Origin of the sequence: Marinobacterium rhizophilum DSM 18822, from assembly GCF_000378045.1 — a bacterium.
GTDB lineage: Bacteria > Pseudomonadota > Gammaproteobacteria > Pseudomonadales > Balneatricaceae > Marinobacterium_A > Marinobacterium_A rhizophilum.
The window spans coordinates 247,228-288,514 of sequence record NZ_KB899094.1; the positions used below are offsets into that span (position 1 = coordinate 247,228).

Here is a 41,287-nt window from a genome sequence, read left to right on the forward strand (position 1 = left end):
GGCCGAATGTCAAACTTATAGATCGCCGCGATGCCGTAAATATTCATGTGTGTTTCCGTACGTGACTGATGCCTTGGCAAATTTGATTGGTAATCCCGGTGCGCGGCCGAATGTCAAACTTATAGATCGCCGCGATGCCGTAAATATTCATGTGTGTTTCCGTACGTGACTGATGCCTTGGCGAGGTTGATTGGTAATCCCGGTGCGCGGCCGGATGGCAAATTTATAAATCGCCGCGATGCCGTAAAGATTCATGCCTGTTCTCTCACCAGGTTGACGAATATATCTTCCAGAGAACTCTGTTTTGAATGCAGGTCCTTGAAGTCCAGCCCCTGTGCGCTGAGCGCGCGCATCAGTTCGGTAATACCGGTGTTTTCATGCTGGGCATCGAAGCTGTAGGTCAGCTGCTGGCCATCGGCACTGAGCTCAAGGTTGAATGGCGCCAGTGTGGCCGGCAGGGCGTCGAGGGGCGTCTGCAGCTGCAGGAGCAACTGCTTGGTGCCGAGCTTGTTCATCAGGGTTGTTTTGTCATCTACCAGAATCAGCCGACCCTTATTGATGACGCCGATGCGGTCGGCCATCTCTTCCGCTTCCTCTATGTAATGCGTGGTAAGAATGATGGTGACCCCCCGCTGCTGCAGACCACGTACCATGTTCCACATATCCCGGCGCAGTTCTACATCCACGCCGGCGGTGGGCTCATCGAGGAACAGAATGCTGGGCTCATGGGATAGCGCCTTGGCGATCATGACCCGGCGTTTCATGCCGCCCGATAATGCCATGATGCGTGAGTCCCGTTTGTCCCAGAGTGAGAGCTGGCGCAATAGCTGCTCGATATAGTCAGGGTTGGGCGGCTTGCCAAACAGCCCGCGGCTGAATTTGACCGTCGCCAGTACGTTTTCAAACGAATCGGTGGCCAGTTCCTGGGGCACGAGGCCGATATTGCTGCGGGCGGCGCGGTACTCGGTCCGAATATCGTAACCGGCGGCAGTGACCGAGCCCCGGGTCGCATTAACGATGCCGCAGATGATGCTGATCAGCGTGGTTTTGCCGGCGCCGTTTGGACCCAGCAGCGCAAAAATCTCGCCGCGCCGAATATCGAGACTGATATCGTGCAGCGCGGTGAATCCAGAGGCGTACGTCTTGTTGATGTTTTGAACCGAGATAACGTCCTGCACGCGGGCTCCTTGCATGGCAGTGAAAATAGTCTGTTCGACAATGGCCAGACAGGAGTGTAACCCATCGAGCCGCGGGACAGGGCTTCAACATAGCTGTCAGCGGGCGGGCCATAGGCTATGTTTTAACAGCAGACTGGAGTTGCGCTACTTCTGCGCTACAACTGCACTTTATTGACATGAGGCGCGGGAATTTTCAGAAGGTGGCCAGGCAGTTGCGATCACCGCGAATCGTCTGCTATTTTTGTGCAGTGCACAAAAGATCGCCACGCGGTGGGTATAGCCAGGCAAGAACTATATGCCAGCTGATACCAGACCGACCAGACCGAGGTTAGGACAATGGAAGCAGGTTCGATACGTGAGTACATGAGCACCGATTTTGCCATCATTACGCCTGAAATGCCGGTGGTCGAGGCATCGGCAAAACTGATACAGAAGGCCATGCTGGGTGGGCCTGTCGTGAACGAAAACCGCGAGCTGGTGGGTTGGATCTCCGAGCAGGAATGTCTGCAGGTGACGATTCAGGTGGTATACCACAATCAACGCATTGCCAATGTCAGGGATATCATGCGAACGGACGTACTGACGGTCTCGCCCACGGATCATCCGCTGGAGCTGGCCCGGCAGATGCTGAGTTCCAAACCCAATGAAAAACCCAAGTCCTACCCGGTGGTGGATAGTCAGCGTCGGGTTATCGGCGTCATTACAAGACGCCATATTCTGAAAATGCTGCTGAACAAAATGGCCGAGTTGTCGCACCCCGGCTAACACGCGGGCGCGGGCAATCCTGGCGGCATTGCCCTTGTGTGCGCTTGATTCTGTTCATGACAATGACCAAAAACGGTTATGTTCATACCCGTTCCTGCGCTTTGTGCCCCACGCGCCAGGCAAGGTGATGCGCAGGCACACGTTCGCGCACAACGGCATCAAGATCACCTGGAAACGGCTCTGTCTGTGGGAAAATATGCCACCTCGTTGTCGAAGGGAGGAGGCCTTGCGGTGCGGGCAGAACATAAGTGCCTGCTGCACCGGGCGGCTACATTCTTAATTCTCAGCTATTGATTCGGGTTCCCTCTGTTATGACGCTCAAGCTCACCGTTATCGACCAGTCACCGGTACCTGGCAAGCCACAACCGTTGTCTGCCGTGGCACTTTCGGCAAAGCTGGCTCAAGCCTGCGACCGCGCGGGCTATGCCCGTTACTGGGTGGCGGAACATCACAACAGCCTCAACTTTGCCGGTCCCAGCCCCGAAATTCTGATCAGCCATATTGCCAGTATTACCGAGCGTATTCGGGTGGGGAGCGGCGGCGTGATGCTGCCGCACTACAGCCCCTATAAGGTGGCCGAACAGTTCAAGCTGCTTGCAACGCTGTTTCCCGAACGGATTGATCTTGGCATCGGCCGGGCGCCGGGCGGGGATGGCCTGGCCAGCCATGCGCTGGCGTACCCTTATGCGCAGGCGCGTGAAGACCACTATGCCCAGCAGGCGGCCTTGCTGAAGGGCTTTCTGACAGGGAGCATTCCCGATCATCATCCGTACCATGAGTTACAGGTCATGCCGGATGAGCGCCCCTGTCCAGAACTCTGGATGCTGGGTTCCAGTGGCGGCAGCGCACACCTCGCAGGGCAGGTGGGGATGAAGATGGCACTGGCACTGTTTATCGGTCCCGAAGACAGGCCCGTGAGCATTGTGAAGGACTATCAGAACGCCTGGCGCGAAGCCGCGCATGCGGGCGATCCCCAAACGCTGATCGCGGTCTCCGCGGTCTGCGCCCAGACGCGGGAAGAAGCCGAATATCTGGCCGCCTCCCAGGTGTACTGGAAGGTAAAGGCGTTTCGCCACGGCGTGCGAGATGCCATCATGTCTCCCAGTGAAGCGCTTGATTGCAAAAACAAGCTTGGGCCCTCCGACCAGGCGTACTTCGATCAGACCCTGGCGTCCGTTGTCTGTGGATCACCGCAGGAGTGCCTGGTGCGCCTGCAGAGCGTGGGGGAGCGCTATGGCACCGATGAGATCGGTCTGGTGACCGTCACCCACGATTTTGAACACCGGCTATGCAGCTACGAGCTGCTGGCGGCGCAGAACGGCACTGCATTGTAGGAGCCGGTCTCCGGGCGAATGGCGTCTGGTGCCCCGCGGGGACTTGGAAGCAGATCATTCGCTCGCGGAGCAAGCTCCCACAGGCTGCTAGTCGTTACAGGCCATTGCCTGGCCCACCTTGGAGCCATTTACGCGGCCTAGCTGAGCGGAGATCCAGTTGCCGGTTAGTACCAGCTGCTGCAGGTTCACGCCGGTATTTATGCCCATTCCCTGCAACATGTAAATCACATCTTCACTGGCGACATTGCCGGAAGCCCCCTTGGCATAGGGGCAGCCGCCCAGACCCGCCACGGATGCGTCCACCACGGCTAGTCCCTCTTCCAGCACCGCATAGAGGTTGGCCAGTGCCTGACCGTAGGTGTCATGGAAATGCGCCGCCAGCTGGTGGATGGGAACATCCCGGGCCACGGCTTCGAGCATGTGCTTGGCCTTGAGCGGCGTACCGGTGCCAATGGTGTCCCCAAGCGATATTTCATAGCAGCCCATGTCCAGCAGTTCACGGCAGACCGCTGCCACCTGGGCCGGCGCAATGTCGCCGGCGTAGGGGCAACCGAGCACCGTCGACACATAGCCACGTACCCGTATGCCGTTCGCCCCGGCCGCCTCGATGACAGGCGCGAAGCGGGTGAGACTTTCGGCGATCGTGCAGTTGATGTTCTTCTGCGTGAAGGCCTCGGAGGCGGCAGTGAAGACTGCCACCTCGTCGACCCGGCTTGCCAGTGCGGCTTCAAAGCCCTTCAGATTGGGTGTCAGCGCGGCATAGGTGACACCCTTTCGCCGCTCAATACCCGCCATCACCTCGCGGGCATCCCCCATCTGCGGTACCCACTTGGGTGAGACAAAGCTGGCGGCCTCGATATGGCGAATGCCGGCGGCAGCCAGGCGCTCGACAAGCTCGATCTTGACCGCCGTGCTGATGTGGGTCGCTTCGTTCTGCAGGCCGTCCCGTGGGCCCACATCGACCAGTCGAACAGTGTTTGGCAGGGCCATCAGCAGGCCTCCGGGGTTGCTGTTTGGGCTTCTGTTTCCAGCGATACCAGTTCTGCGCCATCACCGACCAGCTCGCCTTCGGCAAAGTAGACCGCACTGACAACGCCATCCTTGGGTGCTCGAATACTGTGTTCCATCTTCATGGCTTCCATCACCACCAGGGTGTCGCCCTTGCACACCGTTTGGCCAGGCTCTACCAGCACGGCAACCACGGCGCCGTTCATCGGCGCGGTGAGCGATGCCTCGGTGTGATGGTCCGCAGCGCCGAAGCGTTCGACATGGAGCTGGCAGACAAACTGTTCGCCCTGGTCCATCAGCGTGAGCTGTGCCTGGTTGCGGTAACCGTAAACGGTACGCCGGTGCCCGTTGATGATGATATTCAGGGTGTCGCCATTCAGGCTCGCAGCGACCTTGTAGCGGGCACCGTCCAGGGTGATCTCGTAACCGCCGTCCTGTTCCAGGATGCTCAGGTTATGCAGCTGATCGCCACAGGCGAGCTGCATGGGCCGCGCGAAGCTCGAGTTGAGGCGCCAGCTGTTCTGGCGTGCAAAGGGCGAATGGGGGTCATTGCCACCGCGGAGACCGGCCTTGTCGCTTTCGAGAAAAAAGCAGGCGGCCATCAGCAGGCTTTCGGTCGGGTCGAGCTTTGCCGGCGGAAACAGCAGCGCCTGGTGCTTGTCGATGAAGCCGGTATCGAGGTCTGCGGCCTTGAATGGCGCAGCCAGAGCCAGGTTACGCAGGAAGCGCACGTTGGTCTTGAGCCCGGCAATGCGGTATTCACCCAGGGCCTTGGCCAGGCGCGCCAGGGCCCGCTCGCGGTTATCGTCCCAGACAATCAGCTTGGCGATCATCGGATCGTAATAGACGCTGACCTCATCGCCCTCGATAACACCGGTATCGACCCGTACATCAGGCGATTCGGTGGGGGGGCGCAGGTAGCTCAGGCGTCCGGTGGCCGGCAGAAAATCGTTGTCCGGATCTTCGGCGTAGATACGGGCTTCAAAGGCGTGGCCGTTGATGCTGATTTCGTGCTGCAGCAGCGGCAGGGGTTCGCCCGCGGCGATCAGCAGCTGCCAGTGAACCAGGTCCTGGCCGGTAATCATCTCGGTGACCGGGTGCTCCACCTGCAGACGGGTGTTCATTTCCATAAAGAAGAACGAACCGTCGACGTCGTAGAGAAATTCGACGGTGCCGGCGCCCACATAGTCGATGGCCTGGGCGGCGAGTACCGCCGCTTCACCCATGGCCTTGCGGGTCGCATCGGACAGCCCCGGTGCCGGTGCCTCCTCGATCACTTTCTGGTGACGGCGCTGCACCGAGCAGTCGCGCTCGGCCAGGTAGACGCCGTTGCCCTGGCTGTCGCAGAACACCTGGATCTCGACATGGCGCGGCTGGGTCAGGTAGCGCTCGATCAGCATGTCCGGATTGCCGAAAGCGTTTTTGGCCTCGCGGCAGGCCGAGGTCAGGGCTTCATCGAATTCGGCCAGGGATTCGACCACGCGCATGCCCTTGCCGCCACCGCCGGCGACGGCCTTGAGCAGCAGCGGAAAACCGCATTTTTCGGCTTCCTTTTTGAGGACGGCCGGTGTCTGGTCATCACCGTGATAGCCGGGCACCAAGGGTACGCCGGCATCCTGCATGATCGCCTTGGCGGCGGATTTGGAGCCCATGGCGGCAATGGCGGATGCCGGCGGGCCGATAAAGGCGATGCCGTTGTCTTCACAGGCGCGGGCAAAGGCCGTGTTCTCGGACAAAAAGCCGTAGCCCGGATGGATAGCCTGGGCACCCGACTGTTTCGCGATCTCGATGATCTTGTCGGCGCGCAGGTAGCTTTCGCTGCTGGGGGCGGGCCCCAGCAGAAAGGCTTCGTCGGCCATGGCAACATGGCGGGCGTTGATATCCGCCTCGGAGTAGACGGCAACGCAGCGAATCCCCAGACGATGGGCCGTTTTAATCACCCGGCAGGCGATCTCTCCACGGTTGGCAATCAGAATCTTGTTAAACATGGTGAGTCTCCGTGTCGAGATCGCCTGCAGCTGCTGCGCAGCTCATGCGAACTGGCTTCGCCGCTGCACCGCTACGCGGGCGGTCGCCACGGTTGGCAATCAGAATCTTGTTAAACATTTGCCTATTCCTCGATCCAGTTCGGGGCGCGTTTTTGCAGGAAGGCACTGAGCCCCTCCTGGCCTTCTTCGCTGACACGAATATCGGCGATGCGCCGGGCGGTATCGTCGATCAGGGCCGCATCGATGGGTTTCTGACTGACGGCGAACACCAGTTCCTTGGCCGCGTGCATGGCGCGGGGGCCGTTGCGGCGCAATGCCTGCACGATGGTAGCGCAGGCGGTATCAAGGGCGGCGTTATCCTCGACGACCTCATGCACCAGGCCGTATTGCTGCGCCTGTTCGGCGCTGAACGCTTCGGCGCTCTGGAAGTAGCGCCTGGCCTGGCGCTCACCAATGGCCCGCACAACATAGGGGCTGATGGTGGCCGGAGTCAGGCCAATGCGGACCTCGGACAGACAGAACCGGCTGGCCTGGGTGGCGATGACAATATCGCAGCACGCGGCCAGGCCCACGGCGCCACCATAGGCCGCGCCCTGTACCAGTGCGATGGTCGGCTTGCTCAGGTTGTTGAGCACGGACATCAGGCCGGCGAGCCCCAGGGCATCCTGCAGGTTTTCGTCATGGCTGTTGGCGGCCATGCGCTTCATCCAGTTGAAGTCGGCACCGGCGGAAAAATTCTTGCCGTTGGACGCCAGTACCAGTACCCGCACCGCGGGGTTGGCGTCCAGCTCGCGCAGGTGTTCGGTCAGGCGCTGGATAATGACATCGTCAAAGGCGTTGTGAATCTCAGGCCGGTTCAGCGTGAGGCGGGCAACGCCATTGGACTGAATGTCGAGCAGAACGGTTTCGTGGCTCATGTCTCTCTCCGTTATATCCAGTGCGTTACATTCTGAACACGCCAAATTTGCTGTCGCTCACCGGCTTGTTCAGCGCCGCCGACAGGCCCATGCCGATCACATCCCGGGTCTGGGCCGGGTCTATGACGCCATCGTCCCACAGCCGGGCGCTGGCGTAGTACGGGTGGCCCTGGGCGTCGTACTTGTCCGTAATGGGTTGCTTGAAGGCCTTCTCTTCGTCGGCGGACCACTGCTTGCCGTCGCGTTCCAGTCCATCGCGCTTGACGGTTGCCAGTACGCCGGCAGCCTGTTCGCCACCCATGACCGAGATGCGGGCATTGGGCCACATCCAGAGGAAGTTGGGGCTGTAGGCGCGGCCGCACATGCCGTAGTTGCCGGCGCCAAAGCTGCCGCCGATCAGCACCGTGAGCTTGGGCACGTCGGCGCAGGCCACGGCGGTCACCATCTTGGCGCCGTGCTTGGCGATGCCTTCGGCTTCATATTTGCGGCCCACCATGAAGCCGGTGATGTTCTGCAGGAACAGTAGCGGGATCTTGCGCTGGCAGCACAGTTCGATGAAATGGGCGCCTTTCTGGGCGGATTCGGCGAACAGGATGCCGTTGTTGGCGACGATACCCACCGGGTAGCCATGGATATGGGCAAAGCCGGTGACCAGGGTGGTGCCGTAGAGCTGTTTGAATTCGTCGAACTCGGAGCCATCCACCAGGCGGGCAATGACATCGCGCACGTCAAACGGCTTTTTCAGGTCGGTGCCGACAATGCCGTACAGTTCCTCGCTGGCGTACAGCGGCGCCTGTACCGGCTTGATGGCCAGGTCCATGGGCTTGGTGCGGTTCAGGTGGGCGATGCAGTTGCGTGCAATCTGCAGCGCGTGGACATCGTTTTCCGCATAATGGTCCGCGACACCGGATACGCGGCAGTGCACATCGGCGCCGCCCAGGTCCTCGGCCGAGACTTCCTCACCGGTGGCGGCTTTCACCAGCGGCGGGCCCGCCAGAAAGATGGTGCCCTGGTTGCGCACGATAATGGACTCGTCCGCCATGGCCGGCACATAGGCGCCACCTGCGGTACAGAGCCCCATGACCACGGCGATCTGGGCGATGCCCTTGGCCGACATGCGCGCCTGGTTGTAAAAGATGCGCCCGAAATGGTCGCGGTCCGGGAACACCTCATCCTGCTGCGGCAGGTTGGCACCGCCCGAATCCACCAGGTAGATGCAGGGCAGGTGGTTCTGCTCGGCAATTTCCTGGGCCCGCAGGTGCTTTTTCACGGTCAGCGGAAAGTAGGTGCCGCCTTTGACGGTGGCATCGTTGGCAATGATCATGCATTCGAGGCCGGATACCCGGCCGATGCCGGTGATGATGCCGGCCGCCGGTACATCCTGCTCATACACTTTGTAGGCCGCCAGCTGAGACAGCTCGATGAAGGGCGAGCCGTCATCCAGCAGGCGGTTGATGCGCTCGCGCGGCAGCAGCTTGCCCCTTGCGGTGTGGCGCGCCTGGTAGGCGGGGCCGCCACCCTGTTCCACCGTGGCAACTTTTTCGCGCAGATCGCCCACGGCCCGGGCCATGGCGTCGAACTTGTGACGGTACTCGTCGCTACGCGGGTTGATCTTGGACTGTAACTGAGTCATGACAGAATCCTCGAAAGCCTGAAGGGACGCTTACTTGTTGAGAAACAGTTCGCGGCCAATCAGCATGCGGCGGATCTCGGAGGTGCCGGCGCCAATCTCGTACAGCTTGGCATCACGCAGCAGGCGACCGGTAGGGAATTCGTTGATATAGCCGTTGCCGCCCAGCAGCTGGATGGCATCCAGCGCCAGCTTGGTGGCGTTTTCCGCCGAATACAGGATGGCGCCGGCGGCGTCCTTGCGGCTGGTTTCGCCGCGCTGGGCGGCCAGGGCCACCATGTAGACATAGGATTTGGCGGCATTCATCAGGGTGTACATGTCGGCGACCTTGCCCTGCACCAGCTGGAATTCGCCGATGGCCTGACCAAACTGGCTCCGCTCGCGGATGTAGGGCACCACCACGTCCATGGCCGCCTGCATGATGCCCAGCGGGCCACCGGAGAGAACCAGGCGCTCGTAATCGAGGCCACTCATCAATACCTTCACACCGCCGTTAAGCTCACCGAGGATGTTTTCCTTGGGCACGATGCAGTCCTGGAATACCAGTTCGCAGGTGTTGGAGCCGCGCATGCCCAGCTTGTCGAGTTTCTGGGCGCGGGAGAAGCCGGCAAAATCGCGCTCGATGATAAACGCCGTGATGCCGTGGGGGCCCTTGGCGTGGTCGGTCTTGGCATAGACCACATAGACGTGGGCATCGGGACCGTTGGTGATCCACATCTTGTTGCCGTTCAGCACGTAGTGGTCGCCATTGTCGCGGGCAGTAAGCTTCATGGAAACCACATCGGAGCCGGCATTGGGTTCGGACATGGCCAGGGCACCGATGTGCTCGCCGCTGATCAGTTTGGGCAGATACTGCTGTTTCTGCGCTTCGCTACCGTTACGGTGAATCTGGTTGACGCACAGGTTGGAGTGGGCGCCGTACGACAGGCCGATCGACGCCGAAGCGCGGCTGATTTCTTCCATCGCTATCACGTGGGCCAGGTAGCCCATGTCAACACCGCCGTACTCTTCCTTGACGGTAATGCCGAGCAGCCCCATGTCGCCGAACTTGCGCCACAACTGGTTGGGGAATTCGTTCTTGTGGTCGGTTTCCTCGGCCAGCGGGGCGATTTCCTGGGCGGCGAAGGCGTTCACCTGTTCGCGCAGCATGTCCAGTGTCTCGCCCAGTCCAAAGTTCAGTTCAGAGTATTGAGAAATCATTTTTGCCGGCCCTCGCAGTGCGGGAATATTGGATACGGGAAAACCCGCGTAAAAATTAACTATACGCTATCGTATGTTCGCTTATTCGCCATGTCAATACGGGTGCGTATTTTTGAAATTGATACCTGTCTACAAGCGTAGACCAGGGGATCACAGGTTTGGTGCACCCTAATAGCGGCACAAGGCAACGGGATGGCGGTTAAGTTGCGGCGGGCTGTGCGCAAAAAGGCGCACCTAAACAGGCATGGGGCAGAAAGGTAAAGGCCAGGATTAAGCACCAGCTAAAGAGCTGGCTTCACGTGAGTCAGTGGTGCGTTGGGGCGATTGAGGACGTGTTGAGCCCGGATTCAGGCTCAGGATGCACAGGCGTGGCTTAGTCTTCGATCAGGAAGCGGGTGCAGTGCTGCTTGATCTTCTTCGGGTCCAGGCTGCAGCTGCGATCATTCAGCAGGCTCTGGCCGAACACAAAGGCATAGAACAGGTAGGCGCGGGAATAGGCTTCCTCGGCCGACAGCTTGAGTTTGCCAAAGAGCCCGGACACACACTTGAGGCGCTCTTCATCCACGGACTGCACGGCATCTGCCGCCTGGCTGTCGACGCGGGCCCAGCCTCGCACCGCCAGCTCAATGGCATTGCCCCGGGGGTTGGCGTTGTCGGTGTAGAGGCGAATCAGGTATTTGAGCGTATCGGCGGCATGCTCTTCATCCCGGGTCTGCTCATGAATGATCTCGATACGGCGCAGTCGCCATTGCTCCAGCATGTTTTGCAGCAGCTCGTCCCGATTGCGAAAGTGCCAGTAGAAACCGCCCTTGGTAACGCGCAGCCGTTTGGCCAGCCCTTCAATCTTGATGCTGTCGACTCCACCTTCGGCCAGCACCGAAAAGGCTTCGTTGATCCACTGGTCGCGGCTGAGTTTGACGTTCATCTTCTATTCCCTCGATACGCTCTGGCACAGGGTACCTCAAAAGCCAAATATTCGTAAGCGTATGGACTTGTCGAGCGGGGGTTGCTGCACACTTTTTTGAAAACTTGGTATTTACGTTTACGTCAACAAGATGTTACTAATAGGGGAATTCCCGTATTTCCTTGTTCATGGGTCGAGCGTGTTCACGGCGCTCGATATGGACTGGCCTGACAACACTAATAAGCGAGGCAGGGCATGATGAGCGCTCAAGCGTATGCAACATTCAACAGTGATTTCACGCCGGCACAGGTGGAGGCACAGCTGATCGGCGACCTGACAACGGGTTTCAATGTGTGCGAGGAAATCTGTGATCGCTGGGCCGACGGTGATCGTATCGGTCTCTTCTACGAGGGGGTCGAAAGGCCCGCCAGTCAGCACAGCTTTGCCGAGCTGCGTGAAAAGGCGGCGCGCTTTGCCAACTATCTCAGTGCCCAGGGCATTGGCAAGGGCGACCGCGTGGCGGGATTGCTGCCGCGCACGCCCGAACTGCTGGTCGTGATTCTGGGAACGCTGCGCGCCGGTGCCGTGTACCAGCCGCTGTTTACCGCCTTCGGCTCCGGCGCCATCGAGTACCGCCTTGAACGGGCAGGCACACGGCTGGTGGTGACCGATGGCGCCAATCGCAGCAAACTGGATACGGTTAAGGGCTGTCCGCCCATCCTGCTGGTGGGGCGTGACTCGGCGGCGGCCGATTATGCCGCGGATGCCGATTTTTCAACCGAGCTAGCCGCGCAGTCCGACTGCTTTGAGCCGGTGCGCATCGGCGCGAATGAACCCTTTCTGCAGATGTTTACCTCCGGGACCGTGGGCAAGGCCAAGGGCGTTGCCGTGCCGGCCCGCGCGCTGATGTCGTTCTATGTCTATATGCGTTATGCCGTGGGACTTGAGCCACAGGACCGGTACTGGAATGTAGCGGACCCGGGCTGGGCCTATGGCCTGTACTACGCCGTGGTCGGGCCCTTGCTGCTCGGCAACGCAACCCATTTCAACGAGAATGGCTTTACCGCCGAAAGCACCTACGACATGATCCGCAAGTACCGCATCACCAACCTGGCGGCGGCGCCCACGGCCTACCGGCTGCTGATGGCCAATGATGATGGCAAGGATGAAACACTGGGACTGCGCCTGGCCAGCAGTGCCGGCGAAGCGCTGAACCCTGAAGTCATCAGCTGGGTGAAGCGTCGCATGGGGTGTCCGGTCATGGACCATTACGGCCAGACCGAAACCGGCATGACCTGTTGCAATCATCATCAGCTGCAGCACCCGATTCGGGTCGGCTCCATGGGCTTTTCGATGCCGGGCCACCGCGTTGTGGCGCTGGATACGGACTGCAACGAAATCACGGAAGGCGAAGTTGGCCAGCTGGCGGTCGATACCTCCCAGTCCCCGCTGTTCTTTTTCCAGGGGTATACCTGGGGCGAGAAAGATCCGTTCCACGGCCGTTATTACCTCACCGGTGACGTGGTGATCAGCCATGGTGACGGCAGCTACTCCTTCACCGGCCGTGATGACGATATCATCACCACCGCGGGTTACCGGGTGGGACCGGCCGATGTCGAGAGTACCCTGCTGGAGCACCCGGCGGTGGCTGAAAGCGGGGTGGTAGGCAAGCCGGATGTGAAGCGCGGTTCCATCATCAAGGCGTATGTGGTGATCAAGGCCCATGTCGATGCCTCTGCAGCCCTGGCCGATGAGCTGAAGCAGCTGGTCCGCTCGCGCCTGTCGACCCACGCCTTCCCGCGCGAGATCGAATTTGTTGAAGCGTTGCCCAAGACGCCGAGCGGCAAGATCCAGCGTTTTGTGCTGCGTAATCAGGCCCGGGAAGAAAGCGAAGGGGTGTAGCCGCAAGGCTGCATGACGCCTGCGCCGCGGTTATCAAGGGTGCCCGCGGTGTTCGTCCATCCAACAAGGAGAGAGATCATGCCGGTACTGGATCTGCAGCAGTTGAATCAATTTCTGGCCGAACACTTCCCCCAGGGGGACCAGTACGGCGCCCTCGAGTCAGTGGGGCGGGGGGCGGCGGTCATGCGTCTGGCCGTGTCGGATCAGCACCTGCGCCCCGGCGGCTCGGTGTCGGGCCCGGCCATGATGGCGCTGGCGGATGTCGCGGTGTATGCCGCGCTGCTGACCCGCATCGGCCCGGTGCCGCTGGCGGTGACCAGCAACCTGAATATCAGTTTCCTGCGCAAACCCCTGGCTAACGCCGACCTGATCGCCCGGGCGCGCATGCTCAAGGTCGGCAGAGTGCTGGGGGTTGGCGAAGTCTTTATGTACTCAGGCGAAGCGGCGGCGGCCGAGGGTACCGATCCCGTGGCACATGCGACCCTGACCTATGCCATTCCGCAGGCCTGAAGTCGCCGTGGTAATAAAAGGAGATGACCATGACAGTTGAGTGGAGCACGCGTCAGCTGGAACTGGAGCAGGGCGTAAGCATTCGTGCCCTGCACGGTCGCCACGGTGCACAGGATGCGCAACGCCCGACCCTGGTGCTGCTGCATGAAGCCCTGGGGTGTATCGCCATGTGGAAGCAGGTGCCGCAGCGCCTGGCCGCGCTGACCGGCTGCGATGTATTTGTCTACGAACGCCGCGGTTATGGCGGCTCAAGTCCGATCAGCCTGCCACGCCCCGACGACTACCTGGAGCAGGAAGGGCGAGACTGGCTGCCCCGGGTGCTCGACAGCGCCGCGCTTGGCCCGGTGATTCTGGTGGGCCACAGTGACGGCGGCTCCATTGCGCTGGTGGCGGCAGCGGTACTTGGTGACCGGCTGCACGGACTGGTGACAATGGCGGCGCACATTTACATCGATCATCTGACCCTGGCGGGCATCAGTGATACGGTGGCCCGCTACCGGGCTGCGGGCAGTGATCTGCCTGAGCGTCTGGCGCGCTACCATGGCGAGCGCACGGATCTGTTGTTCCGCGCCTGGCATGAAACCTGGGCCCGCCCGGCCTATGCCGGTTTCGACCTCAGCCCCTGGCTGACGGATATCCGCTGCGAGGCGCTGATCATGCAGGGCGAGCAGGACCAGTATGGCGTGGCAGAACAGGTTACCGACATCTGTGCCGGCATCGGCCCTCGGGCACGACCGCTGCTGCTGTCGGACTGCGGCCATGTGCCCCATCTTGAAGCGCCGGAGCCCAGCCTGCAGGCGATTGCCGACTTTGTCGCCGGTTGTGTTGAAAGGCGGCCCGCATAGCCTGTAAACGCTGTTTTATGACGGGATGCCCAGTTGCGCGGCCAGTGTCACGAGCACCGGCAGACTGCCGGCCTGCATCTTGTTCATCACCCGCGAGCGGTGGACTTCCACCGTCTTGGGGCTGATGCCCAGGTCTTCGGCGATTTCGCGATTGGCTCTGCCCGTCACGACCAGCGCCATGACTTCCTTTTCGCGCCGGCTCAGGCTGTCGTAAAGACCGCGGGTGTGTTCCAGCTGCCGGCTCTGCTGATGCAGTTCAGCGGCCTGTTTGAGCCCCTGGTTTACGCGATGCAGCAGCAGGGCATCGTCAAACGGCTTTTCGAGAAAATCCATGGCGCCATTTTTAATGGCCGTGACCGCCATGGGAATGTCACCGTGCCCGCTGAGCACGATAATCGGCAGCTGGATGCCCTTTTCGAGCAGCATCTGCTGCAGCGCCAGGCCGTTGATCTCCGGCATGCGCACATCTAGTAACAGGCAGCCGGGGCTGCCGTCGTAGGCATCAAGAAAGGCACGGGCACTGTTGAAACTGGTAACGCTGAGGCCTTCTGACTCAAGCAGCCACTGCATGGATGCGCGGAAATCATCGTCGTCGTCGACGATAAAAACCGTCCCGTCCGGTGGAGTCTTCATAGCTAATCCTGAATAGTGAAATAGATCGATTGCCGCTGTTGCGTTGCGCCTTCGTCCGCTCAGGGCCAGTGATCCTGATGCCGGCTGACAGGCAGCCTGAACTTGAACACCGTGCCGCTATGGCCGTCGCTCTGTGCCCACAGCTGGCCGCCATGGCTCTCAATAATGGTTCTGGAGATGGCCAGCCCCATGCCCAGCCCGCTGGGTTTGGAGGTAAAGAACGCATCGAACAGCTGGCTCAGGGCTTCGGCACTGACGCCCTTGGCACGGTCGGTAATGGTGACTTCGATGTAGCCCTCATCGCACCGGCTGCTAATGTTAACCGTTCGCTGCGGCTGCTCACAATCGCTATAGGCCTCAATGGCATTGCGTATCAGGTTTAGCAGCACCTGCTCGATCTGAATCCGGTCGGCCGTGAGGCGCGGATCGTCCGGGTCCAGATCGAAGCTGAATTCTATCTGGTTGTCCCGGGCTTCCTGGTGCAGAAAGCCGGCCACATCCTGGCAACTGTCGTTGATTGGAAACTCAATGCGCTGGTACTCGGTGCGTTTGACGTAGCTGCGAATGCGCTTGATGATTTCTGCGGCGCGCCGCGCCTGCCCGCTGATCAATTGCATGGCCTGCAGTGCCTGCTCCAGGCTAAGTGTCTTGCCGTCTTCGGCGCGGCGCAGGGTGCCACGACAATAATTGAGGATGGCCGCCAGCGGCTGGTTGATCTCATGCGCCAGTCCCGTGGCCATTTCCCCGACCGACAGCAGACGCGACATGTGCGCCAGCTCCAGTTGCTGGCGCCGTGCAGCATCCTCGGCCTTGCGCTTGAGCGTGATATCGCGGCCGATGATGGAGTAGTACTCCACCCGCCGGTTTTCAACATGGTTACGGTGCGCGATGATTTCGCGAATCTCAGCGATGCGCGAATCCTTGCCGGGCGGGAGCTGCAAGGCGATGCTGCCATACCAGCAGCCGTGCTGGGCGGCATGCTCAAGGCCTGCGAGCAGCAGGCTGCTGTAGGTGTGGGCATCGACCAGCTGGCGCAGGTTGATGGCAATGCCGCCGTCCTGTCCGCTGCCAAGGGTGGTTGAGGCCGCCTCGTTCAGGTAGGTCAGCTGCAGCGTGCCCGGGGCACAGAACATGATCATGTCGGAGCTGGATTCAACCACGCGGGCCAGGCGGCGGGTGGCGCGCTGGGCCTGTTCCCGTGCAGTGACATCGCGGGATACACAGATGATCTCGACCCGCTCGCCGCTGTCCGCGCGAATGGTGCGGCTGGTGGTTTCGAGCCAGACATAGTGGCCGTCCTTATGGCGATAACGGTACACGTTGGTGTACAGGCCGCCACGGTAGCTGACAGACTCCGAGCGCTTGATCAGGTTATCGGCGTCATCGGGGTGAAACAGGGCCCGGCCCGGCGTACCGATGAGTTCTGCCGCCCGGTAGCCCAGCAAACGCTCGACAGCGGGGCTCACGTCCACGTAAGTCCAGTCGGGCGTGGGCGTATGGCGGGATATCATGTCGGTGGACTGTTCCGCCAGCAGGCGATAGCGCTCTGCCTCGCGGCGGGCTTCATCGAGTTCTGCGAGCAGTGTGTCGTGCTGTGCTGTAGTCAGGGGCAGGGTCATGGCGCTTTCGGTTTGAACGAAATTAAGGTCGACGCTTTAGTTCCCAGTGTACCTAATTCACTAAGGGAATACCCTTGTAGCGTTACCGTGGCGCCTGTACCTGTGTTTCTGTTGATGGTGGGGATCCCAGACGCGGGCGTGCGGCTTCCGGGATGCGGGGTGCCCGCCGCAACGCTACCAGCAGCGTTACCGGAAACCGAAGGAGGCTGGTCCGCGGGGAGGATCGGGTGTTCGGTAAAGTCTGATTCGCCCACAGAGTGGGCTCCTACATGAGGGAGGTGCAGCATTCAAACTGGCACGGCTACCTGCAATGGGCCAATATCTAGCGATTGTCGGCTGACGGATACCGCGTATCGCCTCACACAGTACCGCGCATGCTCAATGCGGGGTGCCCGGAAATGTTATGGATAAGGGAATCTTCATGAAAACCTATAAATTATTGGCTGCTGATGGGACGACGATCGCTAGCGAAACGCCGGGAACTCTGGGAGGGAACTCGAATGCTGGCATATATGGCCGATTGGATTGCTCTGCAGCCAATAGGGCCCTCTCCAAAGGCTATGACCAACACCGCGTGTTTTTCGCGAGCGAGCAGGATGCTATTCAAGCAGGCTACAGGCCATGTGGCAGATGCATGGTTGCAGAATACAAAGAGTGGAATTCTGGCCCTGCGGGCAAGGAAAGCTATCCTTGGAAAAAGTTTCCTAAATAACAAGGCATAACCAGTCGCATCAGTACGCGGACCGTGCCCGCTGAATGCACTCTAGCGCGCCGCTCTGCTCAGCTTTTAAAGTATTGCTATGGTCAAAAATGGATTCAATGCCGCAAGGAGGATTTTAATTGAAAGACTCAAAAGCATTCTGGGACAAGAGCGCGCCTCGCTACGCTAAAAGAGCCATTAGTGACCAAGCCGCCTATGAGAAGAAGCTCTCCATCACTCAGGAGTACCTTCAGCAGGACTGGTCTGTGCTGGAGTTTGGCTGCGGCACGGGTAGTACGGCCATTATCCATTCCCCCTGCGTTCGGAAGATTGTGGCCATCGATATATCCGCAAAGATGCTGGAGATTGCGCAGCAGAAGGCAAAAGATGCATGCGTTGACAATATAGAGTTCCTGCAAGGAACGCTGCAGGAATTAGCGTTTGCCCCGGAAAGCTTTGATGCGGTTCTGGGGCTTAACATATTGCATTTGCTTGAGAATGCAGACGCCGCTGTCGCCAAAGTGTATGCGTTGCTCAAACCCGGTGGCGTGTTCGTTTCCAGTACGGCCCTGATTGATGAGATGAATGTTGCCTTGCGACTGGTCATTCCGCTCATGCAGTTTCTGGGGTTGGCTCCGCATGTTCGCCGCTTCAGTAAGAAAGAGCTTTTATCCATGCTCACGAAAGCAGGCTTTGTGATCGATAAGGAATGGCAGCCCGATAAGAGCTCTGTCTTTATTGTTGCCAAAAAGTAAATCTTGCCAGGGCTGCTTCGGGTGAGGGCGTGTTGATAGCTGTCACCTGAGGGGGCGAATTCCTCGGCATTGGGGATATTGCGAGCAGCCCCAGAATTCCTGACCTGCATTGGGCCGCTGGCGCGCTTTTCGCCTCACCATGGGAGAAGCGCACCTCGGGCATGCAGAGGCATCTGCGGCGGTCGCGGGTGGGGTTAGTTACTGCTAGCCAATGCGAAAACGCGGTATGCGCTGATCCAGCCGGTTGATCTGGTATGCAAGCACAAGTATCAGTGCCATATAGATCATGATCGCCAGCCATGCAGGCAGCCCTGGATCTGTCAGTGTGGGCACCAAAAACAGGAACGGGTAGTGGACCAAAAACAGTGGAAAGGCCAGGTCGCTGAGCATGCGTATGACACGGCTGGCCGGGAGCCTTAACCGGAACCAGGTGGCTTTGGGCAGGATCAGCGCCAGGTAGAGACCCAGTCCAAACTCAAACAAGCGGCAGGGCGGGAACCAGTCTCCGGGGCGCCCCGGCATAAATCCGTACTGCCGGTAAAGCCAGCCTTGCGTCTGCTCCAGCAGTGACTGATCCACAAAGGGAATACCCCACTGGCCCACGTAATAGCGCGAGGCCAGGCTAATACAGAAAAGGGCGGCAAGCGTTTTGTGCGGCCAGCGCTGCATGCAAAGCAGCATCAGCGGGCACAGCGCATACAGGCTCACGATGAGCCCGATGAACCAGCTCGGTGGATTGTAAGGCCCGCCCCAGAGCCCCATCCAGGCATAAAAGCCGCTCAGGCTGCCGAGCAGGTCGGTGGTAAAACCATTGGGGTAGAATACAGGCATATCGCCCTGCAGTAAGCCGTTACTCAAGGCGTAGCCCAGCACGGATAGCGGCAGAACCAGCAGGTACACCGGGTAAATCCGCATGACTTTTCTCAGCAGGTAAGTCGGGTAGCTTTCCCGGCGTGAGGCATCACTCAAACCCGCCAGAATGCCCGAGAGCAGCAGAAAAATGGTCACCCCGACGCCGCCGAGGCTGACAAAATAGATATTCTTCCAGCCAAAAAAATCCCCACTGGCCTGGCCCAGCAGCTGTCCGAAATGGGCGATAAACACCAGCACAATGGCAAAAATGCGCAGGCTGTCTAGCAGGATCGAACGGTTCATAATGCAGGCCAGCCCTCATGTTGTGAATGAATGGTTGGCGTATTCTAGCCATCGCGTATGACAGTTCCGGGGGGAGCAGGATGCGTAAGTAAATGTCCGTTCTCGGGGATATCGCGCAAGGATCGGACTGATGTGTCCTAATGGTGTTGCCGGGGACATCATCAGCTAGCCCACGACACCCGTGTCCGGTTTTATCTATCTAGGCCACGTCGAAGGTCGTGCGTTGCGTGAAGCAAGAAAGCGAAAGGTTTACCTCACCTGTATTCGCCGTTAATCTCTTTGGCAACGGCTATCGTGCAAGGAATGCAACTAGATACGTTTCTAAAATTTCGTCATTTGTCATTTACGCCAGAGAATCTAGATTCAATTGAGCGGTATTTAGCTATTGTGAAAGAACATACATTTCGAATCAGAGAAAGATTGGCGGCGATACGTGCTTATAGGCTTTCGTATGGTGAATAAATTATGCCTAACACCCTTGAGGCCAAGCGTTATGCATTCAAGAGGAAAACCCATGGCAGTTGAGGCATTGGAGTGGATTTCCAGCCTTTTAATCGAGAAAGAAATTCCCTTCGCCGTTTGTGGTGGCCTAGCAGCCATTGGCTACGGTTCAACACGCCCACTCAACGACATAGATATCTTTGTTCCTGGTAAATATTTCCAAATGGTGGTATCGGCTGGCTCCGAGCATATCTCCAAACCAGCCAAGCACTATATCGGCGAGGGCTGGGATCTTGAGTACGTCCAGTTTATCTATCAAGGTACTAAAATTGAGGTTGGAAACGCGGAGGGTGTACGAATCTTCGATGCCGCTAAGGACCAGTGGGTTCCGTTAACGATCAACTTCTCCCACATCAGCTATGTAGCTGTTCTCGGGGTCGATGTTCCGCTCATGTGGGCCAAGGATCTCATCAACTACAAGCGCGTTCTAGATCGAAAAGTAGATCGAGAAGACATCGAGGCAATTGAACCACATGCATAACGAATGCATGTCAGTCGGACTGGTCCTTCGCTTCGCGCCAAACCAGCCGCAAAGACGAACGATATTCACAGGGAGGCGATGGTGCAAGTATGTGAAACGCAGAGGTTGATTGTGCGGCGGTTGTCCGTTGAGGACGTTCCCGCATTGGCCGAAATTCTTAGCGATCCCGAAGTGATGAAACACTCGGTTCGCGGCGTTTGTGATGAGGCCGCAACCCTCAAGTTCATTGAGTGGTGTTTAGCCTGTTACGAGTCACAGGGTGTGGGGCCGTGGGCGCTAATCGATAGAAAATCTTCTGAACTCATAGGCTTCTGCGGTCTTGGGCCAGAAATGGTTGTAGATGTCGAGGAAATCAATCTTGGCTACCGGCTTGCCAGGCGCTATTGGAATAAGGGGCTAGCATCTGAAGCGTCCAGAGCAGTCCTGAATTATGCTTTTGGAAAAAGTCTGTTCCAGTCAGTGGTAGTGATCATAGAGCCTGAGCATGTGGCATCGCTGAAAGTCGCTGAGAAAGCGGGCTTTTCCAGCTTTGATTTACTCGAATTTCATGGTCGTCCCGTGAGGCTATACCGTCTGACGTTAGAACAGTGGGAAACGTTGCATAACAATGTCATGCATGCGACAAGCGCGTGATGGCTGGCGTTAGCAGCCCGAGTTACCCACGAACAGTAGACACCTTCTATAGTTAGGTTTACGCCTGACGGGGAGGTGTAGGATGGTCAGGAAAAGTATCAGTCCTATACGGAAGAGTTTCGCCGGGAAGTCGTGAAGCGTGCTGAAGAACCTGGACATACGGCGACCTCAGGCGCTCATGGGTGACCCCGTTTATCTCCGCAAACGGACCGCAAATGCGGGCGTTAGCCACACACGCATATCCGTTTTTTGGGGATGGCATGTCAGAAAAGCCAGTGAATGAAGAGGCTGTTCAAGCAGTACCCCCCCGCCAGTGGGTCAGATTGGTCGTGGTGTATTCCCTGATCCCGCTGGTTCTATTTATATGCGGTGGGGACCTCGGCTGGTCGTCGGCGTGGCTATATTCCATGCTGATTTTGGCCGCTGGTATTGGTGGGCGTATTTGGGCGGAACAACGACATCCCGGATTAACAGCCGAAAGGCAGGATATTGAAAGTTTCAAAAACGCAAAGGCCTGGGATAAAGTGCTTGCTCCACTGATGGCGCTGAGTGTCGGGTTTCCGATGGTCATAGTGGCAGGGTTAGACCATCGCTTCGATTGGTCCCCCGAATTCCCGCTATGGCTCGTCGTAGCTGGCTTCCTATTGATCTCGCTCGGATACGCGTTCGCCGCATGGGCAATTGCAGAGAACCGCTTTTTCTCCGGCGTGGTGCGCATACAGGCGGAGCGAGGGCATGTGGTGTGTGACAGTGGCCCGTACCGGTTTGTGCGCCATCCAGGTTATGCCGGAAATATTCTTGCGCTGTTCGGTATTGTTCTTGCTCTGGGCTCGGTATGGACACTGATTCCTGCGGTGGTGGCATCCATCATCGCGGTGATTAGAACCGTACTTGAAGACCAGACTTTGAATGAAGAGTTGCCGGGCTACAGAGACTATGCGCGACGCGTGCGCTATCGGTTGATTCCCGCGGTATATTGAGAGACCTGAGTGGTGGGCATCCCAGATCAGAGATTGAGTTCCGGCCGAGAGGGTTGCGCGCCGTATAACAACTGAGGCCGATGGGTGGCCCGGTATATCTCCCCGCACTACGTTTCGGCCGCCTGCATTGGCGCCGTTTTTCTCGTTGAAATGCGCACTAGTATATGACTCAAGAATGCACAAGATCGCAGTTCGATGCGCGATTACTTCGTCCCGAGAAACCGGGCCGTGGCAATGAATGGGCCTTCGTGATTTTGCCCAAAGACGTAAGTGCAAAACTGCCCAGGCGTGGCAGAACAACAGTAGACGGGACGATTAACGGTCAAGATTTCCAGGTGTTACTTGAGCCGGATGGTCAAAAGAGCCACTGGATGAGAATCGATGAGACGCTACTAAGAAAAACAGGCGTAGATTTTGGTGACGTTGCTCATTTCGAAATAGTGGCTGTTGAGCAGGAGCCTGATCCGATAGCCCCGCATGACCTGGTTAGCGCCTTGAATGCCTCCCCCGGAGCGCTAGCCACATGGAAGAGTACAACGGCTATTGCGCGGCTCGACTGGATTCATTGGATCACATCAGCCAGACAGGCTAAGACACGCACGAAGCGAGTCAACGATGCATGCGACATGCTCGCTGCTGGAAAGAAAAGAGTTTGTTGTTTTGATCCGTCCGGCTATTACAGTAAGGCTTTCAGTGCACCAAAAACGGTAGATTAAAGAAGTTTAACTCCAGTGTACAGTGTAGTGGTTCAATAATGTGGGACTCCGATTCAGGTGGTGCATTCACCACCGCAGATGGGGTCTTCCATGACAAGACAACGTCGATCGTTTTCAATTGAGTTCAAGCACGAGGCCGCCTGTCTTGTTCTGGATAAGGCATAGCCCAATACCGAGGCTTGCCGCCCACCGGGAGTGGGTCGTGCTGCTTAGGCGCGGATATCTTTCAATTTCAGGAGCCGTTCTTTACCGACTGATTTGAAGATCGAGTTCCTGTCCCTGGCCCAGCATTATCAAAAGGATACCGCCGTTTTCGGTCTTGCCACTGGTACATTTTCGGAGCTAAATAACAAGGGCGGTTATACTGAATAACCTGCTATTAAAACAGGAGCCGTCTCCATGACTACTGGCAAGGATGAAAAACGTAGCTCGTCCCGGCACATCAGATTGACCAGCCATCCTGAGCGGCAAGGCCCCAATGGCGTTCCCGCGATTCACTGGGGAGCGGCCAGCGCGGCAGAGCGCGGGCCTGTCATCGGCACGACCACCAACCGCAGTCAGCGCAACGTCATCGGCGCTCACAGTGGCAGTTACGGCGTTTATCGCGCGCTGGCGATCGCTGCTGGCACCCTGTTGAAAGACCACAAGGCCGACCTGACCAATACCTCGCCCACGGACCTGATTGGACCCAATCCCCAGTGGAGCGGTGCAGACAAGATCGTCTCGATCGATCCCTGGGGCGCCAGCGTGGCCGATGTCTTTTCCGATTACATCGCCCAGGGGTACGACATCCGGCCCACCATCGCCGTCACCAAGGCGCACATTAACCTGCCGGAAATTCATCACGCACTGACCTTCAAACGCCTGGTCCCCGACAATCGCATCCTGCTGGAAAACGGATCGGCAGTCGTGACGAAAGTGGCCATTGAGCCGGTGTGGTGGCTGCCGGGCGTCGCCAAACGTTTCAACGTCAGCGAATCGGATTTGCGGCGCATCCTGTTCGAGGAAACCGGGGGTATGTATCCGGAGCTGGTGACCCGCAGCGATTTCGAGGTGTTTTTGCCGCCGATCGGCGGACAAACACTGTATATCTTTGGTAATCCCCATGATCTGGCCAATCCTGAAGTCACCCTGACCGCCCGCGTGCACGATGAGTGCAATGGTTCCGATGTATTTGGTTCGGATATCTGCACCTGTAGGCCCTATCTCACCCATGCCATTGAAGAGTGTATACAGGGCGCTCAAACTGGCGGTGTGGGGTTGATCGCTTACAGTCGCAAAGAAGGCCGCGCGCTGGGTGAGGTGACCAAATTCCTGGTGTACAACGCACGCAAGCGACAAGTCGGCGGTGACAGCGCGGACAAGTACTTTTTGCGCACCGAATGTGTCGCCGGTGTGCAGGATATGCGGTTTCAGGAACTGATGCCGGATGTGCTGCACTGGTTGGGTATTCAGAAGATTCATCGTCTGGTCAGCATGAGCAACGACAAGTACCGCGCCATCACCGACAGCGGTATCGAAGTGGAACAGCGGATCAAGATTCCCGAAGCATTGGTCCCCGATGATGCACAGGTGGAAATCGAAGCCAAGATTGCAGCCGGTTATTACACCGATGGCGCCGTGCCGGATGCAGAATCATTGGCGAGTACCAAGGGGCGCGACCTTGAAAAATGAGATCACGGCCGATGCCGTTGCAAGGTTGCGTTCTCCCGCTACCATTCGCGAGCGCTGCCGCAATATACTGCAGGCGGTTGAAGCAGGTCAGTCGAAGCATTTTGAGCTGCGGCTGGAAAAGCTCGACGCTGTCGCGCGCCAGGTGGAAGCCGTTACCCGCAGGCAATATCCGGATCTGAACATTCCCTATCACAGCCGATGGCGTCACTTCGAAGCGGGTGCGGTGGATCGCAAGGCTCAACTGGATGCGTGCATTGCGCATCTCGATTCTGCCGCCCAGGCACGAGCATGCATTGACCTGACGCTTATCAGTGTGTTGCTGGATGCGGGTGCCGGTGCGCAGTGGTCGTATCATGAAAGCGGCAGCGGCAAAACCTTGGTGCGCTCCGAAGGTTTGGGCGTTGCCAGTTTCCATGGCTTTATGCAGGGAACATTTTCATCCCGGCGCGATGATCCTTACCGCGTGGATGCGCAGGCGCTGAGACAAATCAACCTGGCTGATCTGGTCGAGCTTTTTCAGGTCAGCACATCCAATCCGCTGGTGGGATTGGAAGGGCGTGTGCAGTTGTTGCAGCGCTTGGGGCAGTGCCTGTCGGAGAATCCCGCGGTGTTTGGTACAGAGGGGCGTCCAGGACGTCTGCTCGATCTGCTGACGCACAAGGGTGAGGTCCGGCAGCTGCCTGCCGCCAGCGTGCTGCAGGCGTTGCTCGAGCATTTCAGTGCCATTTGGTTGACCGGTAACACACTGAACGATGAACCCCTGGGGGATTGCTGGCGTCACCCCTTGGCGGGCGGGGAAGGCGAGTCTGCCGGCTGGGTGCCCTTTCACAAGCTTAGTCAGTGGCTCTCCTATTCCTTGCTGGAGCCTTTTCAGTGGGCGGGTATCACCCTGACCGACCTGGACGGTCTCACCGGTTTGCCGGAATATCGCAATGGCGGTTTACTGCTGGATATGGGTGTCATTGTGCCCAGGCGGGCCGATTTTTTCGCCCGACAATATACCGCCGCCGACGAAGCCATCATCGAATGGCGGGCGCTAACGGTGGCTTTGATTGACAAGCTCGCCCCACGGGTACGTCAGCTATTGCAAAAGTCGGCGGATGAAATGCCCCTGGCCTGTATTCTGGAAGGGGGCACCTGGGCAGCAGGACGCGAAGTTGCCCGTCAGTTGCGCGAGGGTGGGGTACCGCCACTCAACATTGCCAGCGACGGTACGGTGTTTTAGCAGGTTGTTGAAAAGCGTTAGCGAGGCAGCTAGCGCAAGGCAAAAATCCGCGAAATGAGGGAGTTTATGACCTATAAATGACCGAATTATTCGCTTCGCTCACCCCTTCGGGGCCGCACTAAAGTGCGTTCAGGCAAAGCCTGTGAGTCGATTTTTAACGCCGCGATAGCAACGCAGGTAGTTTTTCATCAACCTGTAAGGAATCTACGATCGATACCAAAATCAGCGGAAGAAGGGAATGCCACCATGAGTCAATCTGAAGTCCACGTCATCAGCCATCCACTGATTCAGCATAAACTCACGCTCATGCGGGAACAGAGTCGCAGCACCAGCAGTTTTCGTCGTTTGCTGAACGAAATCAGCATGCTCATGGCCTATGAAGTCACAAAGGACATGCCGACTCAGTTAATCGAAATCGAAACACCGCTGGAAAAAATGCAAAGCCCGGTGATCGACGGCAAGAAAACCGTGTTTGTCAGCATCATGCGCGCGGGTGCGGGTTTTCTGGACGGCATGTTGAATGTGGTGCCCGGGGCGCGGGTCGGGCATATCGGTTTGTATCGTGATCCCAAAACCCTGGTGGCGGTGGAGTACTATTTCAAGATGCCCCACAGCATGCACGAGCGCGACGCCGTTGTGCTCGATCCTATGCTGGCTACCGGCAATTCCGCCGTGGCGGCGGTAGACCGCTTGAAGGAAACCAATCCCCGCTCCATTCGTTTTGTCTGTTTGCTGGCGGCGCCGGAAGGGATCAGGAACTTATCGGAAGCCCATCCCGACGTGCCGATTTACACGGCATGCATTGATCGGGGCCTGAATGATCATGGCTACATCATGCCAGGTCTGGGGGATGCGGGTGACCGGATGTTCGGTACCAAGTGATCGGAATTGTTAATGAAAAGGACCGTCCGCTCACGACGCAAAGCGGACGTTCCGGATTCCTCATAACACTCTCATTGCATCTATATGCCAGCAGACACGTTCGAACACGGTTAAATCCCCTGTACTGATCAGTTCCAGGGGAGATTTCCCTTCGAAATACGGGTCGTCATGAGGGCTCGACATGTAACCGTACACGTCCTCGGGGTCGTCGAAGATTGTGCCGAGGTCTGAGTGGATATTGAGTACGAAGGTCACGCGCTCACATTGCTCCTCACTGAGGACCGCGGGAAATGGCTGGTCAGGATCTAGCTTCAGGATAGCGAGCGCCTGATTTGGCGTGCACTGCCACTGGACCAGAATATGCAGTGCCTCGGATAGGCCGGTGCTCATAGGTTTAACCCCCGATCACAGTCTTTAGGGTGTCCGGCCGGCATGGACTCTGCCAGCGCACGAATGGGTCGTAGTTAAATTACAGTATAGATACAGCCTCAGTGCACTTCTGCAGGAATGAGTGACCCCGTTTGTCTCTTTTATCTCCCGACGTCCTGTACTGTCAAACGGCTAATGGGTTAGCCCGTGTAGACCCCGTTTAACTCCCTGATCCCGTTTGTCTGCGCGGTTCACGGACCGGGACCTCCGTCTATATTGCGGGGGCACTATACTGATTCGGAGGTTCGAATAAGGTTATCGCAGGAGATATTGCCTTGAAGTGTCCAAAATGTGGCTACCTGCGACAAGATCAAGACAGCCATGTCATGGAGGGTGTCTGCCCACAATGCGGCATCGCCTACTGTAAATGGATAGAGAAACCGGTATCGGCTCAAGAACAGCCGTTCGTGCCTGAGCCCGAGAATTACAGCATCGAACCGGTGGAGCACTGGTTAAAGCGAGCCTTGAACCGGCTGCTCGAAGTGCCTGAGCCAGTGGATTCGCCCGCGTTCTGGGGCAGGGTCGCGCTGTTTGTCGCATTCTTCATCTGGGGCTGGTCGTTCATCCTTGGCGGTATCGACTGGCGCTCGATCGGTGGCTCATTTCTGCACAACGTGAACCTGCCTTTCCACGAGTTCGGCCATGTGCTGTTCAGGCCCTTCGGCCGCTTCATGACGATTCTGGGCGGCAGTCTGTTCCAGGTGCTGATGCCGCTGGGGCTGATGCTGGCGTTTATCATCCAGCGGCGCGACACCTTTGCAGCCTCCATCATGTTGTGGTGGTCCGGTCAGAACTTTATCGATGTGTCCCCTTATATCGCCGATGCGCCCCACCGCGCGATTCCTCTGATTCGAGGGTTGAGCGAGGCGTATCACGATTGGGGCAATCTGCTGTCGATGACCAAAAGTCTGCACAGGGCAGGCATGTACGCCGGTGTTTCCTTCGGTATCGGGGTTGCATTGATGCTGCTGAGCTTCTGCTGGGGCGGCTATCTGCTGTATCGCCAGCATCGAAACCTGAACAGGCTTTGATTTAACAGCCACCGAATTCCGGGGCCATCGGGGTCCCTGAAACTCCCGAGAACTTCGAGTTCCACTGGGAGGCGGAAGGCGGCGCCGTCTACTTCGATGTGCAAAGCGAACGTCCGAACGCCGGTGACGAGTTCACCAGCGTCTGGATCGGCGATAACGAGACCGAAACCGGCGGCTCCTTCACTGCGTCGTTCGACGGCTCGCACGGCTGGTTCTGGCAGAAGGACCAGCCACCTCACTACCGGCGGCTACTACGGCGGGCCTTACCAGCCCTGACAGCTTGCCGACGCCACGGCGGTAAGGCCGGTGCCGAACAGGGAGATCACCTGAGCCGGGAAAAGATGCCAGAAGCGTCGATCGTGTAGAAAGGAAGTCGATAAGGCTGAATCGCTGCTGTCCGGGATGCCGGGGGCATGGTAACCCCTGTGCAGAGGACTCGGAAGTGAAGGCCGAACGGAGCGCTCGGCCTTCGGCGGGGTTACTCCGCTGACGCCAGCGCCAGCTTGATCGACTCGGCAATCGGCGTGGTCGGGCGACCGATCAATGCACTCAGCTGTTTGCCGTCGTCGTACAGGCCGCCCTTGGACGCACCGGTATCGGATTCTGCCAGCAGGGTCGCGATGGGTTCCGGCAGCCCGGCGCCGACCAGCGCTTGCCGGTACTCCGCTTCCGGCAGGTTCTCGTAGCTGATCGCCTTGCCGGATTGCACGGCGATCTCAGCGGCGAGTTCGCGTAGCGTATAGGAGTCGTCACCGGCCAGTTCGTAGACCTTACCTGCCTGCTCGCCGGCCAGCAGTATGGCTGCGGCGGCTGCGGCATAGTCTGCCCGAGGTGCAGAAGAGATACGGCCGTCACCGGCGCAGCCCATGACCGCCCCGAACTGCAGTGCCACCGGCACGCCCGCGGTGTAGTTCTCGCTGTACCACCCGTTGCGCAGAATCACGTGGGGCAGGCCGGACTCGGCCAATTTCGCTTCAGTCTGCTTATGTTCCAGCCCCAGCGGCAGCGCAGTGGTATCGGCATGCAGGATGCTGGTGTAGGCCAGCAGTCCGACTCCGGCCTTTTTCGCCGCCTCGATGGCATTGGCGTGCTGAGGCGCCCGCTGGCCGACCTCGCTGGAGGAGATTAGCAGCACCTTGTCAGCGCCGGCAAACGCCGCCTCAAGTGTGGCCGGTTGGTTGTAGTCGGCCTGGCGCACACCGACGCCCTGTTCAGCCAGATCGGCCACGCTGTCCGGGTTGCGCACGGCCGCTGCCACTTCGGAGGCTGGCAGGAACTTAAGCAGTTCATCTATCACCAGTCGGCCCAATTGGCCGGATGCACCTGTTATCACGATCATCGTCTTTCTCCTTGGTTGCTTCACGCTGGAATAAAGCGGTGGAGCTAGACTAACGCTCATGCTAACTTTTAGTAAGTACGCACAAAAAGGTAAGTATGATGAACAAGAAGCTCGATGCGACACCACCGATGGGCCTTAGCGAGCGTTTTGAGCGGGGCGACCTATTCGCTGCGCCATGCCCGTCCAGAGAGGTGCTCAAACACGTCTGCAGCCGCTGGGGGGTGTTGATCCTGATCGCTCTGCGCAACGGAACGCACCGTTTCAGCGAGCTACGCCGGAAGATGGGCGGCGTCAGCGAGAAGATGCTGGCCCAGAGCCTGCAGGCACTGGCGCGCGACGGCTTCGTATCAAGGGTATCCCACCCGGTGGTACCGCCGTTCGTGGAGTACAGCCTGACCCCCATGGGAAAGGAGGTCGCGGAGAAGGTGGCCGACCTGGCGAACTGGATAGAGCTGAACCTGCTGAAGGTGATGGACGCTCAAGCGCTTGCCGCAACGGATTAAGGCAACGCGCTGAGCCCGTACAATCACCCTCTCATCAGGCTTCCAAATCACAGCTATTGTGTAACGGTCCCAAACCGCGACGTCGGCAGCATTTTCGCCTTTTGCCGCTGTCCCGGCTCTTTCACGGTGGTGCAGAGCCTTTCCAGGCCCGGGAAACCGAAAGCGGGCACTCGTTACTGTTGTGACTCGATTCGATGGTCGCTATTCGCCGTCGGCTTTGCGCATCAGTAGACGAAAGGGCGGTACAGTGCCCGCTCAACGGTACCAAGGCAGCTAAATCCCGGCAGGGACGGTATCAACATCAATGCGGTTTTTTATTCATTATGTGGCGAAAAAAGGAATAATGAGTGAGCACTAAAGCGAAAATCAGATGGATCCTTTATGGGGTTGGGTTTTTATTGCCGATGCTGGCATTGTTTGGATGTGATGGGTTCAATGAAGGGTCGATGAAGGTCTCGAGTTGCTTTATTGGGTTTAGTGCATTTGAAGATTTTGCAAACGCTGTTTACGGGTTCGTATTGGTCTCCGCATTCATGCTTGGAATACCGATATTGCTTTACATTGGCGCTGTTGTACTTGTTACCGAGATCATGGCAAGGGCCTTTGGCAGGCGTGGAGGATAATCAATAACGTCTTGGTACCCAATGAACGACGGTCCTTCTGCGGCACTGTTCCAGATGGCTTTTCCAGGCGGCGAGCGTTGCATCGAACATCTCGTAGCTCCCTGTTCTGCGTCTGCGTCTGCGTCTTGGCTTCTGTGCTTTACCTCTGGGGGGCTTGCTGGCGAGCCTGCTCAAATAGACGCCAAGGGTGACCCCATTGCTCCTAGAGCGGCTTAAGAAGAAAGGAGCGTTTTCAATGAGTACATCAACGTCGCGACCTATAATAGGTTCTTGCATATAGCAAAGTGGTTTGATGATAAGCGTTTCCACCTGGAGCAAGCCCGCTAATAACAAGGCCTGGTAACAGCGCGCACTTTGTGCGCAGGACCTCGCTTCATTCGGCCGCTGTTGGCAACGTTAGGAGTTCGCATGGAACTGAACCGTCGCATACTTAAAGAGGCGACTGAAAACGGCCTGATTGGCGAGCAACAGGCGGAGCGCCTTTGGGAATTCGTGAATGAGCGCAACAGGGACACGCCGAGTTTTCGCACCACGCATATCCTTTACTACCTGGGTGGGTTGATCGCCATCGGCGCGATGAGCCTGTTCATGACGTTGGGGTGGGAGCGTTTCGGCGGATGGGGACTGTTCTTCATTGCGCTGGTATATGCCGCCACGGGACTCTGGCTCACCGAACATTTTCTGAATCGCAAACACTTGCCGATTCCAGCGGGAATTACGGCGACCTTCGTCGTCGTTCTCACCCCCTTAGCCATGTATGGCATACAAGCGGCAATGGGTTGGTGGGCGGAGGGACGCGTGTATCGCGAGTACCACACGCATATCGACTGGCGATGGATGTTCATGGAGCTTGCCACGCTCGCAACCGGTGCGGTCATGCTGTGGCGTTACCGCTTGCCGTTCCTCGTCTTGCCCGTTGCCGTGACGCTCTGGTACATGAGCATGGATCTCACGCCCTTTTTCTTTAACGACCAGGACCTGTTGTGGGAGTTGCGAAAACTCGTATCGCTGTGGGTTGGCCTGCTGATCGTACTATTGGCGTTCTGGGTGGATGTTCGCACCCGGCATGACAAGGATTACGCCTTCTGGCTTTACGTGTTCGGCGTCATTGCATTCTGGGGCGGCTTGTCGATGATGCATTCCGACAGCGAACTGAACAAATTCATCTACCTGTGTATCAATCTCGCCATGATTGCAGCGGGCGCCATGCTTTCGCGAAGGGTTTTCGCTGTGTTTGGCGGGCTTGGCGCGGCGGGTTACCTGGGGCACCTGGCCTACGATGTATTCAAGGACAGCATGATGTTTCCGTTCGTTCTGACAGTCATCGGCCTCGGGGTCATCTATCTCGGCATTGTCTGGCAACGACACGAAAAAGCCATCAGCAGCAAGCTTCGAGAATTGCTCCCGCTGGCCGTGAGGGAACTCATTGAGAACAGGCATTGATCTGTGTAACTACTCCTGTCACTCCGCTTCACGCGGAGGCACACAACCAGGCGCCTTCAGCGCCGAATAGCCTACACTTCGCTTCGACCCAGCTGCTGGCTATTGATGCGTTAATTTTCACGGAAGAAAATGATGAAAAAAATAATCGTACCCGCTGTCTTTCTAGTGTTAGGGCTTGTTGGCGGCGTTATGCTCGGTTCCAAAGTCGCGGGCATCCAATACGAGGAGCGTAAAAACCTCGTTTCAACTATTCGTCAGCTTGAACAAGCGCAAGCTTACGTCAACGCGTTCTCTCATAAAGGCGACATCGCCGTAAAATCTCTCATTCTGGAAGACATCAAACTGTATTTGATGGGCGCGCGCTTGTTGGTATCAACAGTCCCAAGTAACACTAAAGCTGAGGCCTGCCGGCGGGTGCAGCGTGTCGCTGAAAGTCGTCAAAATATTATTCAGTTTGCGAAGTCTGGCGCTAAATTAGACCCCGATATCATATCTTTGCTCGATCGTACCAAGGGGTGTATGTCTTGGTAACACCTGACAAGTGACTATGGCTTTACGTCAATATAATTAGGCTGTTTTTTCGCACCAGCGCGTCGCATTTTTCAGCAGCGCATGGAGTACCACGATCAGCGTGCGCATGCGGGCACATGATGGCCACGGTTGGCAGCTTGCCCTGCATCTGCAGGTGCCAGGGCAAAGCTGGAACCAGGGAAATGGGATGGACGCCCCAGGTTTGTGCAGAGCGGCGATCGCAAGCTGTGATGCAACCCTGTTGGCCATGAGGGTCGCTCGCACAGGAATTAAACTCGATAAAATCGAGGTCAGGGTTGATGTGTCCTCTGATGGCCGAGGCATGTTCCTTGATAACGGGATTTCACCTGCATCATCCGAAGTGCCGTTTGACCCTGTTATTTCTGAAGCTCGTACTCCCTGGCATGTTGTTCGATACAGCCCTTCACTCAACCCATCAAACCGGGCGGTTCAAGCAGCCACAGCCCGGGCATTTGACTGTGCCCGGTGCCAGGCGATGCAGGCTTTGGCCAGGGCATCGGTGGCATCAATTCCACGGACGCTCAGGCGGGAGTTGACTGAATCCAGCGCCAGGGGGATTTCGGTACAACCGAGAATCACGCGCTCCACTCCCGATTCCAGTATTCGTTGCAGGCAGTCCTCCAGCATTCGCGCACCCGTTTGCAGAGCGCCGGACTTGACCCGGTAAACAGCCTCCATAATCTGTTGCTGCAGCGCCACCGGGGTATCCTGCAGGCGGATACCGTAGCGGCCCAGTTCCGCGTTGTAGAAACCCGCTTTCAGCGTGCCATCCGTCGCCATGATTCCGACGCAACCGATCTCTTGCGCCGCCAGCTGTTCAGCGCAGGCACGGGCAATATGCAGGATCGGCACGGGGCTGACCCTGGACAGATCGCCGTGCCAGTGGTGTGCCGTATTGCAGGGAATCGCGATGCATCCGACACCGCCCCCGACCAGTGTGTGTACACCCTTTTCAAGCGCCGCAAGCGGTGACTCCCGGTTCTGCATCAGGCAGGCCGTGCGATCCGGTATCTGGGGTACGCAATGGACCAGCAGGGGAAGGTGGTCCTGGTCCCGGCTGGCGGTTGTCTGATCGATGATTTTCTTGACGAAGTCGACCGTGGCCAGAGGGCCCATGCCGCCGAGAATTCCAATAGTCGTGTTCATTATTACTCCCGAGTTGACTGGGAGAAACCTACAGTGCCAGTACCCGGTGCAGCCAATGCCAACTTGGCAGGCGCCATGCCGGCTTTGCATGGGCGGTTAAAATACAATGTTAAATCAACAGGATGTTTGCTATATACGCATCCGGTATGGGGCAGGCAATGTCGGTATAGACTCTGTCATGGCGCGAAACCGGTTTGGCTGCGGCGTATACTGGGCGAAAGCAGGGCCTGGCGCCTGGGTACAATCTCATGCCGGCAAGGTCGCCTGGCGATGTCGAGGGGCGGATTATTGATGAACATTGAAACCAAATGGCTGGAGGACTTTCTGTCCCTTGCCGGCAGCCAGAGTTTTTCCCGCTCGGCCGAAGATCGCCACCTGACCCAGCCGGCTTTCAGCCGACGCATTAAAGCCCTGGAGGCTGCCGTGGGCTGCCAGCTGGTCGACCGGACCAGCGTTCCGGTTCAGCTGACGGATGAGGGCCAACTGTTCCGGATTACCGCCCGCAACCTGGTGGCCCAGCTAGAGGATAGCCTTGCCCATCTGCGCTCCCTGCGCAAAAAGGGCACCGGCGTGATCGATGTGGCCGTTTCCCATACGCTGTCGCTGTCATTTTTTCCTGGTTTTATCCAGTCACTGCAGGATGCGCTTGAAGGCACCCGCACGCGGCAGCTGGTCGCCAACGTGGATGACAGCGTGCAGGCGCTGAAAAATGGCATCTGTGATTTCCTGCTGGCATTTGAAGACCCCACCCTGGCCTCTGAGCAGTTTCGCAAGCTCGAACTGCAGATCGAGCAGCTCGCGCCCATTTGCCGCAGCGATGAGGAAGGCCTGCCGCTGTTCGACCTCGATGCGGCAGATACGCAGAACGTACCCTATCTCGGCTACCCGAGGGAGATCTTTCTCGGGCGCTGCGTGGAACGGCTGCTGGCGCGTCCGCCACACCCCATAACGCTGCGACAGACGTTCGAATCCCCGCTGGCCGACAGTCTCAAGGTCATGGCATTGCAGGGGATGGGCGTGGCCTGGGTGCCGTCGTTCGCGATTCGCGAAGAGCTGCGCCAGGGATTCCTGACGGTGTGTGGCGGGCCGGCCTGGCAGGTTCCTCTCACGGTGTGCCTCTACCGCTGCAGCCGCGCGCTGAGTCATGATGCTGAAACGCTATGGCAGGTGCTGGAGCGTCGCTATGGCGCGGCGGCTGCCGATGCGAGCCGGAGCTGATCGATGGCAATCAGGTCGATGGCAATCAGGTCGATAGCCGCAGTACGAAGCGCAATCGGTTTTTTGCTCGGGGTGAGTCTTACCCTGGCAGGCATTGACCCTGTCCTGGCACGAGGCCCGTCATCCCCGCGTGACGTTATCATCGTGGCCGGCGATCACAATTATCCGCCCTACGAATTTATCAATGCCGACGGGCAGCCGGATGGTTATAACACCGATCTGACCCGGGCCATTGCCGAAGTGATGGGCATGGACGTCGAGATTCAGCTCGGGGGCTGGGCCCAGATGCGCCAGCGGCTGGATAACGGGGAAGTGGATGCCCTGCAGGGCATGTCCTACTCGGACGACCGGGCCGGGCTTTACGAGTTTTCGCCGCCCCATGCCATCATTCACCAGTCGGTCTTTGCTCGCAAGGGCGACGCCGAGATCACCGACCTGGCGCAACTGCGGGGCAAGGAAGTGATCGTGCAGGACCGCGGTATCCTGCACGACCTGATGCTGCACGATGATGTCGGCGCCAAGCTGATCCTGGCCGATACCCACGCCGATGCGCTGCGCTTGCTGGCATCGGGCAAGCACGATTACGCGCTGGTTGCGAATCTGCCGGGACTTTATCTGGGGCGGGAGCTCGAGCTTTCCAACATCGTCACGGTGGGCAAACCTTTTGCCGCGCAACGCTATGGCTACAGCGTACTTAAAGGCAATGCAGAGCTGCTGGCGCAGTTCAGCGAAGGCCTGGCCATTCTCAAGAATACCGGACGCCAGCAGGCACTCTATGAAAAATGGTTCGGCCCGCTGCAAAACTCAGGCGTGCCCTGGAAAAAGATTGGTCAGGCGGCAGGGCTGGTGTCGATCGTGCTGCTGCTGGTGCTGGGCGGTATCGTGATCTGGAACCGAATGCTCACCCGGCAAGTGACGCGGCGCACCCAGGAGCTGCAGATTCAGCAGCAGAAGCTGATCCAGGCCGACAAGATGACCTCCCTCGGTGTCCTGGTGTCGGGCGTGGCCCATGAGATCAACAACCCCTGCGGCCTGTTACTGTTGAATCTGTCCGTGCTGGACGAAGTCTACCGGGATTGCGAGGAAATACTGGAAGCGCACTACCGTGAACATGGTGACTTCGATCTGGGCGGGCTTTCCTATGCCCGCATGCGGGACGAGGTGCCACAGATGCTCGATGACATGCTGGCCGGTGCACAGCGTATCCGCCGCATTGTTGATGATTTGCGCGATTTTGCCCGCCAGGGGCCGGTGGAGCTGAGTGAGACGGCGAATCTCAACGAGGTGGTTGCGACCGCTATTCGGCTGGTCGACAACACCATTCGCAAAGCGACCGATCATTTCAAGGTCAGTTACGATGAGGCCGCGCCTGCATTCCGCGGACATGGCCAGAAGATCGAGCAGGTGGTGATCAACCTGATCGTAAATGCCTGCCAGGCGCTGGAATCGCGTGACAACGCCATCACCGTCACGACCCGGTATGATGCCGGATCGGGTATGCTGCGCCTTGAAGTACGGGACCAGGGGCGGGGCATCGAGCCGGAAAACCTCCCGCGCCTGAGTGATCCCTTTTTTACCACCAAGCGAGAACAGGGCGGCATGGGGCTGGGCCTCTCGGTGTCCGCCAGCATCGTGCAGGAGCACGGTGGCGCTTTGGAATACCACTCCGAACCCGGCAAGGGTACGCGTGCGGTGTTGTCGCTGCCGGCCAACCAGGGGACCCAACCAACATGAGCACTAATCTGTATCCGTCCTTCGGCGTCCTGCTGGTCGATGATGAGGCCCCCTTTTTGCGCAGTCTGAGCATTGCACTCGAACGCCGTGGTGGCATCAATCATATTTACCGGTGCGAAGACAGCCGTGAGGCGCTGGGGATCATCGCCCGCGAACCGATCGGACTGGTGCTGCTGGATCTGACCATGCCGCATCTGTCCGGCGAGGCCGTGCTGCAGCAGATCGTCGAAGAGCATCCGGATGTCGGCGTCATCATCATCAGCGGCCTGAACCAGTTGGAAACGGCGGTGAATTGTATTCGGCAGGGCGCCTATGACTACTTCATCAAGACCACCGAAGAAGACCGCCTGATCGAAGGCATTCGCAAGGCGATCCGTATGCAGGAGATGCGGCTCGAAAACCAGGAAATGCGCCGGCGCTTCCTCAGCGACACGCTGGAGCGGCCGGAGGTTTTCGCCGATATCATTACGCGGGACAAGGGCATGCGTTCGGTGTTCCAGTACCTGGAGGCGGTCTCGGCCAGCAGTCAGTCGGTGCTGATCAGTGGAGAAAGCGGCACCGGCAAGGAGGCGATCGCGCAGGCTATCCACACGCTCAGCGGGCGCAGTGGCCCCCTGGTGTGTGTCAACGTGGCGGGTCTGGATGACAATATTTTTGCCGATACGCTGTTTGGTCACCACCGCGGCGCCTTTACCGGTGCCGACAAGGCACGGGCGGGCATGATCGAGCAGGCCGGCAACGGCACCCTGTTCCTGGACGAGATCGGTGATCTCAGCCTGGCGTCCCAGGTCAAGCTGCTGCGTCTGCTGCAAGAAGGGGAATACTATGCGCTGGGCAGCGATCGCCCCAAGCGCATTCGTGCCCGGGTGCTGGTGGCGACCCACCAGAACCTGGAACAGAAACAGCGTGACGGCGCCTTTCGCAAGGATCTGTATTACCGGCTGCGCACCCACCAGGTGGAACTGCCGCCGCTACGGCGTCGCCAGGGCGATATCGGCCTGTTGCTGGACTATTTCCTGGCGCAGGCTGCACAGGAGCTGGGCCGCAATAAGCCGACCGTCCCGAGGGAACTGCCGGTGCTGCTGCAGAATTATGCCTTTCCCGGCAATGTGCGTGAACTGCGGGCCCTGTGTTACGACGCCCTGAGCCAGCACCGTGGCGGGGTGCTGTCGATGGATGTGTTTCGCCGCGTGGTCGGGCAGGGCGGTGCGCCGGTGGAGGTCCAAAGCGTTACTGATACGGCCTTGTTCCCGCCGGATCAGCCGTTACCGACCCTGCAGGAGATGGCCGATCTGCTGGTTGCCGAAGCCATGAAACGGGCGCAGGGCAACCAGTCGCTGGCTTCGCGGCTGCTGGGTATTTCCCAGCCGGCGCTCAGCAAAAGGCTGAAAAAGGCCCAGCCGGGACCCCTATAACCAGGGTTATAGTCAAACCTTTGGAATAGATTCGTAACCTTTTGATATAAAAAGGTATTTAATAATATCCGGCCTTGCCCCATGACTTTTGTTATACCCCTCCCCAGGCTCGCGTTAGCCGCATTTTTATCCAAATAATTCATACAAAACAATGGCTTAATATAGACGTTGTCGGTCTGGCATCGTCCTTGCAGTTTACTGTTTGAGATGTTTGAGATCAGACCATGGTCGCCCGGACTCCAGTCTTCGGGGCAGGCGCAATGGCTGATACAACAATAAACAGCATGGGACGACATCGATGGGTCAACACCAACCATTGCAACAGTTGAACAACCGGCGGCGGGAGAAGGATCTGCTCGGCGAGGCCTGGGTTCCCGCCGAGGCGTACTACGGTATCCAGACACAGCGCGCCCGCGATAATTTTGACCTCAGTGGCATCAAACTGAAGCTGTTCCCCCAGCTGATCAATGCGCTGGCGCTGGTAAAGGTCGCCTGTGCAAAGGCCAACAATAATCTGGGGCTGCTGGACGAAACCAAGACCGATGCCATCGAGGCTGCCGGCAAAATGATTCTGAACGGTCAGTACCACGATCAGTTCGTCGTTGACATGATTCAGGGCGGGGCCGGCACCTCGACCAACATGAACGCCAACGAAGTCATGGCGAACATCGGCCTCGAACATATGGGCCACAGCCGGGGCGAGTACGCCCACCTGCACCCCAACAACGACGTCAACATGTCGCAGTCGACCAACGATGCCTACCCCACGGCAGTACGCCTGGCCATCCTGTTGAAACACAGCGATCTGGTCAAGGCCCTGGCCTCCCTGCGGGACGCCTTCGCCGCCAAGGGCGAGGAATTTGCCGACATCATCAAGATGGGCCGTACCCAGTTGCAGGATGCAGTGCCCATGACCCTGGGGCAGGAATTCCAGTCCTTTGCCAGCACCCTGGGCGAGGACATTCAGCGTATCGATGGGCTCTCTGAACTGCTCAAAGAAGTGAACCTGGGCGGTACTGCCATCGGTACCGGCATCAACACCGACCCGGAATACGCACGCCTGGCCGTGGGGTACCTGTCGCAACTCAGCGGATTTGAATTCAAGCGCGCCACCGACCTGGTGGAAGCGAGCTCCGACATGGGCGCCTTCGTGCTGTTCTCCGGCATGCTCAAGCGCCTGGCCGTGAAGCTGTCCAAGATTGCCAACGACCTGCGCATGCTCAGCATGGGACCGCGTTGCGGTCTGAACGAAATCAACCTGCCGGCGCAGCAGCCCGGCAGCTCCATCATGCCCGGCAAGATCAATCCGGTGATCCCGGAAGCGGTCAACCAGGTCGCCTACCAGGTGATCGGCAATGACGTTGCCATCACCATGGCGGCAGAAGCGGGCCAGCTGCAGCTCAATGCCATGGAACCTCTGATCGCCTACAACGTGCTGGAATCGATCCGCATGCTGACCCAGGCGATGGATATGTTCCGCAACCGCTGTGTACGGGGCATCACCGCCAACCGCGAGCGTTGTCAGGAGCTGGTGGACATGAGCATCGGCGTCATCACTGCAGTGGTTCCCTACATCGGTTACGAAAACACCACCCGCATCGCCAAGAGCGCGCTGGAAACCGGGCGTGGCGTACTGGAACTGATCCGCGAAGAAGAGCTGATGAGCGAAGAAGAGCTCAACGAGGTGCTCAAGCCCGCCAACATGATTCGTCCGCAACGGCGTCGCCCGGGCACCGCCAAAGGCGTTTAACAACAACAATGAAGGAAAGATCCATGCAACAAGCAACGATAGCGCAACCCCGTGCCGGTTTCTGGAGCCGGCTGGCACTGTGGAAGAAAATCCTGATTGGCATGGCGCTGGGCATGCTGGCGGGGGCGATTCTGGGACCCGATGCGCAGATGCTCAAACCGATCGGCACCCTCTTTATCAACGCCATCAAGATGCTGATCGTACCGCTGGTCTTCTGCTCGCTGGTGGTCGGTGTTACCTCGATGCAGGACACCCGCAAACTGGGCCGCATCGGCCTGAAATCGCTCGTGCTCTATATGGGTACCACCGCGGTGGCCATCAGCATCGGGCTGGCAATGGGCACCGTCTTCATGCCCGGAGAGGGCATCAATATGGTGGCGGCCGAGGCTGCCGCCAGCGCCAAGGAAGCCCCCACGTTGGTACAGACGCTGCTCGACATGGTTCCGAAGAACCCGGTCAGTGCACTGGCAGCGGGCAATATCCTGCAGATCATCGTGTTCGCACTGGGCCTGGGTATTGCCCTGAATCTTTCGGGTGAGAAAGCAAAGCCGGCCGTGGAGCTGTTCGAGAGCCTCGCGGAAGGCATGTACAAGCTGACCGAGCTGGTGATGAAGCTGGCGCCCTACGGCGTGTTCGGCCTGATGGCCTGGGTGTCGGGCAAGTACGGCATGGAGATTCTACTGCCGCTGATCAAGGTGATCGCCGTGGTGTACCTGGGCTGTATCATCCATGTGGTGGTGTTTTACTCCGGCCTGATCAGCACGCTGGGCCGCCTGAACCCGGTGCGTTATCTCAAGGGTCTGGTCAATCCGGCGGCAGTAGCCTTTACCACCACCAGCAGCTCCGGCACCCTGCCGGCCACGATAAAGGCTGCCCGTGAGGAAATGGGTGTCTCCAAGGGTATCTCGAGCTTTGTTCTGCCGCTGGGGGCGACCATCAACATGGATGGTACTGCGCTTTACCAGGGTGTCTGTGCGCTTTTCATATCCCAGGCATTTGGGATCGACCTGACGTTCTCCGACTATCTGCTGATCATCATGACGTCGACCCTGGCATCCATCGGTACCGCCGGTGTACCGGGCGCGGGCCTGATTATGCTGTCGCTGGTACTGACTACCGTCGGGCTGCCGATGGAAGGCCTTGCCATCATCGCCGGTATCGACCGTATCCTGGACATGGCCCGCACGACTGTGAACGTCTGCGGCGACATGATGGTTACCGTACTGGTCGGCAAGAGCGAAAATGAACTGGATGAGACGGTTTATAACCGCTCGAGCACTGCGGCCGAGGCAGAACTGGCCTGACCCCCAAAACAGGCGCTACCCGGCCATGCCGGGTAGCTCTCTGTTCAGCGGCGTTTTGCTGCAAGACGAAATCCGTACCACCTCCCTTCATCCTGCTGATCACCGTGCCATTCAAGGCAGGGTACGGTTAGCTGCTCCAGCCCGACCAACCAAATACGGCGGGCAATGATGCATCAACGTCACTCGACTGTCACCGCGATCCCCTGAGCGCCGCCGATGCTCCGCTTCATCGGCGCATCCTGGAACAGGTGCGCGCGCTTGCTTGCGCTCCTGGCATCCTGACCCGCAAACCAGAAATCTTCCGTTCAATGGAAGCAGATTGGGAGCCTGGGACGCTTTACCAAAACGGTATTTCTGGCCCGGGCTTTGTCTGCGCAGTCGAGTAGGAAGCAATCTGGAGACGGGCAACACAATCCGATTAATCCGCAGTTTAATTTTGGGCTTTCCGAAATTACGCTTTCTGCTGAATTGCTGTTAAGTATGGCGGTATGGCGCAGAGAAGTCAGTCTGCTATGTGCCCAGGCCGTGTGAAAACTCTTGTGATTAGGAAATCGTACCGGCAGGAAAGCATACAAGGCGATTACGAGCCGTGTCAGTGACCCTCCTTCATATCATCCCAGAAACTTTCGAATACGCCCGCTGGAAAGGTTGGCGCTTTTCAGCGG

Annotated in this window: 38 protein-coding genes and 1 pseudogene; 25 read left to right on the top strand and 14 right to left on the bottom strand. The window is 58.3% G+C overall.

All coding sequences use genetic code 11. The features are described 5' to 3' along the window. Positions 1 to 251: 251 nt before the first annotated feature. Positions 252 to 1,178, bottom strand: coding sequence for an ABC transporter ATP-binding protein (locus F451_RS0108770; RefSeq protein WP_020680990.1), 927 nt, complete (start codon positions 1,176 to 1,178; stop codon positions 252 to 254). Between the two features lie 336 nt (positions 1,179 to 1,514). Here F451_RS0108770 and F451_RS0108775 point away from each other — a divergent pair, with 336 nt between their 5' ends. Both F451_RS0108775 and F451_RS0108780 read left to right on the top strand, forming a co-directional pair. Further along, positions 1,515 to 1,943 (top strand): CBS domain-containing protein, encoded by a 429-nt coding sequence (locus F451_RS0108775; RefSeq protein ID WP_026291615.1) that lies wholly within the window; start codon positions 1,515 to 1,517, stop codon positions 1,941 to 1,943. A gap of 311 nt (positions 1,944 to 2,254) precedes the next feature. Then, positions 2,255 to 3,277 carry an LLM class flavin-dependent oxidoreductase gene (locus F451_RS0108780; protein ID WP_020680992.1) on the top strand — a complete coding sequence of 341 codons (1,023 nt, stop codon included), beginning with the start codon at positions 2,255 to 2,257 and terminating at the stop codon, positions 3,275 to 3,277. Positions 3,278 to 3,364: 87 nt separating this feature from the next. Here the strand turns inward: F451_RS0108780 and F451_RS0108785 are convergent, their stop codons facing one another. The 6 genes from F451_RS0108785 to F451_RS0108810 all read right to left on the bottom strand — a co-directional run bounded on the left by F451_RS0108785 (position 3,365) and on the right by F451_RS0108810 (position 10,945). Then, the gene (locus F451_RS0108785; protein WP_020680993.1) at positions 3,365 to 4,267 is read right to left on the bottom strand and encodes a hydroxymethylglutaryl-CoA lyase; all 903 of its coding nucleotides are present in this window, start codon (positions 4,265 to 4,267) and stop codon (positions 3,365 to 3,367) included. Beyond that, positions 4,267 to 6,273, bottom strand: a complete 2,007-nt coding sequence (locus tag F451_RS0108790; protein WP_020680994.1) for an acetyl/propionyl/methylcrotonyl-CoA carboxylase subunit alpha — start codon at positions 6,271 to 6,273, stop codon at positions 4,267 to 4,269. The genes F451_RS0108785 and F451_RS0108790 overlap by 1 nt, the downstream gene beginning before the upstream one ends. A 122-nt stretch (positions 6,274 to 6,395) precedes the next feature. Next, positions 6,396 to 7,190: an enoyl-CoA hydratase/isomerase family protein gene (locus F451_RS0108795; protein ID WP_020680995.1), complete on the bottom strand. Its 795-nt coding sequence runs from the start codon at positions 7,188 to 7,190 to the stop codon at positions 6,396 to 6,398. A gap of 25 nt (positions 7,191 to 7,215) precedes the next feature. Then, positions 7,216 to 8,823 carry a carboxyl transferase domain-containing protein gene (locus F451_RS0108800; RefSeq protein ID WP_020680996.1) on the bottom strand — a complete coding sequence of 536 codons (1,608 nt, stop codon included), beginning with the start codon at positions 8,821 to 8,823 and terminating at the stop codon, positions 7,216 to 7,218. A gap of 30 nt (positions 8,824 to 8,853) precedes the next feature. Next, positions 8,854 to 10,020 (bottom strand): isovaleryl-CoA dehydrogenase, encoded by a 1,167-nt coding sequence (locus tag F451_RS0108805; protein ID WP_020680997.1) that lies wholly within the window; start codon positions 10,018 to 10,020, stop codon positions 8,854 to 8,856. A 373-nt stretch (positions 10,021 to 10,393) separates the two neighbouring features. Then, positions 10,394 to 10,945, bottom strand: a complete 552-nt coding sequence (locus tag F451_RS0108810; protein ID WP_020680998.1) for a TetR/AcrR family transcriptional regulator — start codon at positions 10,943 to 10,945, stop codon at positions 10,394 to 10,396. A 237-nt stretch (positions 10,946 to 11,182) separates the two neighbouring features. Between F451_RS0108810 and F451_RS0108815 the strand changes: the two genes are divergently transcribed. From F451_RS0108815 to F451_RS0108825, 3 genes are all read left to right on the top strand, one after another. Further along, positions 11,183 to 12,826 carry an AMP-binding protein gene (locus tag F451_RS0108815; protein ID WP_026291616.1) on the top strand — a complete coding sequence of 548 codons (1,644 nt, stop codon included), beginning with the start codon at positions 11,183 to 11,185 and terminating at the stop codon, positions 12,824 to 12,826. Between the two features lie 78 nt (positions 12,827 to 12,904). Next, the gene (locus tag F451_RS0108820) at positions 12,905 to 13,336 is read left to right on the top strand and encodes a PaaI family thioesterase (RefSeq protein ID WP_020681000.1); all 432 of its coding nucleotides are present in this window, start codon (positions 12,905 to 12,907) and stop codon (positions 13,334 to 13,336) included. A 29-nt stretch (positions 13,337 to 13,365) separates the two neighbouring features. Beyond that, positions 13,366 to 14,181, top strand: coding sequence for an alpha/beta fold hydrolase (locus tag F451_RS0108825; RefSeq protein WP_020681001.1), 816 nt, complete (start codon positions 13,366 to 13,368; stop codon positions 14,179 to 14,181). Between the two features lie 15 nt (positions 14,182 to 14,196). Here F451_RS0108825 and F451_RS0108830 read toward each other — a convergent pair whose 3' ends face one another. Beyond that, positions 14,197 to 14,814 (bottom strand): response regulator transcription factor, encoded by a 618-nt coding sequence (locus tag F451_RS0108830; protein ID WP_020681002.1) that lies wholly within the window; start codon positions 14,812 to 14,814, stop codon positions 14,197 to 14,199. A gap of 59 nt (positions 14,815 to 14,873) precedes the next feature. Then, the gene (locus F451_RS0108835; RefSeq protein ID WP_020681003.1) at positions 14,874 to 16,433 is read right to left on the bottom strand and encodes a PAS domain-containing sensor histidine kinase; all 1,560 of its coding nucleotides are present in this window, start codon (positions 16,431 to 16,433) and stop codon (positions 14,874 to 14,876) included. 403 nt (positions 16,434 to 16,836) lie between these two features. On the opposite strand from F451_RS0108835, the gene F451_RS0108840 reads away from it, so the two are divergent. Both F451_RS0108840 and F451_RS0108845 read left to right on the top strand, forming a co-directional pair. Continuing rightward, on the top strand, positions 16,837 to 17,145 hold the full coding sequence (locus F451_RS0108840) for an Ada metal-binding domain-containing protein (RefSeq protein ID WP_020681004.1): 309 nt from the start codon (positions 16,837 to 16,839) through the stop codon (positions 17,143 to 17,145). 128 nt (positions 17,146 to 17,273) lie between these two features. Next, complete coding sequence (locus tag F451_RS0108845; RefSeq protein WP_020681005.1) at positions 17,274 to 17,888, top strand: class I SAM-dependent methyltransferase; 615 nt, start codon at positions 17,274 to 17,276, stop codon at positions 17,886 to 17,888. A gap of 42 nt (positions 17,889 to 17,930) precedes the next feature. Here the strand turns inward: F451_RS0108845 and F451_RS28805 are convergent. Together F451_RS28805 and F451_RS0108850 are read right to left on the bottom strand one after the other, a co-directional pair. Beyond that, positions 17,931 to 18,041: pseudogene (locus F451_RS28805) on the bottom strand (DUF2726 domain-containing protein); the annotation flags it as partial. 51 nt (positions 18,042 to 18,092) lie between these two features. Further along, the gene (locus tag F451_RS0108850) at positions 18,093 to 19,043 is read right to left on the bottom strand and encodes an acyltransferase family protein (RefSeq protein WP_020681006.1); all 951 of its coding nucleotides are present in this window, start codon (positions 19,041 to 19,043) and stop codon (positions 18,093 to 18,095) included. A gap of 514 nt (positions 19,044 to 19,557) precedes the next feature. Here F451_RS0108850 and F451_RS0108855 point away from each other — a divergent pair. The 7 genes from F451_RS0108855 to upp all read left to right on the top strand — a co-directional run bounded on the left by F451_RS0108855 (position 19,558) and on the right by upp (position 26,135). Beyond that, a complete protein-coding gene (locus tag F451_RS0108855; RefSeq protein ID WP_020681007.1) occupies positions 19,558 to 20,025 on the top strand; it encodes a nucleotidyltransferase family protein in 468 nt (155 codons plus the stop codon). A gap of 78 nt (positions 20,026 to 20,103) precedes the next feature. Continuing rightward, on the top strand, positions 20,104 to 20,658 hold the full coding sequence (locus F451_RS0108860; protein ID WP_205624001.1) for a GNAT family N-acetyltransferase: 555 nt from the start codon (positions 20,104 to 20,106) through the stop codon (positions 20,656 to 20,658). Positions 20,659 to 20,918: 260 nt separating this feature from the next. Further along, entirely contained in the window at positions 20,919 to 21,638 is a 720-nt protein-coding gene (locus tag F451_RS0108865) for a methyltransferase family protein (RefSeq protein ID WP_026291621.1), read from the top strand. A 164-nt stretch (positions 21,639 to 21,802) separates the two neighbouring features. After that, positions 21,803 to 22,354 (top strand): YdeI/OmpD-associated family protein, encoded by a 552-nt coding sequence (locus F451_RS0108870; protein ID WP_026291622.1) that lies wholly within the window; start codon positions 21,803 to 21,805, stop codon positions 22,352 to 22,354. Between the two features lie 399 nt (positions 22,355 to 22,753). Continuing rightward, on the top strand, positions 22,754 to 24,028 hold the full coding sequence (locus F451_RS0108880; RefSeq protein WP_020681012.1) for a GTP cyclohydrolase II: 1,275 nt from the start codon (positions 22,754 to 22,756) through the stop codon (positions 24,026 to 24,028). After that, positions 24,018 to 25,253 (top strand): URC4/urg3 family protein, encoded by a 1,236-nt coding sequence (locus tag F451_RS0108885; RefSeq protein ID WP_020681013.1) that lies wholly within the window; start codon positions 24,018 to 24,020, stop codon positions 25,251 to 25,253. Before F451_RS0108880 ends, F451_RS0108885 begins: the two co-directional genes overlap by 11 nt. Before the next feature lie 246 nt (positions 25,254 to 25,499). Beyond that, complete coding sequence (gene upp / locus F451_RS0108890) at positions 25,500 to 26,135, top strand: uracil phosphoribosyltransferase (protein ID WP_020681014.1); 636 nt, start codon at positions 25,500 to 25,502, stop codon at positions 26,133 to 26,135. A gap of 60 nt (positions 26,136 to 26,195) precedes the next feature. On the opposite strand, the gene F451_RS25145 is transcribed toward upp, so the two are convergent. Further along, positions 26,196 to 26,525, bottom strand: a complete 330-nt coding sequence (locus F451_RS25145; protein ID WP_020681015.1) for an MbcA/ParS/Xre antitoxin family protein — start codon at positions 26,523 to 26,525, stop codon at positions 26,196 to 26,198. 314 nt (positions 26,526 to 26,839) lie between these two features. Between F451_RS25145 and F451_RS0108900 the strand changes: the two genes are divergently transcribed. Continuing rightward, on the top strand, positions 26,840 to 27,595 hold the full coding sequence (locus tag F451_RS0108900) for a hypothetical protein (protein ID WP_026291623.1): 756 nt from the start codon (positions 26,840 to 26,842) through the stop codon (positions 27,593 to 27,595). A gap of 98 nt (positions 27,596 to 27,693) precedes the next feature. Then, positions 27,694 to 27,960, top strand: coding sequence for a hypothetical protein (locus tag F451_RS26675; RefSeq protein ID WP_020681017.1), 267 nt, complete (start codon positions 27,694 to 27,696; stop codon positions 27,958 to 27,960). Between the two features lie 113 nt (positions 27,961 to 28,073). On the opposite strand, the gene F451_RS0108910 is transcribed toward F451_RS26675, so the two are convergent. After that, a complete protein-coding gene (locus F451_RS0108910; protein WP_020681018.1) occupies positions 28,074 to 28,934 on the bottom strand; it encodes an SDR family oxidoreductase in 861 nt (286 codons plus the stop codon). A gap of 98 nt (positions 28,935 to 29,032) precedes the next feature. Between F451_RS0108910 and F451_RS0108915 the strand changes: the two genes are divergently transcribed. From F451_RS0108915 to F451_RS0108930, 4 genes are all read left to right on the top strand, one after another. Next, complete coding sequence (locus F451_RS0108915; RefSeq protein WP_020681019.1) at positions 29,033 to 29,437, top strand: winged helix-turn-helix transcriptional regulator; 405 nt, start codon at positions 29,033 to 29,035, stop codon at positions 29,435 to 29,437. A 347-nt stretch (positions 29,438 to 29,784) separates the two neighbouring features. Continuing rightward, entirely contained in the window at positions 29,785 to 30,060 is a 276-nt protein-coding gene (locus F451_RS0108920) for a hypothetical protein (RefSeq protein ID WP_020681020.1), read from the top strand. Positions 30,061 to 30,468: 408 nt separating this feature from the next. Next, positions 30,469 to 31,503, top strand: coding sequence for a hypothetical protein (locus F451_RS0108925; protein WP_020681021.1), 1,035 nt, complete (start codon positions 30,469 to 30,471; stop codon positions 31,501 to 31,503). 129 nt (positions 31,504 to 31,632) lie between these two features. Further along, entirely contained in the window at positions 31,633 to 32,034 is a 402-nt protein-coding gene (locus tag F451_RS0108930) for a hypothetical protein (RefSeq protein ID WP_240476460.1), read from the top strand. Positions 32,035 to 32,484: 450 nt separating this feature from the next. Here F451_RS0108930 and cuyB read toward each other — a convergent pair whose 3' ends face one another. Then, entirely contained in the window at positions 32,485 to 33,201 is a 717-nt protein-coding gene (gene cuyB / locus F451_RS0108935) for a cysteate racemase (protein WP_026291625.1), read from the bottom strand. Between the two features lie 291 nt (positions 33,202 to 33,492). Here cuyB and F451_RS0108940 point away from each other — a divergent pair, with 291 nt between their 5' ends. The 5 genes from F451_RS0108940 to F451_RS0108960 all read left to right on the top strand — a co-directional run bounded on the left by F451_RS0108940 (position 33,493) and on the right by F451_RS0108960 (position 40,622). Continuing rightward, positions 33,493 to 34,419: a LysR substrate-binding domain-containing protein gene (locus tag F451_RS0108940; protein ID WP_020681024.1), complete on the top strand. Its 927-nt coding sequence runs from the start codon at positions 33,493 to 33,495 to the stop codon at positions 34,417 to 34,419. Positions 34,420 to 34,422: 3 nt separating this feature from the next. Beyond that, entirely contained in the window at positions 34,423 to 36,153 is a 1,731-nt protein-coding gene (locus F451_RS0108945; protein WP_020681025.1) for a transporter substrate-binding domain-containing protein, read from the top strand. Next, entirely contained in the window at positions 36,150 to 37,568 is a 1,419-nt protein-coding gene (locus F451_RS0108950) for a sigma-54-dependent transcriptional regulator (RefSeq protein WP_020681026.1), read from the top strand. Before F451_RS0108945 ends, F451_RS0108950 begins: the two co-directional genes overlap by 4 nt. 298 nt (positions 37,569 to 37,866) lie before the next feature. Next, on the top strand, positions 37,867 to 39,318 hold the full coding sequence (locus F451_RS0108955; RefSeq protein ID WP_020681027.1) for an aspartate ammonia-lyase: 1,452 nt from the start codon (positions 37,867 to 37,869) through the stop codon (positions 39,316 to 39,318). Between the two features lie 23 nt (positions 39,319 to 39,341). Beyond that, entirely contained in the window at positions 39,342 to 40,622 is a 1,281-nt protein-coding gene (locus F451_RS0108960; RefSeq protein WP_020681028.1) for a dicarboxylate/amino acid:cation symporter, read from the top strand. The last annotated feature ends 665 nt before the right edge of the window (positions 40,623 to 41,287 follow it).

Bases quoted from the DNA above. Each gene is read 5' to 3' on its own strand.
- F451_RS0108775 (WP_026291615.1), top strand. From the start codon at position 1,515: ATGGAAGCAGGTTCGATACGTGAGTACATGAGCACCGATTTTGCCATC.
- F451_RS0108780 (WP_020680992.1), top strand. From the start codon at position 2,255: ATGACGCTCAAGCTCACCGTTATCGACCAGTCACCGGTACCTGGCAAG.
- F451_RS0108785 (WP_020680993.1), bottom strand. From the start codon at position 4,267: ATGGCCCTGCCAAACACTGTTCGACTGGTCGATGTGGGCCCACGGGAC.
- F451_RS0108790 (WP_020680994.1), bottom strand. From the start codon at position 6,273: ATGTTTAACAAGATTCTGATTGCCAACCGTGGAGAGATCGCCTGCCGG.
- F451_RS0108795 (WP_020680995.1), bottom strand. From the start codon at position 7,190: ATGAGCCACGAAACCGTTCTGCTCGACATTCAGTCCAATGGCGTTGCC.
- F451_RS0108800 (WP_020680996.1), bottom strand. From the start codon at position 8,823: ATGACTCAGTTACAGTCCAAGATCAACCCGCGTAGCGACGAGTACCGT.
- F451_RS0108805 (WP_020680997.1), bottom strand. From the start codon at position 10,020: ATGATTTCTCAATACTCTGAACTGAACTTTGGACTGGGCGAGACACTG.
- F451_RS0108810 (WP_020680998.1), bottom strand. From the start codon at position 10,945: ATGAACGTCAAACTCAGCCGCGACCAGTGGATCAACGAAGCCTTTTCG.
- F451_RS0108815 (WP_026291616.1), top strand. From the start codon at position 11,183: ATGAGCGCTCAAGCGTATGCAACATTCAACAGTGATTTCACGCCGGCA.
- F451_RS0108820 (WP_020681000.1), top strand. From the start codon at position 12,905: ATGCCGGTACTGGATCTGCAGCAGTTGAATCAATTTCTGGCCGAACAC.
- F451_RS0108825 (WP_020681001.1), top strand. From the start codon at position 13,366: ATGACAGTTGAGTGGAGCACGCGTCAGCTGGAACTGGAGCAGGGCGTA.
- F451_RS0108830 (WP_020681002.1), bottom strand. From the start codon at position 14,814: ATGAAGACTCCACCGGACGGGACGGTTTTTATCGTCGACGACGACGAT.
- F451_RS0108835 (WP_020681003.1), bottom strand. From the start codon at position 16,433: ATGACCCTGCCCCTGACTACAGCACAGCACGACACACTGCTCGCAGAA.
- F451_RS0108840 (WP_020681004.1), top strand. From the start codon at position 16,837: ATGGATAAGGGAATCTTCATGAAAACCTATAAATTATTGGCTGCTGAT.
- F451_RS0108850 (WP_020681006.1), bottom strand. From the start codon at position 19,043: ATGAACCGTTCGATCCTGCTAGACAGCCTGCGCATTTTTGCCATTGTG.
- F451_RS0108855 (WP_020681007.1), top strand. From the start codon at position 19,558: ATGGCAGTTGAGGCATTGGAGTGGATTTCCAGCCTTTTAATCGAGAAA.
- F451_RS0108860 (WP_205624001.1), top strand. From the start codon at position 20,104: ATGGTGCAAGTATGTGAAACGCAGAGGTTGATTGTGCGGCGGTTGTCC.
- F451_RS0108865 (WP_026291621.1), top strand. From the start codon at position 20,919: ATGTCAGAAAAGCCAGTGAATGAAGAGGCTGTTCAAGCAGTACCCCCC.
- F451_RS0108870 (WP_026291622.1), top strand. From the start codon at position 21,803: ATGACTCAAGAATGCACAAGATCGCAGTTCGATGCGCGATTACTTCGT.
- F451_RS0108880 (WP_020681012.1), top strand. From the start codon at position 22,754: ATGACTACTGGCAAGGATGAAAAACGTAGCTCGTCCCGGCACATCAGA.
- upp (WP_020681014.1), top strand. From the start codon at position 25,500: ATGAGTCAATCTGAAGTCCACGTCATCAGCCATCCACTGATTCAGCAT.
- F451_RS25145 (WP_020681015.1), bottom strand. From the start codon at position 26,525: ATGAGCACCGGCCTATCCGAGGCACTGCATATTCTGGTCCAGTGGCAG.
- F451_RS0108910 (WP_020681018.1), bottom strand. From the start codon at position 28,934: ATGATCGTGATAACAGGTGCATCCGGCCAATTGGGCCGACTGGTGATA.
- F451_RS0108915 (WP_020681019.1), top strand. From the start codon at position 29,033: ATGAACAAGAAGCTCGATGCGACACCACCGATGGGCCTTAGCGAGCGT.
- F451_RS0108925 (WP_020681021.1), top strand. From the start codon at position 30,469: ATGGAACTGAACCGTCGCATACTTAAAGAGGCGACTGAAAACGGCCTG.
- F451_RS0108930 (WP_240476460.1), top strand. From the start codon at position 31,633: ATGATGAAAAAAATAATCGTACCCGCTGTCTTTCTAGTGTTAGGGCTT.
- cuyB (WP_026291625.1), bottom strand. From the start codon at position 33,201: ATGAACACGACTATTGGAATTCTCGGCGGCATGGGCCCTCTGGCCACG.
- F451_RS0108940 (WP_020681024.1), top strand. From the start codon at position 33,493: ATGAACATTGAAACCAAATGGCTGGAGGACTTTCTGTCCCTTGCCGGC.
- F451_RS0108945 (WP_020681025.1), top strand. From the start codon at position 34,423: ATGGCAATCAGGTCGATGGCAATCAGGTCGATAGCCGCAGTACGAAGC.
- F451_RS0108950 (WP_020681026.1), top strand. From the start codon at position 36,150: ATGAGCACTAATCTGTATCCGTCCTTCGGCGTCCTGCTGGTCGATGAT.
- F451_RS0108955 (WP_020681027.1), top strand. From the start codon at position 37,867: ATGGGTCAACACCAACCATTGCAACAGTTGAACAACCGGCGGCGGGAG.
- F451_RS0108960 (WP_020681028.1), top strand. From the start codon at position 39,342: ATGCAACAAGCAACGATAGCGCAACCCCGTGCCGGTTTCTGGAGCCGG.